A 57,671-nucleotide genomic window follows, 5' to 3' on the forward strand; every position below is an offset into this window, starting at 1 on the left:
GACGGTTGGATACGACGAAAACTCCGCTGTTTGCTATGGCGGCAATGGAAACGCGTATACACCCGGGTCAGAAACTTAATGAAGGCAGGCATTGACGAGAATCGGGCATGGTGGTCATCGACCAACCAACGAGGCGCATGGTGGAATGCGGGGGCTAGCCACATGAACCAAGCCTTCAGGAAAGGGTGGTTCGATAAAATGGGGCTGGTGTCACTGCTGGATTGTCACCGACAGTTCCAGTGTTAATATGAACCGCCGTGGTACGGAACCGTATGCCCGGTGGTGTGAGAGGACGGGAGTTGTAAAACTCCCTCCTACTCGATCGCACCTAACTGGCTAATAGTTGGCCAGAATCCACAAAAATCCGCTTTTCACCGTTTAAGTGCATAGTATTGTTAAACTCGACTGTGTTAAATTAAAGCCATTGGCACACCTAAAATAAAACAGATAACTATAACGACAGATGCAGATTTCCAGCCTATTTGACAGCGGTAACATCCGCGTAATCCGTGCCGAGCAACCTGATGACATCATGCTCGCGATCAATAAAGACAATCAATCCGATTTTTATCAGTGGTTCCATTTTCGCCTGACCGGTGAAGTTAACCGACTGCATACCCTGCACATCAGCGACCTGGCTTCTTCAGCTTATCCAAAAGGTTGGGAAGGGTACAATGTGCTGGCCTCCTATGACCGTCAGACCTGGTTTCGGGTCGACAGTGAGTTTAATGGCGATATCCTGACTTTCAGCATTGCGCTGGAACAGCCGCAGGTTTATTTTGCTTACTTTATTCCATACAGCTACGAGCGCCATCTCGACCTGTTAGCCGATGCGCAATGTTCGCCATTATGTGAGCTTAAATACCTCGGTGATACCCTCGACGGCCGCGATATGTCCATGCTGGTAATTGGTGAACAGGGCGAAGATAAGCGCAACATATGGATAACCGCGCGCCAACATCCGGGTGAAAGTATGGCCCAGTGGTGCGCCGAAGGCATTATCGCCCGCTTACTGGATGAGCAGGATGGACTGAGCCGGGCACTGCTGGAAAAAGCGGTATTCTATATCGTGCCTAATATGAATCCTGACGGCAGTGCCCGCGGCCATCTGCGCACTAACGCCGTGGGCGCAAACCTAAACCGCGAATGGAAAACACCTACGCCTGAGCGCAGTCCGGAAGTTTACTGTGTGTTGAATGCGATGCATGAAGTAGGTGTCGACATGTATCTGGACCTGCATGGCGATGAAGCTTTGCCGTATAACTTTGTGGCAGGCAGTGAAGGGATCCCGGCTTACAACGATAAACTTAAAGCGTTGGAAAATCAGTTTAAGGACGCCTTGCTGATGGCCACGCCTGAGTTTCAGGATGAGTTTGGCTATGCCAAAGACAAACCCCGACAAGCCGACCTGACTATTGCATCGAATGCAGTGGGTCAGGCCTTTGAGTGTCTGGCTTATACGATAGAAATGCCTTTTAAAGATAATAATAATTTACCTGATCCATTATTCGGCTGGTCTGTGCAACGTTGCCAGCAGTTTGGTGAAGATATCCTGGTAGCCGCATACAATGTGGTTGGCAGTTTAAGGACATAACAACAATAAACATTAACAACAAGGGGAAACTGGTTTGGAAGGCTTGTTTAATTTTTTAACGTCGCTTGACGGGATGCTCGGGGGAGCCGACTGGTTTCCCTTTGTACTGTTAGGCGTAGGTCTGTTTTTTACGATTTATCTTAAATTTCCGCAAATTCGTTTTTTTAAACATGCGTGGAAAGTGGTTACCGGCAAGTACGATCACAACGACGACCCGGGCGATACCACGCACTTTCGGGCGCTTACGACCGCGTTATCCGGCACCGTAGGTACCGGTAATATCAGTGGTGTGGCGTTTGCGATTTTCCTCGGAGGTCCGGCGGCGTTGTTCTGGATGTGGGCAACGGCATTTTTAGGTATGACAACCAAGTTTGTTGAGGTCACGCTGTCACACAAATACCGGGTCAAAACCGAAGATGGCACCATGGCTGGTGGCCCCATGTATTTCATGGACCGTGGTCTGAACATGAAATGGCTGGCGGTTGCGTTTGCCATTGCAACGGTTATTTCATCATTTGGTACCGGTAACCTGCCACAAAGCAACGGTATTGCCACCAGTATCGAAACCACCTTTGGTTTTGAGCCCTGGATCGTAGGTAGCGTACTGGGTATTTTACTGGCACTGGTTATTCTTGGCGGCATCCAGCGTATTGCGGCGTTTACTGCCCGGGTTGTGCCCTTTATGGCGGTGGTGTACCTGATTGGTGCGCTGGCGGTAATTTTCGCTAACATTGAAAATGTGGCGCCATCTTTTGCCGCAGTGATCAGCGATGCCTTTACCGGTTCAGCGGCAGCAGGGGGCTTCCTGGGGGCGTCACTGGCTTATGCGTTTAACCGCGGGGTTAACCGGGGCTTATTCTCTAACGAAGCCGGTCAGGGTTCAGCGCCTATCGCTCACGCGGCGGCTAAAACCAAAGAGCCGGCGTCGGAAGGGATGGTGTCACTGCTTGAGCCGTTTATAGATACCATTATCATTTGTACCATTACCGGCCTGGTGATTTTGTCATCTGGCGTATGGAAAGAAAAACATGAAAACGTGTTTGATCGCTCTGACATGCTGTTTGTGGCCGGTGAGTACACCGACACAGAGGAAGCCGACAAGTCGCAACTGTACGGTTTCTTAAACAGTGTTGATGGCAACGAAGTAGAAAGTTATACCGGTGCTATTACCGTGGTTAATGGTTCTGCGGTAACCGGTGGTTTCACGCTGATTAACGCTCGTTCCGTTGCTGAAGATGTACAATACCTGGTGGGCAGCGAAGATCCTTTCTCTGGTACCCTGCAGATTGAAAACGGTAAGCCGCTTAAAGAAAACCTGATTATTCAGGGTAAGTCTCTGGTTCACTCAGCCTCGCTGACTACCATTGCTTTTACCCGTGGCTGGTTTGGTGACTTTGGGCAGTACATTGTCTCCATTGGCTTATTATTGTTTGCCTTCTCAACCGCCATTGCCTGGTCGTACTACGGTGATCGTGCTATGACCTATTTATTAGGCCCACGTTCAATCATGCCGTACCGGGTTATTTATGTGGCCGGGTTTGTTTGGGCGTCATTCTCTGATACAACCCTGGTATGGGCACTCTCTGCGGTGGCTATTGTGGTAATGACCCTGCCTAACCTGTTCGGTATTGTGTTACTGAGTAAAGAGATGAAAGCGACTGTCGATGATTATTGGCAGCGTGTAAAAGAGAACGAAAAGTAAAAGTAAACCAGAGCCGGATTCTGTCAGTAAAAATACCGACGCCGGCATTGTTTTTTAAAAGCCAGGGCCGACTCCTGGCTTTTTGATATGGTGTCGTATTGTTTACAGACTGATAAGCTCAGCGATGCTTTTCGCCGGAGCCAGTCAGCATTAGCAGTGCGTCACCCGGAAATAACGATTAGAGGAGATAGAATGGCGTTAATTGATTGTCCGTCGTGTGGTAAGAAGATGTCAGATAAAGCCAAGACTTGCCCTAACTGCGATTTCTCTTATGGCGAAGCCTCAGTCGAGGATATTGAACGCAAAGAGAACATGAAACGGTTTAAGAAAATGCATAGCATTCAAAACCAGTCGATGCTCGCGATGCTGTTATTTATTGGTGGTTTTGGTTTTATGTACTGGGGTGGGGTTTCACCAGGCGACACCCAGCATTCTGCAGCCCTGATGGCCTGCGTAATAGGTTTTTTATGGTATGGCATCAATCGCGTGCGAATTGTGCTTTTAAAACGGTCGACTAAATGAATATAGAACAACTTCTCGCAGCCATGACGCCAGACGTTTACGAACGTTTGCGTCAGGCTGTCGAAACGGGTAAATGGCCTGACGGCAAGGTGCTGTCTGATGAACAAAAAGAAAACTGTCTGCAGGCGGTATTGTTGTACCAGGCCAGAATCGCTCAATCCAACGAACATATGACCGTTGGTGAAAGTGGCGAAATTATCCACAAGAGCAAAAGTGAGCTGCGTCGCGAATTACGCGAAAGCCAGTCTAATGAACAATCCATTGCGCGGTTTAAACAGGATGATATTTAGTCGATTTTTTTCGCCTTCCCATAGTAGTAATGATCCGGACACAAGAATTAAAGCCATTGAAAAATTATCGCCAGATTCGCCTAACGAAAGACGCATCCTGCACGAATTAGCCTTCAATGATTCGGCCGCGGCAGTCAGTCTGGCGGCCCTGGAAAAGCTTAACTCTTTTGCGCTGTGGCTGAAAATGTCGCAGATTGCCAAAGAACCGCGGTTAGTTACCGCCGCACAGGCCAGGGTTGAATGCGCCCTGATTGATGGTAATGCTGAAATCAGTCAGCAGGAAATCAAAGAGTACCTGTTAAAATCTGCCCCGGCGGAGCAGGTGATAAAATGTCTGCCGCTGATGACCGAATTGCATCAGGATAAAACCTTTTGCCTGGATATCCTTAATAAGCTGGGGCGCAGCAGTTTTACCCAACAGTTATTTTCGGCCACCCCCGAATCGGCGTTAAAACTCGCCATTATCGATAACAGTCAGGATTCTGATTTACTGCAAAAGCTGTTGCGTAAGACAACCGATGAGACGTTGCAACAGGCGTTGTCAGACCGCCTCGACTATTTGCAGGAACTGGCACAAAAACCGGTTCGACTGGGCCGTGAAGTGACCCTTGTTTTGTCGAAACTACTGGCGTTACTGGAAAAATCGGATTTTGAGCAAATTACGGCTGACCAGGTCTCGCTTAATCAGGAATATCAGGTTCTTAAGGCTGATTTTGGCTGCCTGGATGACGAAGCACGGCAGGAATATGAAGCCAAGCTCGCGTCCCTCAACGAACGCGTTTCAGCATTGTTAGCCCGACTCAAACCAGAGTTTGAGGCACAACAGCGTGCTGCCGCCCATAAAGAGGCTCAACAATCCTGTACCGAAGCTGTGGCAGAAGTCAAACGACTGCATAAGCAATTGCAGGGCGAGCAAATACTCAGCCTGACCCTGGGCGAAGTAACGGTGTTTCAACAGGCTGTGGAAAAGGCGGAAAATGCATTGGCGGCACTGCAGGAATATGCCGAGCCGACCGAAGAAATCGAAAGTATGCTGGAGAGCTACCGGCATATCTGGGGTCGTCTGCCCGACCTACAGCGTCAGGTCGCGGCCCTGCAAACACAATTACAAACCTGGCAGCAATGGCTGGTAGATGACAACGTTAGCTGGCAGCTCGACGAGATCAAAACCAGCTGGCGTGAACAAACTGCTTCAATGGCTGTTGTACCGGTATTTTTACGTACCCAATGGCAGACGTTACTGGAACAACTAAAAGTCCGTGAACAGCAGCGTCAGTCCAGTCAACAACGTCATCTTAAACACTGCCGCAAGCATATTAACATCATCAATAACATGGTAGAGCAGGGCAAATACCGGGCCGCTATGGCACGCTTTCAGCAGCTTGAAAAAGACTATCAGAGCCTCCCGCCTGACACCCGGGCCATGCTTGAGAAACGTTTTGAACAAACCCGGGAGCAAATTGCCCGGCTGGAAGGCTGGCAGATTTATCTTGCCGCACCACGCAAGCCGGAACTGATTGAACAGGCCGAAGCGCTGCTGCAGGAAAGTCAGAATGATATGCCGGGCAGGGCACGTTCAATCAAATACCTCAGGCAGCAATGGCAGAGTCTGGGTGAATCAAATACGGTCGAAGATCAGGCCTTAAACACGCGTTTCGACGAATTGTTAGAGAAGGCTTTTGAGCCGTGTCGCCGTTATTACGCTGAACTGGAACTACAGAACGACAAGGCGGCAGCCGAGCGTCAGCAATTGATTGAGCAGATGGTAGCGCTCGCCAACGATTCAGATGAGCCGGCGCAGCAGTTTCAGCAGTTTGAAGCACTTAAAAAGCAGTGGCAGCAGGCCGGACAAACCGACAGTGAGCGTTATCGCCAGTTACGGGAAACCTGGGACCAGGCCTGTAGTGTAGTTACCGAGGTGATTACCCCGTGGTTACAGCAAAATCGTCAGACCAAGCAGGCACTCATTGATGAGGTTAACGCCCTGAGTGAGCTCGACGACATTCATCAGGCCAGAACACAGGCCAAAGCCTTGCAGGCCCGGTGGAAAACTATCGGCCCGGCGGGCAAGCGTTATGAGTCGAAGCTGTGGTTTGCGTTTAAGGCTGCTAACGATAATCTGTTTAATAAGGCTAAATCAGTTCAGGCTGAGCAGAAAGCGGCACAATCACAGGCCGCCAGTCAGTGGCGTGAACAATTGCAGCAGGTTCAGCAAGCGCTTCAGAATGACCAGACAGCTGCCAGTGATGTTCAGCAAATGCTGGATGAGTGCCAGTTGGCGTTAAAAGAGGTGAACGACAGCAAGCTTCAAAAAACGCTGGCAATAGAGCTGGCAGCGGTACAATCAACACTTGATGCAGCGGTTGATCAGCAGCTCAATGAAGCTTTCGCCAGCGCTACAGAACAAATGCTTGAACAGGTGCTAACTTCTAAACAGCCTGTTTCGGCGCTAGCTGAAGATTATCCGATCCTGCCTGCGAGCTGGTTTAAAGGTAATGGGATTGATGAACCCCAGGACTGGCTTAAAACATTACTTACCCTTGAGGTACTGGCGCAACTGGACTCGCCGGAAGCGGATGGCTCGCTGCGCTCAACCGTGCAGCTCCAACTGATGCAGGCCAAGCTCAATGGCGAGTCGCTGCCATCGGCTTACCCTTTAATTGGCGAGCTGTTGGCAAGTCAGGCTGTACTGACTGAACTCGACACTCTGCCTTTCCGGCAACGGTTGTTTGATGTCTGTGTGCATTTTGGCTTACCCGGAGAGGCGTAAGCAGTGAAAAACAGTGTTGAATATAAATTTCCCACTCAGCCGCTGGCCTACCGGTTTTTAAATACGGTGAAGCATTTTGACGCCGAGCAACTGGTTGTTAAATACGGTCAGACAAATCATCATGTTAAAGTGAGCTACCGGATTAAAACGGAAGGTTTTGATTCGACTCTGGGTGAGCTTGACGATTTGGCCAGCCAGATGGAAGGCGAGGAAGTTTGATATAAGCAGGCAGGTCTGAGTTGATCAGGCCTGCCTGAACGCGTTAATCTGCGCTGAATTCCACCTCGTAACCCGCATATTTACGAATATTAATCACCCGGTCACCATCAAGCATCCAGTACTGGCCTTTGATGCCGGTTAATGTGCCGCTGAATTGTGGGGTTTTATCCAGGTTAATGGATTTAATCTTAACCGGGTAGTCCTCAACCGGGTAGCCAATTACATGGCTTACATCATCCACCGTAGTCACCGCCTGTATCCCTTTATCGCCGGTAATCTGAGCTAAATCATCGGCCAGCTTTTCGAGCATCTGATGTTTCAGGGCAATTAAATCCTGCTGTTCAGGCTGACCTTTCAGCATGGTCCGCCAGTTAGTTTTATCACCAATATACTGCGTACATAACTGTTCAACCTTGCCGCTGGTCAGGCGGTCGGGCACTCTTAACATCACGGTTGCCTGGCTGGCCCCCTGATCAATCCAGCGGCTGGATATGCCGTCGGTGACATGGCGGGTAATACCCACTTTCAGGTTGCCGGTATTGGCCAGATAGACAAAGTGGTCGGAAAAACAGTTTTCTTCTCCCCACTCAGGCTCGCGGCAGGTGCCTTCGTGGAAGTGGCACTTTTCTGGTTTGATAATACAGGTATCGCACTGGGCCAGTGAGATCACGCAGGGATAACAGTAGCCCTGATTAAAACTTTTTTTGGTTTTACGCTGGCAATGGGTGCAATAAATATTGCCCGTGTGCACTATGCTGACCGACTTGCCGATCAGCGGGTTCATGGATACCGAATCGTCACCCACCGGCAATTCATACTGAGCTACGTGGGCGGCATCGGTGCTGACGCGCATTTTTCTGAGAGTTCCTGAATACTGCATGTTTGTCTGTTCCTGTTAATTACTCAGTTCACCCTGCAAGCTCTGGCCAAGCTGGCGTTTAAGCTCGTCGAATGACAGTGACTGGCTGAGCAGGTAATGTAATTTTGCTAACGTGGCCTCCGGCGTCATGTCAAAACCGGAAACTACACCTGCCTGAGAGAGGCCGTGCCCGGTTTTATAACCACCCATATTAACCCGGCCCTTAAAGCACTGGGTGCAGTTAACCACCACAATTTCTCTGGCCGCGGCGGTTTCCAGCTGGGTTAGCAGTTGTTTGTTCTGAGGCGCGTTACCCACACCATAGCTAAGCAAAATGAGCGCGTTGACCGGCTGTTGTAAGGTATTCTCAATCACCATAGGCGAGATCCCCGGATACAGACTCACTAAACCAATGGGCTGGGCGGTCACCTTGCTTACCTTCAGTTCGGTATTGTCAGGCTCGGCAATTTTGCCCGCTTTAACCCGGATATTAATACCCGCTTCGAGTAGGGGGGGGAAGTTTGGAGAGTCGAAAGCATCGAAACCATCCGCATCTACCTTGCGGCTGCGGTTGCCACGAAACAGCTTGGTATTAAAAAACAGGCTGACTTCAGCGATGGGGTAATTGGCGGCAATATACAAAGCATTTAATAAATTCACCTGACCATCAGAGCGCAGTTCGGCTAACGGAATTTGCGAGCCGGTTACAATCACCGGTTTACTCAGGCCCTGGAGCATAAAGCTCAGTGCCGAGGCGGTATACGCCATGGTGTCAGTGCCGTGAAGGATGATAAAGCCATCAAATTTGTGATAATTCGCCGCAATATCATCGGCGATAAACTGCCAGTCGGCCGGACTCATATCTGACGAGTCCATTAGTTCATCATATTCACGTAGTGTGAACTGCGGCATTTCCGGGCGATGAAATTCCGGCATTGAAGCCAGGGTTTTGGCCAGGAAGCCAGCCGCTGGCACATAGCCCTGGGATGAAGGCCGCATACCGATGGTACCGCCGGTATAGGCAATGTAAATCTGTTTACGCATTAAGTTAGCCTGATGAGAAATAGTGAAATTAGCAATGTCATAATCAGGCCTATTATAAACAAAAGATAACCAACCATGATTGAACTTCAGACATTTAATTCTAACTCGTAAACTGGCCATGGAAAAACTATTGCAGGTTTAAATCGAAGTGTGCAGAATGAAGCGATGAATTAGAATTAAGAGTAGTAAATAATAGGGGGAATTGGGTGAAATCAGGAAGCCTTGTGTGCGTTGGACCGGGTATGATTTTAGGGGCTCATATTACTGAACGCTGTCGTAATATCATTCAAAAAGCTGACGTAGTCTTTATGAGTTGTCATGCCATGGTTGAGAAGTGGATTTCAACCATGAACGATGATGTAAGATCTTTACAACCATATTATGGTGATGACAAAGACCGGCGAGATACTTATCGTGAAATGCAGGCTGCAATTATTGAGGAAGTGCGTTCAGGTAAGAATGTTGTGGGTGTTTTTTACGGCCACCCGGGAATTTTTGCACAAGTTCCTCATAAGGCAATAGCGCAAGCACAAAAAGAAGGCTTTAGCGCCCACATGGAACCAGGAATTTCTGCCGATGCTTGTTTATATGCTGATATGGGTATTGATCCGGGACGGTTCGGTATTCAACAGTTTGAAGCTAGTCAATTCTTGTTTTACAAGAGAAATATTGACCCTTCGGCCTATCTCATTCTTTGGCAAATCGGCCATGCAGGTGATGTGTCACTAACAACAAGGCAGTCTGGTGCCGCAGAGCGGCAAGTGTTAGTTGAGCAGCTCCTCAAGTATTATCCACAGAAACATAAGGTCGCGATCTATGAATGCCCATTTATAATTACCGAGCAGCCAAAAATAGACTGGTACGAGCTAGAATCACTCGCTAGTGCTGATATATCATTGGTATCTACATTAGTGATTCCCCCAGGCAAAAATATGGAACCTGCACCTGAAATTGTTGAAAAACTACGCTTGATTTATGAGACATCAAGATTATAAGATCATGATTCTCAAATAATTTGAGAATTAATCTTTACATTTTTAGAAAAGGAATAATTATGTCCAAAATTGCTATTTTAGAGAAGTTAGCTACACAACCTCACTTAACGATCGATATGCTCGATGACAAAGAAATTGAGATTTTAGAGAGTGTTGACTCAACAGAAGATGATTTTAATTTTACCTTATCAATTAACGCCCCAATGGGTTAATTGATAAAGTGTTAGTTATGACCATTACTATTGTTGTGTAGTGGTCTTTTTAGTTTTTCAGACATGTTGCTTAAATTTTGCGAGACTTGAGAATGAATGCGATTGAGATACTTGAGAAGTTAGCCATAGAACCTAACTTACGCCTTAATAAGTTTACTATTGAAGATATCCATGCAGTAGAAAAAGAGATACAGTTGGCTGGTGAAAATAATCCTATGCTTACGATTGTAGAGCCACATGAGCCTGAACCTTCAGAGCCATCTGAACCTCCTGAAGAGTCGATAAACAAAATTAACTAGCTGACATTTGCGTTTGAAAAATTTAAGAATTTTTGTAGTCACTTGCACCGTTGTATTGTTGTCCGTTCAGGCATTCGCTCAACCAAGCAGTAAGGATATTTTAAAAGAAGCTGATGAGTTAAGACTCTCTGACAGAACGGCTGCAAAGCAATTGTTGGATTCAATTGACGTAGCAAAACTGTCTGGCAGCGACGAAGTTTATTTTCAGTATTTAAATGCAGTAATAGGAACATTTAACGGAGATATTAAACAGACTGCTGAAGTGCTTAAAAACCTGTTAGAAATAGTTAAAGATAAAGCGCTTAAAGTTAGAATTTCGGCCTCCTACTTAAATTTATTGGGCTCGTTAGGTCATTGGAAAGAGGGCCTGGCTCTTGGTGAACAACTGATCAGTTACGCCTCAGATATAGAAGAGCAGGAGGTAAAATATCGCGCCTACCTCGGACTAATCGCATTTTATGAGCAATTACAACAGCCTGAAACTGTATTGAATCTCACAAATCGTATTGTAGGGAAAGAGAGTGTTCCGGCCGAGGTAGAGTGCGGGGCGTTGGCTGCGCAAATAAGCTCTCTAATCAAACTCAATTCTCAATCCTTTTCTATCGAATACTTGCAAAACGCAAGTCAGTTTTGTTTGGATCACGGGTTGACTATATATTTTGCTGTGCTAGAGATGCATAAAATTGCGTGGATGATCAGTCAGAAAATGTATTCTGAGGCATTACCCTATTTGGAAGCTTTGATTGCTAATCCAGAAGTCAACAAATTTACTCCTCACCTGACAATGGTAATGTCCCGATATGCTGAGGTTAACTTAAAGTTAGGTAATATAGACGTTGCGCGTGACTTCGCAAGGCGGACACTAGCTATTGACTCTGAACAAAATTACAGACAAGCGATCATTAAAGCCCTTGAAGTCTTGCATGTAATTGAGAGAGATTATGGCGAAATCAAAGAGGCTTATAAATATTTAGTTCAATTGACGTCCTTACAATTTGCAGAAAATGTATCGCAACAAGAAAAGCAACTCGCGATTCAAAAAGCTTGGTTCGAGCTAGACGCGTTTCAACACGAAAATGAATTACTTGACAAAGAAAACAGCCTTTTGCAAACAAAGGCGAAGCTTGTCAGAGAAAATTTTGAAAATTCTATTCTAGCCTTAGTATTAGTTTCTTTAATATTGCTGTTGTTGGTATTCTGGTCCTATCGCAACCATAAGGTGCAGGCTAAATTGAAGCAACTGGCCAGAATAGACTCATTAACTAAGATATCTAACCGAAGATATTTCACAGAGTATGCCGAAACGCTGATTAATAAAGCCAGGGTTAACAATGAACTGGTTTGCTTCGTGATACTCGATTTAGACCATTTCAAAAATATCAATGATAGCTATGGCCATCAGCTTGGTGATACTGCGTTGGTAATGACTGCTGGGACTCTGACGAAGACTTTAGCTGATGATGCGGTGCTGGGGCGATTAGGCGGTGAGGAGTTCGGTGCAATTTTTTGCGGTAAAAGGATAGACGAAGTACTCAATTTAATAGAAAGCTGCAGAAACGAAATCGCCAGCGTAAAACTCCCAATTGCTGAATATAAGCTAAAGCTTACTGCTAGTTTTGGCGTCAGCAGTTCTGAGGACGTCGGTTATCCTTTCGAAAATTTATATGCAGCCGCTGACCTTGCCCTTTTTCAATCAAAACGTTATGGGCGAAACCAGGTCTATCAGTATTCCCCATCGATGGACTCGTGAATAAGACGCTCGAAGGAGAAGGGCGAAAAGGTACAAAAAATTGACTGTACCTTTACTCAGGCTAAGCAACCACAGGCTATTTAACCTCTTCTCCGGCCGCCTGACGGTCGGCATGGTAACTCGAACGTACCATTGGGCCACACGCGGCATGGGTAAAGCCTAACGCTTTAGCGGTATCGCCAAGTGCATTAAATTCATCCGGGTGCACATAGCGTTTTACCGGGAAGTGGTGACGGCTTGGCTGCAGGTACTGCCCCAGTGTCAGCATCTCCACATCATGCGCACGGAGGTCTTTCAGAACCTCAGCAATCTCTTCCTGACTCTCACCCATTCCCATCATCAAACCAGATTTGGTGGGTACGTCAGGATGTTGGGCTTTGAATTTTTTGAGTAAGTCGAGTGACCACTGGTAATTGGCGCCTGGACGACATTCGCGGTACAAACGCGGAATGGTTTCCAGGTTATGGTTAAACACATCTGGTGGCGCATCTTTAAAGATCTCCAGCGCACGGTCCATTCGGCCACGAAAATCCGGTACCAGCACTTCGATTTTAGTTGCCGGGCTGTGTTCACGAATGGCTTTAATACAATCCACAAAGTGCTGAGCGCCGCCATCACGCAAGTCATCGCGGTCTACCGAGGTGATCACCACGTATTTCAGCGCCATTTCTTTAATGGTGGTGGCCAGTTTAAGTGGCTCCTCGGCGCTTGGCGGTAATGGTTTACCATGGGCAACATCACAGAACGGGCAACGACGGGTACAGATATCACCCAGAATCATAAACGTGGCGGTACCATGGTTGAAACATTCCGCCAGGTTAGGGCAACTTGCTTCTTCACAGACCGAGTGCAGATTATTTTTGCGCAGGGTCTGCTTGATGTGATCAATCCGGTCAGTGGTGCGAGGCAGCTTGATTTTGATCCATTCCGGCTTACGGAGCATTTCCTCTTTTTCAGTCGGAACGATGGTAACCGGAATGTGCCTGACCTTTTCATCATCGCGGAGTTTTACTCCGGCTTTTGCCTTTACGTTACTCATTAAAGCCTTCTATTGTTTGCAAATTGGGCAGAGCAAGTTTGGCCTGTAAATGGCTTAACATCAGCTCTGTCGCTTCTTGAATATTATCCGGCCCGCCAAGGCGGGCGCAGTCTGTCATGGCCATACCCTGATAACCACAGGGATTGATTCGCTCAAAAGGCGCAAGGTCCATATTAACGTTGAGTGCCAGACCATGAAAAGAGCAGCCTTTACGAATGCGTAAGCCCAGCGAACATATTTTCTCACCGTTAACATATACGCCAGGCGCATCGGGGCGGGCATTAGCGGCAATGTTACGGTCTGCCAGCGTGGCTATTACCGCGTCTTCCATAGCACTTACCAGCTCGCGAACGCCCATTTTGCGGCGCCGGACATTGAGCATCAGATAGATAACTAACTGGCCTGGTCCGTGATAGGTGACCTGTCCGCCCCGGTCGACCTGGACTACCGGGATATCACCGGGCATCAGAATGTGTTCAGCTTTACCGGCCTGACCCTGGGTAAACACCGGCTCGTGTTCAACCAGCCATATTTCGTCAGCATCATCATTGGTACGCTGATCAGTGAAGGTTTGCATGGCCTGCCAGACCGGCTCATAAGCTCGCTTGCCTAACTGCCTTACAATCACCTTATCCCGGGCGTCCTTATTAACGGCGTCTGTCACTTAAAGTACAACTCTTACTAATTCGATTTTGGCCAGTTCGGTGTAAATTAATTCCATATGTTCTTTACTGGTTACCGTTACGGCAACCGATACAGAGTGGTAATTCCCTTTAGCGCTTGGCTTTACCGTTGGCGCATAGTCGCCCGGCGCGTGTTCCTGCAGGCAGGATACCACATGCAACGGTAAATCTTCGTGGGCAATGCCCATTACCTTAAAGGTCTGAACCGTGGGGAAATCCAGCAGTTCGTCAAACCGAGTGTCTAATTTAGTCACTTTTGCTTACCTCTCAAAATAGCACGGCACGAATTCTACCAATTCGTGCCGTACACCACCAGATGCATGTATGATACAAGCGATTATCTGGAATTAATCATTCAGACCTAACTGTAAAGTTACGTAATCAAGCAACCGGTCGAAAAGGCCACCCTCTTTTACTTCCTGTAAGGTCACTAACGGGTACTGAGCTACGTCTTCGCCTTCTAACTGGATATACAGCGTGCCAACGACTTCGCCTTTAGCGAGTGGTGCTTCCAGATTCTTATCCAGCTCAAAGTTCGCTTCCAGATTGGCCACCTGACCACGGGGAATGGTAATTGGCGTAGACTGGTTAATACCTAAATCCACGGTATCCCGATCACCCATATAAATACGGTGCGAAACAAAGCTGTCACCGGCTTTATAGGGTGTAACGGTTTCGTAAAAACGGAAGCCGTAGCGCAGGAGCTTTTTATTCTCAACCTTACGCGCTCGTTCGCTGTCTGTGCCCATTACTACCGATACCAGGCGCATATCGCCCTGGGTGGCAGAGGTAATCAGCGAGTAACCGGCATCCGAGGTATGACCGGTTTTAATGCCGTCTACGTTAAGGCTTTGATCCCACAGCAGGCTGTTGCGGTTATACTGCTTGATGCCGTTGTAAGTGAATTCTTTTTCACTGTAGATTTTGTACATGTCCGGCGTCTCTTTTACCAGCGCGCGCGACAGCGTTGCCATGTCACGTGGCGAGGTGTAGTGGTCCGGGTCGTGCAGGCCATGGGAGTTAACAAAATTACTGGCGTTCATTCCCAGGTTGGCGGCATGGGCATTCATCATGCTGGCAAACGCACTTTCAGAACCGGCAATGTGTTCGGCCATGGCCACACAGGCGTCGTTACCAGACTGCACAATAATACCGCGTAACAGGTCGTGCACGGTGACTGTAGTGCCTACTTCGATAAACATCTTCGAAGAATCCGGGAAATTCTTCGCCCAGGCATTTTCAGAAATTTTCACTTCGTCATCTAACGAAATGTTACCGGCTTGCAACTCTTTACCAATCACGTAAACCGTCATAATTTTGGTCAGACTGGCAGGCGCCAGCTGCATGTCGGCGTTTTGTTCGGCAATACTGGTGCCGGTTTCATAATCAAGTAACACGAAGCCGGCAGCGGCAACGGTAGGTGGCGGTGGAATAACGACCGCAGCTCTGGCAGTTTGCCAGTAAGCACTGAGTAACAGGGTAATGCTTAGTAGCAAGGCAGACAGGAAAGACGGTTTAGCGCGCTTTATTTTATTATGCATGGTTTTACCGTTTGTGTTGAAAGCGAAAATCTGTTGTATCGACGGCATTTTAACGTATGCCGTAGGCTTGGACTAGAGTCGGGGCAAAAAGTTTAATTTCAATGAGACTGCGGGATATTTTCTGCGATTTTTATTATTGCAGACTCGCCGCTACTTTATATGCCCCCGGGTAGCCATTTTGTTTGAGCTCATCGAGTAACATATTGAGCTTAAAGCGGTCGGTCAGAGGCCCCAGTCGCAGCCGGTAAATATCATCAATGAGGGGAAACTCGGCAGGGACCTGATACAGCGAGGATAACCCGTCAGACAGCTTTTTGGCGCGCTCGGCATCAGATAACGCAGCGACCTGGATGTAATATCCCTGACTGCCTGCTATCTCATTCAGGCCAGCACTGTCACTTTGTTCGGTGGCCAGTGGATCCGGGCCTGTTTCAGCGGCAGTCTGACTGGCAGTTTGCAGCACGTCCTCGGCAGGTAATTCGCCAGCATAAAGCGCGTAAGGCACCGGTGGTTCGTTGCCAACGGTGACCATATCGTCACTGTCGACGTGGATAACCTCAAGTTTTACCCGGGTAGTGCCATGCTGATGAAAACCCAGTTTTTTGGCTGCCGCGTAGGATAGGTCTATGATCCGTTCAGAGTGAAACGGACCACGGTCATTTACCCGTACAATGGCCTGTTGCTGGTTATCAAGATTAGTCACTCGCACGTAGGAGGGCAGTGGCAGGGTTTTATGCGCAGCTGTCATGCCGAACATGTCATACACTTCACCGTTAGAGGTGAGGTGGCCATGAAATTTTTGACCATACCACGAGGCTTTCCCCGTGGCCGTATAGCCTTTGCCGGTTTTCAGCGGACGATAGTATTTGCCGAGCACCTCATAGGGTAGGCTGTTTTGTTCCCGGTAGGGTTCATACTTAGGCTCTGCATCTTCCATAGGCGGCTCAGGATAAACAAAATCCGGTGCAGAGTCGGTGGTCTGAGAATAGCGTGACGGTGCCTGACAGGCGCTCAGCAACAGGGTTGCAGTAAGGCTAAGTAAGAGTGTATACCGGGTCATTAGCGCGACAATAATCGTTTCTGTGTGCCGATGCCCATAAGCATGCCAAATCCGGCCAACAAAGTCACCATTGATGTGCCGCCGTAACTAACCAGCGGTAAAGGTACCCCAACCACCGGCAAAATTCCCGAAACCATGCCCATATTCACAAACACGTATACAAAGAAGGTTAGTGTAATACTGCCAGCCAGTAATTTGCTGTAAGCGTTCTGGGCACGGACCGCCAGCATCAGGCCGCGGACAATAATAAACAGATAAATTGCCAGTAACAGTAACACGCCGGTAAGGCCAAACTCTTCACTGAACACGGCAAAAATAAAATCGGTGTGGCGCTCGGGTAAGAACTCCAGCTGTGACTGAGTGCCTTGTAACCAGCCTTTGCCCTCAAGGCCGCCAGAGCCGATGGCAATTTTAGACTGGATAATGTGATAGCCGGCACCCAGCGGATCACTCTCCGGGTTCATGAAGGTGATAACCCGCTGCTTCTGATAATCCTGCATCAGGAAGAACCACATAATTGGTAAAAACGCGCCGCCGAGCCCGGCCACTATCGTGATCAGTCGCCAGCTCATGCCAGCCAGAAAAATAGCAAATACACCGGAGCTGGCAATCAGCAGGGAGGTGCCGAGATCAGGTTGTTTGGCAATTAAGATAGTGGGGATCACCACCAGCATAAAACCAATTATAATTTGCGGCAGCCGTGGTGGCAGTGTGAATTTACTGATATACCAGGCCACCATCATGGGAACCGCCAGTTTCATCGCCTCGGACGGCTGAAAACGAATAAACCCAAGATCAAGCCAGCGCTGGGCGCCTTTACCGATGTCACCAAACACCAGCACCGCTATCAGCATGAGTATCCCGGCACCATATGCGTAAATACTTAAGCGCCTGAATGCCATGGGCGGCACCTGCGCGAGCACGACCATTACGCCAATGGCAATCCCGAGGCGGACAACCTGACGTTCAATCAGTGCCATGTCCTGGCCACCCGCGGAGTAGATGGTCACCAGACCCACGCCCATCAGTACCAACAGGCCGAGTAGTAACGGCAGGTCGATATGGATCCGATCCCAAAAGCTGATGTGATTTTCTCTTAACGTGCTGCGCTTCACTGGGATAACTCTCCGTTAATCTGTTGCTCGGCGGCAAAGAGTTCCGGCTGATACAGTTTGAAATAAGCGTCCATCATAAGTCGGGCCATTGGTGCCGCATTTTTACTACCACCACCAGCGTTTTCCAGCACCACTGCCACGGTGATCTCCGGCTTATCAAAAGGTGCGTAGCCTATATACATGGCGTTGTCGCGCAGGCGTTCGTCGACTTTGTCTGCTTCATATTCCTCGCCCTGAGCGACCGAAAATAACTGGGCGGTACCGGTTTTACCGGCTGAGATGTATGGGGTATCGGCAAATGCAAAGCGGGCACCGCCAACTTCGCCGTTAACCACCTGATACATGGCGTCCTGAATTACATCCCAATTATCGCGGTTAACAATATCGATGGGGCGCAAAAATTTAAGCGGTTCAGGTTGCATGGTGCCGTCGGCCTCGCGGTAGCCCTGCAGGATCTGCGGTACAAACCGGGCACCGTAGTTAACCAGCGCATTGGTAGCGTGAACCAGTTGGATAGGGGTCGTTGTCCAGTATCCCTGGCCAATGCCTACCGCAATGGTATCGCCGATGTACCAGGGCTGATTAAAGCGGGCCCGTTTCCAGCCTCGACTTGGCATATTGGCGTCGCTTTCTTCGTATAAGTCGATGCCGGTATAATCACCAAAGCCGAACTCCGACATGTAATCACTGATTTTATCGATGCCCATTTCGTAGGCCAGATCATAAAAATACGTATCGCAGGACACCTCCACCGCGCGGGTCATATTTACCTCACCGTGGCCCCATTTACGCCAGTCGCGCCAGACATGGGAGACATTGGGCAGGCGGTACTTGCCGGTATCGGTAATTGAGTATTCAGGTGTCACCGTATCGGTTTCCAGCCCCAGTAATCCCAGCAGCGGCTTAACCGTTGAAGCCGGTGGATATTGCCCCTGGGTGGCACGGTTAATTAACGGCCGGTCCGGCGAATTAAGTAATGCCGAGTAATTTTTACTGCTGATCCCATGTACAAATAAATTGGGATCATAACTGGGATTGGAGTACATCGCCAGGATACCGCCGGTATGCGCAGAGGAAATAATGATGGTGCCGCGCTGATCTTTCAGCGCTTCCTGCGCAGCCTGCTGCAGGCGAATATCAATATTCAGAACAATATCGCGACCCGGTGTGGGCGGTTGAACATCCAGAGTGCGAATAATCCGGCCCTGACTGTTGACTTCAACCTGCTGATAACCGACTTCGCCGTGGAGAATGTCTTCGTGATATTTCTCAATGCCCAGTTTGCCAATGTCGTAGGTAGCCGCGTAGTTGGCCTCTTCCCCGGCCTCCTGGATTTTTTGCAAATCTTTTTTATTGATTTTAGACACATAGCCGAGGGCATGGGTGAGGGTTTCTTTGTACGGATAGTAACGGGCCAGGCGCGCCTCGATGGAAACGCCGGGAAAACGGTGGCTACGGCTGGCAAAGCGAGCGACTTCTTCTTCCGTTAGTCGGGTGCGCAGCGCTACAGGCTTAAAACGGCGCTGTCCGCGCAGGGACTGTTTGAAATCTTCCACCTCATCATCGGTGATCCCCATCAGCGCCTGCAAAAATATGAGAGTATGCTCGAGGTTATCAACTTTCTCGGGGATAATTTCGAGGCTGTATACCGGCCGGTTTTCTGCCAGTAATACGCCGTTACGGTCGTAGACGAGTCCACGATTAGGGGCAATGGGCAACACTTTAATCCGATTGCCGTTTGAGCGGGTCTGGTAATCCTCAAAGTGCTCTACCTGCAAAAAGTAGAGGTTACTCACAACCATAGCCAGCAGGGCAAATACTACCAGCCCGGCAATCACTGCCCGGCGGGCAAACAGGTTTGCCTCAGCCGTGTGGTCGCGAATGGTCTGACGCTTAATCGGCATGCATTATTCTCTGTGGTAGGGGTGGTTCTGGGTAACAGACCAGGCCCGGTACAGGGATTCGGCGACGATGATTCGTACCAGTGGATGCGGCAGAGTAAGAGGGGAGAGTGACCAGCGTTGTTCGGCCAGCTCACAGCATGCCGGGGCAAGGCCTTCTGGTCCACCGATGAGTAAACTGATATCGCGCCCATCCATTTTCCAGCTGTCTAACTGGCGGGCCAGCGCTGGAGTGTCCCACGGGCGGCCGGTGACTTCCAGCGTGACCACTTTATCGGACTTACCAATGGCCGCAATCATGGCTTCGCCTTCCTTTTGCAGGATGCGTTTGATATCTGCGTTTTTGCCGCGTTTACCCGGCGGGATCTCAGTAAACGTCACCGGCATATCTGCCGGAAACCTGCGCAGAAATTCATTGGTGCCGGTGCTCACCCAGTCTGGCATTTTATTACCAACTGCAATTACCTGTATGCGCACAGTTTACAAACTCCGTGTCGGCCGGGGAGTTAACCCCAAAGCTTTTCCAGCTGATAAAAATCCCGGGCTTCATCCTGCATGATATGCACAATGATATCGCCTAAGTCGACCAGTACCCAGTCACCGGTTTCCTTGCCTTCAACATTTAGCGGGGCATGACCGGCGTGCTTGGCCTCTACCTGCACGTGTTCAGCAATCGAACTGACATGGCGTTTGGAGTTACCCGAACAGATAACCATGGTATCAGTGACGGTTGATTTTCCTTTTACATTTAATTCAACGATATCCCGTCCTTTCATATCGTCAATTTTGTCTAAGACAAACGCTTTGAGTTGCTCGTGTTGCAAAAGTTCTCCTCGCTAACACCTTAAATGGTGCCGTATAACTTATGTTGTTTAATATAGTGCAGGACTGCCGGGCTAAGCCAGTCAGTCACCACACGGTCAGTTGTTTGTCCGGCAGTCAGCGCATCGCGTAATTGCGTGGAAGACACGGCATAGTCCTGACTGTCGGTATAATACACCAGCCCGGCAGGCTGGTGATAAAACGTTTCTAATTGCGTACACTGACGCTCGATGAGCCATTCGCGCAGTGTTCCATCCGGTTCGCCTGGCGAAGCAGGTCGCCGCATAACCACAATATGACAATAGTCTGTCAGTGATTGCCAATGATACCAGCTCGGCAGATTATACAGTGAATCTTCACCCAACAGAAAAAACAATGGCTCATTGCCCAGCGTGCGGCGTAAATGCTGTAGTGTCTTAACCGTGTAAGAGGGCGCTGGCAAGGATAATTCCAGTGGCTCAACATATAACGCGGGCTCATCTTCACAGGCCAGCTCAAGCATTTTTAAGCGGTGGGCAGTAGTTGTCTCAGGCGCTGTTTTATGCGGTGGTAATTTGCAAGGTAATAAAGCCAGCCGCTCAACGCCAATCTCATTAATGGCTTCCAGTCCCGCTTTTATATGGCCCTGATGCGGCGGGTTAAAGGTCCCCCCTAATAACGCTCGCATCAGAGTGTATCTGCACTTTCAGCAAATGCCATATGCGCCAGCGGCACACCGGTGAACAACAGGCATAAATGACAAAGTTTGATATATGGCCTGACTACAGAGGTTTGCTTAAACAACTGGTCGGCTTCGGTGAGCTGCTCACCAATCAGTGTCAGGTCTTGTTTGGACAACCGTTGCATTGCCTGCTGGTAATAGCCCTGGCGGTTTTTCCAGATCCCCAGCTTCGGCCAGGTGATTGTCTGACCGCTGTTTTGCAGATGATTCAGCTTCCACAGCGTCTGCCATTCCCGCACCAGTGCCCAGATGATAATGTTGGGCTCAATACCTTCACTTTCCAGTCGTTGGAGGATTTTAACGCAGCGGGTGCGATCGCCCTGGAGCATGATATCCACCAGCTGAAAAACGTTGAAACGGGACTGATCCACCAGGGCGCTGGCCAGTTTTTCTTCGTCCAGCTGTTTATCCGGGTAGGCCAGGGTGAGTTTTTCAATTTCCTGGGCGGCAGCCATCAGGTTGCCCTCACTGAAGTCAGCAATGAGTTTCACGCAGGCGGGGGTAAACTGAAAAGACTCGGATTGCAGTCGTTGCTGGATCCACTTGTGAAGCTGCGCGCCTTCCAGCGGATAGCAGATGGTGAATACACCGATGGCGTCGAGGGCTTTAAACCATTTGGTTCGCTGCACGTCCTTGCCAATTCTGCCGCCATGGATGATGAGCAGGGTATCGCTCGATAAGTTACCTGCCAGGTCTGTCAGGATACCAGCACCTTCGGTGCCAGGCTTACCCGTAGGTAATTCCAACTCGATTAACTGGCGTGCCGCAAACAGCGACATACTCTGGGTCGCATCGATTAAACGTGACCAGCTAAATTCGCCGTCAGCTACCAGCACCGTGCGCTCATCGAAGCCTTGCTGTTTGGCTGTTGCTCTTAATGCCTGCAGAATTTCAAACTTCTGCTGAGGCTCATCACCAAAGACCAGATAGCAGCCCTTAAGACCCTCTTTTAAGGTTTGCCTGAAACGATCGGGATAAACCTGCACCTGATTAAAGCCCCGCGTACTGACTGGATAACAAGCGAATGATACGGTCGGCTGCTTCCAGGCGCATTTCACTGAGCACCAGGTTCAGCTCGCGCGATTTTGCCAGCACCTGATCGGGGTCATCCTGATATTCCCGTAGTACTTCAAAAGAGGTTTTCAGTTCCTCGCCATTGGGAAACAGTACGGTATAGCGAACACCATATATCAGCTCATATTCTGCAACCTGACCGGTAGCAAATACGGACAGTAACCGGCGGTCCAGGGACTCAGGTTGCAGGCGCAGGGTAATTGTTGTGTCTTCAAGCCCCGGGGCAGCTTGCGGGCCGCCCTTGATTTGATAAACATTCATGCGATTTTCCAGCGCTCTCACCAAAGGCGCATTCTGACTGGTCGCCTGCACGTACAGGTAGTCGGTGTTGCTTGGCAGGGTTCTATCGCTGCGCAAATGAAAACCACAGCTGGCGAGAGCCAGTGTGGTTATCATCAGGATCAGACTTTTACTGATAACAGTTAATCCGCGCATTAGTTAGCCACGATATTCACCAGCTTACCGGGTACCACAATGACCTTACGGATGGTCTTGCCTTCGGTAAACTGCTGTACATTGGGCTGGTCTTTAGCCAGTTGTTCCAGCTCTTCTTTGCTGGCACTGGCTGAAACGGTAATTTTAGCCCGCAGTTTACCGTTAACCTGAACAATAATTAGCTTTTCGTCTTCAACCAATGCATCCTTATCAGCCACCGGCCATGGCGCTGTTTCGATACTGTTGGTATGGCCAAGCTTTGCCCACAGGTGATGACAGATATGCGGAGTGATTGGATTCAACAGCAACACAATGCTGTTAACCGCTTCACGCATTAAGGCGATATCCTGGCCGCTTTCCTGCGGTGCTTTTTGCAGGTGGTTAAGCAATTCCATGATTGCCGCCACCGCCGTGTTAAACGTCTGACGACGGCCCAAATCATCACTGACTTTTTCGATGGTTTTGTGCAGCTCACGGCGCAGTGCCTGCTGAGATTTATCCAGCGCTTTAACGTCCAGCTCCCCGGGGGTGCCGGCAGCAAGATGATCATTCACCAGTTTCCATACCCGACGCAGGAAGCGGTTAGCGCCTTCTACCCCTGAGTCTACCCATTCCAGCGTTTGCTCTGGTGGCGCTGCAAACATGGTAAATAAACGTACCGTATCGGCACCGTACTGATCAATAACCTGCTGCGGGTCGATACCGTTATTTTTCGACTTCGACATTTTGGTCATACCGCCATGCTGAACCGGCGTACTATCGGCGGTTAGCCAGGCTTTGACGATCCGGCCCTTGTCATCTTTTTCGGTAGATACTTCAGTGGGCGAATACCAGGTTTTCTTCCCTTTCTCGTCTTCACTGTAGTAGGAGTCAGCCAGCACCATGCCCTGACACAGCAAACGCTTGTAAGGCTCGTCAGATTCAACCAGGCCTTCATCACGTAATAATTTGTGATAGAAGCGGGAATACAACAGGTGCAGGATAGCGTGTTCGATACCGCCTACATATTGATCCACCGGCAGCCAGTAGTTAGCTTTGGCTGGATCCAGCATGGCATCATCGGTAGTCGCACAACTGTAGCGCGCGTAGTACCAGGAAGACTCCATAAAGGTGTCAAAGGTGTCGGTTTCGCGCAGCGCAGCTTCACCGTTGTAAGTCGTTTTGGCCCATTCTGGATCGGCTTTAATTGGCGAGGTCACCCCGTCCATTTCCACATCTTCAGGTAATACTACAGGCAGTTCATCAGCCGGTACCGGTACAGATTCACCGTTTTCCAGATTAAGCATAGGGATCGGCGCCCCCCAGTAACGCTGACGGCTCACGCCCCAGTCACGCAGGCGATAGTTTACCTTGCGCTGACCACAGCCCAGATCCACCAGTTTGTCGGCAATACCATTAAAGGCTGCGTCAAATTCCAGTCCGTCAAAGTCATTGGAATTAATCAATACGCCTTTTTCGGTGAAGGCTGACGCGCTCAGGTCGCACTCGACATTGCTGCCCTGTTGTGGCTCGATAACCTGCTTGATAGGTAAATCGTAGCGGGTAGCAAATTCCCAGTCTCGTTGATCGTGCCCCGGCACTGCCATTACTGCGCCTGAGCCGTAATCCATCAATACGAAGTTAGCTACCCATACTGGTAATTGCTCGCCGGTTAACGGATGAACCACGTAAAAGCCGGTGGAACAGCCTTTTTTCTCCATGGTGGCCAGCTCTGCTTCGGCGACCTTGGTGTTTTTACATTCATCGATGAATTTAGCAACGTCGGCATTGTTCTGTGCGGCGGCCTCGGCCAGCGGATGTTGTGCAGCCACGGCAACATAGGTGACACCCATAAAGGTATCCGGACGCGTGGTGTAAACGGTTAAATCGCTGACCTCATTAACCTGCTCAGCCATTTTAAAGGTAATTTCAACGCCCTCGGAGCGACCAATCCAGTTAGCCTGCATGGCCCGAACCTGTTCCGGCCAGTCTTCCAGTTGTTCGAGATCCTGTAACAGCTCTTCGGCGTAATCGGTGATTTTAATAAACCACTGCGGGATTTCTTTTTGCTCAACTACAGCGCCTGAACGCCAGCCACGGCCATCGATAACCTGTTCGTTGGCGAGTACGGTTTGGTCTACCGGATCCCAGTTAACCGTTGAATTCTTCTTGTATACCAGGCCTTTTTCATACAGGCGCGTGAAAAACCACTGCTCCCAACGATAGTAGTCTGCTTTACAGGTGGCGACCTCGCGGTCCCAGTCGTAGCCGAAGCCCAGCGACTTAAGCTGGTTTTTCATGTAGTCGATATTCGAGTAGGTCCACTTGGCCGGCGCGGTGTTGTTATTAATTGCCGCGTTTTCTGCTGGCAAACCAAAGGCATCCCAACCCATGGGTTGCAGTACATTTTTGCCCTGCATACGCTGAAAACGGCTGATTACATCACCGATGGTATAATTGCGCACGTGTCCCATGTGGAGGCGGCCACTGGGGTAGGGGAACATAGACAGGCAGTAAAACTTCTCTTTACCCGGCTCTTCTGTCACCTTAAAGGCATTGGTATCTTGCCAGTGCTGCTGCACCGCACTTTCGATTTCTTGTGGGTTGTACTGATTTTCGGCCATTTACCTGAGGCTTCCGCTTTATTTAACTTTAACAACTGTACCGGCGGCAGGTGTGAAAAAGAGTCTAAACACCACCACCAGTAGATTATGGGTATAATAACCCCATAGAATAACTTAGCGGTGGCGTATGCCACAATAGGCGGAACCGAATGAAGCGGAATATTTGGCTCAATTGACCGTAATTTAATCGTTTGCGAGGTAATTTGCCAGGCCCTGTAACTGCAAACCCTGCACCTCGGCTACCACAGGCGCCAGTTTGCTAAAGCCATCGGGTGTAAAACCCTGTACACGATAGGTCAGGGTAATCTGAGTACCATTGGACACTGACTCAAATACCCAGTCCAGCGAGCCAAACACGCCCATGCCCTGCAAGGGGCCGAGGCCGCCGGTCATTCTGAGTAATTTTAGTGGATCGACAAATACGACCTGCATGTGCTGTGCGGAGCGATTTCCTGCTACTTCACAAAAACATCCACCGGCGTTTGCCTGCAGGGTGAATTTCCCTTCTTCGCCCCACCAGCTGTGGCTTTTCGGCCACCATTTATCGATGTCATTGATAAGGGCAGTCCACACCACCTCGGCCGGTGCATCAATGTGGACCTTATTCTCGACAATAAAGCCACTGTCACTGACGGCAATGACTTCTGGTTTGGCCAAACAGGCGCTACTCAGCAGCAGGGTAAATAAGGCTATTAACTTCATTTTGGTGGTTCCGAACACGGGGCTACGAATCAATCGGTCAGGCTAGTATGGAAATTGAGCAAACACAAGTTTAGGGTTTGACAGGCAGGGGGATTCAGGATTCACTGTAGTGAGAGTAAATAAAGAAGAATATAGCTATGACCTGGGAGCGGTTACCTGCCACACAGCTCACCCCCAATATAAATCGTCGGGCCATCAATCAGGCACTAAAAGATGACGCGGCGTTAAATTCGACCTTTATAGGTCAGGAACGGGCCCGCGAGGCGCTGACGTTCGGTTTAAATATCGATTCTACCGGTTACAACCTGTATGTGATGGGTGAGCACGCTACCGGCCGCTTCACTCTGGTTAAGGAATACATCGAACGGCATGTGAGTAAACTGGCCACGCCCGATGACTGGTGTTTTATCAACAATTTCGAGGAAGAACGCGAGCCTCTGGTGCTGCGCATGCATCCTGGCGGTGCGCGGGAATTTGCCCGGGATATGGCGAATCTGGTGGACGAGTTACTCGATACCTTCCCGGCGGCCTTTGACAATCCCGGATATCAGCGTAAAAAAGCGGCAATATCCAGACATTTTGAACAAAAATACGATGAAGCCATTAACAGTGTTGAACGCTTTGCCCAGGCCAATTCAGTGGCCATGCATGAAGAGCAGGGCACCGTTAGTTTTGCTCCCATTGTTAATAATAAACCCATTGATGACAGTGAATTTGCTCAGCTCACTGAGCAGCAGCGCGAAGGCTTTTACAAATTAATTGATGAGCTGGAAAACCGGCTCAGTGAGAGTCTGCTTTCGTTACCTGTGTGGAAGCGGGAAAATTCAGAGCAGTTACGCAAGCTGAACCGGGACACCGCAGAGCACGGCATCCGGCCACTGCTTAAGGAATTGGAACATAAGTATTCTGGTGACCTCGGGGTGCTTAAACACCTGCGCCAGTTAAAGTCCCACCTGATTGAAGCGGTGATTGCTTTTCTGACCGAAGAGCCTAAAGCTGAAAAGTTGGATGAACGTGACCGCCGGGAGATCCTCGAAGAGCATTTTCTGCCAAATGTTATCTGTGCGCATAGCCTGGAAGGCGGTGCGCCGGTTGTTTATGAGCCCAATCCAACTTACCAGAATCTGTTTGGCTTAATTGAGTACACCCATTTAGGTGGGGCAATGTACACCAACTATAAGATGATCCGCCCGGGCGCACTGCACAAGGCCAACGGTGGGTACCTGCTACTCGACGCGGATCAGCTGCTACATCAGCCCTATGTATGGGAAGCACTTAAACTGGCGGTCAAGTTTGGTAAGTTAAAAATGGATTTGCCGCAACAGGATGTGGGTATGGCCAGTGCCATGACACTAATGCCCCAGGCCATCGACCTGAAAGTGAAGGTTATCCTGATGGGCTCCCGTGATCTTTACTATACCTTGCAGGATTACGACTCAGAGTTTAATGAGTTGTTTCGGGTACTGGTTGATTTTGACCATGAAATTAGTGCAACCCGGCAAAACCTGTTTGATTTTGTTGGCCGGGTGCGCAAGAAAATCATTCAGCTTGGCCTGACAGGCATTACCCAACCTGCCATGTATCGCCTGGTTGAGTATTCTTTGCGCATGGCTGAACATCAGGAAAAGCTGTCGGCACATTTTGCCGACGTCATCGAATTGCTCAATGAGGCCCATTATTTCTGCATGAAAGTGGGTGATACGCAAATAGATTTAAGTCATCTGAACTCGGCTCTGATGGCTAAAAAACGCCGCACCGGCCGTGTTAGTACCTCGTTGTTAAACGATATAAAAGAAGGCCAGGTGCTCATTGCAACCGAGGGTAAAGCTATCGGTAAGGTAAATGGCCTGACGGTAATGGATATTGGTGATACGGCGTTTGGCACGCCGGCACGGATCACTGCAACGGTTTATGCCGGTGCCAGTGGAGTGGTGGATATTGAGAGGGAAGTCGAACTGGGACAGCCGATCCACTCGAAAGGGGTAATGCTACTCACCGGTTATCTCGGTAACAAATACGCGCAGGCCTTTCCGTTAACCGTTTCCGCGAATATTGCCCTGGAGCAATCTTACGGCCATATCGACGGCGATAGCGCATCTTTAGGCGAATTGGTGGCGCTGATTTCAGCTATTACTGATATTCCTGCCCGGCAGTCGTTGGCGGTCACCGGCTCCATTAACCAGTACGGTGAAGTGCAGGCAGTGGGCGGCGTTAATGAAAAAATTGAAGGCTTCTTCGATGTTTGCCAGCATCGCGGTTTAAATGGTGAGCAGGGCGTGATTATCCCCAAATCCAATGTTCGTCACCTGGTACTCGATAAAGCCGTAGTGGATGCGGTAAAAAAAGGTCAGTTTGCTATCTACAGTGTGGAAACCGTGGATGATGCGCTTGAACTGCTGATGGAGAAAGAAGCCGGTGTCCTGTCAAGTCGTGGCCGGTATCCGAAAAATACCGTAAATGACCTGGCCGTTAAGCGCTTGTATCAGATTGCCTGTACAGTGAATGGCGCAGAAGAATAAAGCCGGCATGTTACATAGCGGGCTGGCCTGCAGCCCGATTTTTCAGCTTCAACCTTGAGTTACTTTGGTTGCATGCGTAATGCACCGTCCAGACGAATGGTTTCGCCGTTTATATAACTATTCTGGCAAATATGCTGGGCAAGATGGGCAAACTCTTCCGGGCTGCCAAGGCGGGCCGGAAAAGGCACGTTTGCACCCAGCGCGTCCTGCACCTGTTGCGGCATAGCTGTGAGTAGTGGTGTGCCCATCACGCCCGGCGCAATGCTGTTCACGCGAATTCCCAGGTTCGACAGATCCCTTGCCATTGGCAGTGTTAAGCCAATAATTGCTGCTTTACTTGCTGCGTAAGCGGTTTGGCCAATCTGGCCTTCGTAACCGGCGATGGACGCTGTGTTGATGATCACGCCGCGTTCGCCAGTGTCTGGGTGGGGAGCATTTTCTGCCATCTTCGCCGCGGCCAGCCGCGCTACGTTGTAGGTGCCACTGAGGTTAATTGACAGGGTCTGATTAAAACGCGTCAGACTGGCGGGCTCGCCCTGTTTATTGAGTAAACGCTCCGCCGGGGCGATACCGGCACAATTTACGCAAAAATGAATTGCACCAAAGCGCTCCACGGCACTGTCCAGCGCTTTACTGATGGCTTGTTCACTGGTGACATCGGCATTGATAAACAGCGTGTTGTCAGCACCTAACTCAGCTTGCTGTCTGGCGCCGGCTTCACTGTTGATATCGATAAGAACAACATTGGCGCCCATTGACACCAGCTGTTTGGCAACCGCCAGGCCCAGCCCTGAACACCCGCCGGTGATCACAGCTGTATGGTTGGCTATCTGCATTGCAACTCCGTTTATTGTTAGTAAAATGTTAAACTTATTTTACCTAACGTTTACGGAAAGGGAATGTACAGGAAGTGATGGGATAACTTATTTTGGCAACTGAATTTTACACTCTTCGCTGGGGCGATACAGAATCAGGGTGTGGCCAATTACCTGCAATTTCTCACTGGCGGTTTCGCGAATAATGGCGTCCATAATCAGCGCCTTTTCTTCACGGTCATCCGAAGGCACTTTTACCTTGATTAATTCGTGGTGGTTCAGGGCGTTGTCGATTTCGGCCAGAACACCTTCGGTTAAACCATTGCCGCCTAGCTGAACAACGGGTTTTAACGGGTGGGCGAGGCCTTTAAGGAATTGCTTTTGTTTATTTGAAAGTTTCATTATTTAAGTTTTTCTTACAATTTAAGTGCAAAGTCTGTCTTGAAAAAGCGTATTCTAACGCCATCTCGACTACAATCCTAATGAGATCTTGCGGTAAAAACAAAAAAGACGCAGCAAGTCAGGACTAACCGTTGATTAATTGAACATTTCAATTCAGTTGTTGGTTAACTTGCTTACCCGGCAAGGTGCCATTGGCGAAATACTTTTAGTCTTTGGATTGAACAGATCGTTTGCTTGAACCGTAGAAAAGTAAAACAGCTCGGTTGTGAAACGACAGCTGTGAAATGTTAGCGGGTAAGATCCCTCGGGGGATGCGTTTCACGATAACGAAGGATTTGCGCGGTAGATGACTGGAACCTGGCAACAGATTTGCAGTCTTAAAGCGTAATAGTGCAGGAAGCGATCAGGTGATTTTTTCAGCGTCATTCAAAACATCGCCTGAACCATTAGATTACGCGCATCGGATCTGCCCGGAGCGCGTTACAGAGAAGCGTATTAGGTAGCAAGCGATTATAAAGTATAGTAGGCTTAGTTATCGCGTTTTTGAGACACTCACCGGTCGTTTTTAGTGGCGCAATTTAGCGTCACATTGAGACCGGATGATTTTTACAGAGGTTAGTAGCATTGAGCGACATGGCAAAAAACTTAATCTTGTGGTTGGTGATCGCAGTAGTTTTAATGGCGGTTTTCCAAAGTTTTTCTCCCAGCGAATCTGGCCGGGCACAAACTGACTACACCACATTTCTTAAAGAAGTGAAGCAAGGCACAATTCGCGAAGTGCGGATTAGCAGCGACACAAACGAAATTCGTGGTGTTAAGCGCTCAGGCGAGACATTCAAAACGTTCATCCCGTATTTTGATGATCAGCTAATCTCTGATCTGGTCAAGCAGGACGTCCGCGTGTTGGGTGAGCCACCTGAGCAGCCGTCGATCCTGACGTCAATTTTCATTTCCTGGTTCCCAATGTTACTGCTTATCGCCGTATGGATATTCTTCATGCGACAAATGCAGGGCGGCGGCGGCCGTGGTGCAATGTCATTTGGTAAGAGCAAAGCGCGCTTACTGAGTGAAGATCAAATTAAAACGACCTTTGCCGACGTTGCTGGTTGTGACGAAGCCAAAGAAGATGTCGCCGAGTTAGTTGACTTCCTGCGCGACCCATCCAAGTTCCAGAAACTGGGCGGTAAGATTCCGAAGGGCGTATTGATGGTAGGCCCTCCTGGTACGGGTAAAACCTTGCTGGCAAAAGCGATTGCCGGTGAAGCAAAAGTACCGTTCTTTACTATCTCCGGTTCTGACTTCGTAGAAATGTTTGTCGGTGTGGGTGCATCACGGGTTCGCGATATGTTTGAACAGGCCCGTAAAGCGGCGCCTTGTATTATCTTTATCGACGAAATCGATGCCGTTGGCCGTCAGCGTGGTGCCGGTTTAGGTGGTGGTCACGACGAGCGTGAGCAAACCCTTAACCAGATGCTGGTAGAAATGGACGGCTTTGAAGGTCACGAGGGTATCATTGTTATTGCCGCGACTAACCGTCCGGATGTGCTCGACCCGGCTCTGTTGCGTCCTGGTCGCTTCGACCGTCAGGTGGTTGTTGGTCTGCCGGATATTCGTGGTCGTGAACAGATCCTTAAAGTACACGTACGTAAGGTACCGGTTGCAGACGATGTTGAACCATCGGTGATTGCCCGCGGTACACCAGGTTTCTCTGGTGCCGACCTGGCTAACCTGGTAAACGAAGCGGCACTGTTTGCTGCGCGAGCTAACCGTCGACTGGTATCGATGGAAGAGTTTGAGAAAGCCAAAGACAAAATTATGATGGGCTCTGAGCGTAAGTCCATGGTGATGTCTGAAGAAGAGAAAACCATGACGGCTTATCACGAGGCGGGTCACGCCATTGTGGGTCGTTTAGTGCCAGAGCATGATCCGGTATACAAAGTGTCTATCATTCCTCGCGGTCGCGCGTTGGGTGTTACTATGTATCTGCCGGAGCAGGATCGGGTAAGCCACACCAAGCAACACCTGGAGAGTATGATTTCCAGCTTGTTTGGCGGCCGTATTGCTGAGCAAATCATTTATGGTAACGATAAAGTGACTACCGGCGCCTCGAATGATATCGAGCGAGCCACCGATATTGCCCGTAAGATGGTGACTCAATGGGGTTTGTCAGACAAAATGGGACCAATGCTGTACGCCGAAGAAGAAGGCGAGGTGTTCCTGGGTAAATCTATGTCAAAGGCATCAAACATGTCGGATGACACTGCCCGCGCCATTGATGCAGAGATCAAGTCTGTGATCGACCGTAACTACGACCGTGCTCAGCAAATCCTCGAAGAGAACATAGATATTTTGCACTCAATGAAAGACGCACTGATGAAGTACGAAACCATTGATGCCAAGCAGATTGATGACCTGATGGCGCGTCGCGACGTGCGGCCACCAGCCGGTTGGGACGACCGTCCGTCAAGTGGCGATAAGCCAAGCGGTGGCGCACCCAGCAAAGAAGGTGAGATTACCGATGATGGTGTTGATAAGCCGTCAGTAGGAAAACCTGGTGACCTGCCGGGCTAAGCCTCGGACAATTAATTAAAAGCGCCGGTAAACCCGGCGCTTTTTTGTATTTACAGTAAGCTATTATCCGTTATGCAAATCAGATCGATAACCTTATCTACTTCTCAGCCCCAGGTGATGGGGATTTTAAATGTTACACCCGATTCCTTTTCGGATGGTGGTCAGCACAATACCCTGCAAGCTGCGCTTGAGCAGGCCCGGGCGATGGAAGAGGCCGGCGCGACGATAATTGATATTGGCGGAGAGTCCACCCGCCCGGGAGCCCCGGATGTCAGCCTTGATGAAGAGCTCGAACGGGTAGTACCGGTAGTGGAGGCCCTTCGGGCCCAATCTGATATTGTTATATCCATCGATACCAGTAAAGCGCCGGTAATGCGCGAAGCGCTGGCCGCCGGTGGCGATCTGATCAATGATGTACGGGCGTTACAGGAGACCGGCTGTCGTGAGGTGGTGGCAGAATATGGCGCACCGGTGTGCCTGATGCATATGCAGGGACAGCCCAGAACTATGCAGGCCAGTCCACATTATGAGGATTTGTTTACTGACATCGAAACCTTTTTCACCCGGCAAATTGCAGCTTGCGAAGCGGCTGGTATCAGTCGGGATAAAATCCTCCTTGACCCGGGGTTTGGCTTCGGTAAGACTCAGGAACACAACTATCAGTTATTAAATGAACTTGAGCGATTTCACCAGTTTAATATGCCGTTACTGGTGGGTATGTCGCGCAAATCCATGATAGGGAATTTAACCGGTCAGCCGGTGGATAAAAGGCTGGCAGGAAGTTTAGCAGTGGCAACCATTGCGGCGCTGAAAGGCGCACAAATAATAAGAGTACACGACGTCGAGGAAACTGCCGATGTTGTGAAAGTCGCCAGCTATATGAATACATTATAATTAGGAAATACGTTATGGGCGCGAGAAAATATTTTGGTACTGATGGTATCCGCGGCAAAGTGGGTGAAAGTGCCATTAACCCGGAATTTGTCATTAAACTGGGTTGGGCGGCAGGCAAGGTGCTGGCCGGCCATGGTACTAATAAGGTACTGATAGGTAAGGACACCAGAATCTCCGGTTATATGCTGGAATCAGCCCTTGAAGCAGGCCTGTCGGCGGCCGGTATCAATAGTGGTTTACTGGGGCCAATGCCAACCCCGGCCATTGCCTACCTGACTAAAACGTTTCGCTCTGAAGCAGGCATTGTGATCAGTGCCTCGCACAATCCTTATTATGATAACGGTATTAAGTTTTTCTCTTCTGACGGCTTTAAGCTCGATGATGACATTGAAATAGCCATTGAAGAGATGATGGATAAACCAATGACCTGTGTCGCATCGAATAAACTGGGTAAAGCCACCCGGATTAATGATGCAGCAGGCCGTTATATCGAATACTGCAAAGGTACCTTTCCGTCTGAGTTATCCCTGCAGGCGCTCAAAGTCGTGGTAGATTGTGCTCATGGCGCTACGTATCACATTGCGCCGAATGTACTGGCTGAGCTTGGTGCCGAGGTTATTGAACTGGGTACTAAACCCAACGGCCTGAATATTAACGAAGGCGTTGGCGCCACCAGTATGCGCTCAACGGTTGAGGCCGTGCTGGAACACAAAGCCGATTTAGGCTTTGCCCTGGATGGCGATGGTGATCGTATCATGATGGTGGATCATCTGGGCAATGTCATTGATGGCGACCAGGTGTTATTCATTATTGCTCGCGACGCGTTAAAAGGCGGCCGTCTCAATGGCGGTGGTGTAGTAGGAACCCTGATGAGTAACCTTGGCCTTGAGATAGCGCTGAATAAGCTGGGCGTGCCTTTTGAACGTTCTAAAGTCGGTGACCGCTATGTAATGGAATTGCTGCAGCAGAAAAACTGGACCATCGGCGGTGAAAACTCAGGGCACGTGCTTAACCTCAACCTGGCGTCTACCGGCGACGGGATTATTGCCGGCCTGCAGGTTATTTCTGCCATGCTGCGCGCCAATATGACATTGCACGATTTAGCCAGTGGTTTTGAAAAATTCCCACAAACGCTGGTCAACGTCCGGTTTGAAAACGCCGATAGCGATCCGTTAAACAGCGATGAGGTACTAACGGCGAAAGCAGAAGCCGAAAGTGCACTGGGTAAACAGGGCCGCGTGTTGTTACGCAAGAGTGGTACTGAACCGTTAATTCGGGTTATGGTTGAGTCAGATGATGAACTGGCTTCTACGACCTGGGCGGAGAAAATCGCCGATGCTGTTCGTAATGTGTCCAGTTAGTCTGTTTTAGCTCAATATTTTGCGGTTTTTTACTTGTATAATCGTAAGGGAATAGTTAATATCACGCCCGCTTTGACGCCGGGATGAAGTCAAACACAGTTGGAAGACGATACATGAGAAAGCCAATCGTAGCTGGAAACTGGAAGATGAACGGCAGCCGTTCATTGGTTAAAGAATTTTCTACACTAATGGATGGTGTTGATAGCGCAGCGGTAGAGGTAATAATATGCCCGCCAGCGTGTTATCTTAGTGAGTTTGCCGGCGCTGACTTCGCCCTTGGCGGACAAACGGTAAGTGAGCTTGATAACGGCGCACATACCGGTGATATCTCAGCTCAAATGCTGATTGAGTTTGGTTGTAAGTATGTCATTGTCGGTCACTCAGAACGTCGTGATGACCATGGCGAGACGAGCAAACTGGTTGCTGAGAAAGCCTTAAAGGCAATCAACAGTGGCCTGACACCGATTATTTGTATCGGTGAATCGCTGCAAACCCGCGAAGTGGGTGAGTTGGAAAGCTTTTTAGCTGCTCAGCTTGATGCATTAACAAGCCTGATGTCAGCAGAGCAATTAAGCAAAGCGGTGATTGCCTATGAGCCTATCTGGGCCATCGGTACCGGTGTAACAGCCACACCTGAACAGGCTCAGGACGTTCATGCGTTTATACGCGGGCATTTAGCCAGCTTCAGTGAGGATCTGGCATCAGGGATGCAAATCCTTTATGGTGGCAGCGTTAAAGCATCGAATGCGAAAGAATTATTTGCTCAGCCGGATATTGACGGTGGTCTGATTGGCGGAGCAAGCCTGAAAGTAGAAGAATTTAGACAAGTTTGCCAGGCGGCAGGCTAACGAGGATAGAAAATGATTTATCAAGTGCTTTTGGTTGCATACCTGATTGTAGCACTGCTGTTAATTGGCTTTGTGCTGATTCAACAGGGTAAAGGTGCCGATATGGGCGCTTCTTTTGGTGCCGGCGGTTCTAATACCGTGTTCGGCTCAAGCGGTTCAGGTAACTTTATGACTCGTGCCACAGGTATTCTGGCAACGGCATTTTTTGTCATCAGCCTGTTACTGGGTAATATTACTGCTCGTCAGGAAAAAGCGCCTGATGAGTGGGAAAACCTGGAAGTTCCGGCAACTCAGCAGGCTGCGCCGGCTGATACCGATGTTCCAGCGGTACCGGTTGAAGATAACACCGGTGATACGCCTAACTAAGGGCATATAGAAACGATTTTGCGGAAGTGGTGGAATTGGTAGACACGCCATCTTGAGGGGGTGGTGGCTTCGGCCGTGCGGGTTCAAGTCCCGCTTTCCGCACCAAATAAAAAACCACCCAGAAGGGTGGTTTTTTTATGCCTGAAACATTGTCAGGGTAGGGTGAAACTAATGAATATCTATCTTATGGCCTTGATTGCTGTGTTAATGCCACCACTGGCGGTTTACCTGTCCGCTGGAATAACCCGTCGGTTCTGGGTAAATGTGCTACTTACCATGCTCGGTTTTGTACCGGGGGCGGTACATGCGCTCTATACAGTAATTACTAGACATCGGAGCCGTTAACTTCCCGCGGGATTAGGCCGAGTCACTATGGGCCCGCCACACGAATTGTGTAAGGGTGAGCGAAAGGCTGATTAAAATAAGTAGCAAAAGCAGGCCTGCCATCATCAGGCCATAGCTGTTCTTCTGCAGTGGTGAGAGCAGCAAAAACAGCTGCGTTACCACTGGTACGCCAAGCATCAGATAAATCGCCAGCTTCAGCATCTTCATCATCTTTGTCCTGTTACGCCAGTTCGCTCATTTCGTCACGATAAGCCTCACCGAGCGCTTTTTTCTGCTTCTCGTTAAGGATGCGACCGGCAATCTGGAAAAATTCCTGCTCTTCGTCGTCCAGGTGATGCTCAACCTGCTCCTTAAGCTGTTTAAGAAAACGTAACCAGGCGGGAGAGCTAAACTCTGTGCCATCGAGCTTTTCCACTAATTCATCAATCTCGTGGTGCTCTGCGATACCATGACGAGACAGTTCAACTGCGTTGTCATCATCCATAAGCGGTACGTAAAAGTGACGTTCTTCGGCTGTTGCGTGACGCTCCAGTTCGTCCTTCAGCTCATCGAAATATTCACGACGAGCGGCAGTGTCGCCATGTGTTTCTACTAAGATCTTTAGTAATAAACGTTGCTTTTCATGATCCTGACGTAATGCTTCAAAAATGTTCATAAGGTGCTCCTGACTAGTTGTTCAGATGGTAACCATAACGTGTTATGTGTGACTAATTGAGTCTTCCAGCGGGTTACCGTTTGTTACTCTCTGACTAGTAATTTAGCAATACCTGTGCCCGAAGATATGTGTATGATTTAAAATGGGTATTTCTGTTTTGGTGGGAGTTAAAGGGAAGGCCAAGGGTAATAGTTACCCTTGGTAATGTAATCCGGAAACGTTAGTCACTCACCTCATAGCTTTCATCAAAGCGTTTGCTGTCGGCCAGAATATTGAGATTTCTGGCCTGACATTTAACGGTGATTTCGCTTGTAGTGTAGGTTTCACCATCAATTACGTAAGTTTGCTCCTCAGGCAGTTTTATACTGACCTGCTTAGCCCGTTTGTGATGAATGATTTGTGATGATTTCTTTGATTGCTCGTTGCCAAACACCAGTTCGGCCACGGTAAATAACGGCATGTCATCTTCTGTAGGGGTGAGCCAGGTGATATCCAGTTCACCATCTGTCATATCCGGCAGGTCGCCCCCCTGAGCGAGTGCAGTGCTAAGTGGCGCCGCATTGGCGATAACAAATGAAGGGGTATCGAGCTCAAAGCTTTCATCATCAACGGTCACCTGAAGCTTTTGCGGGTTGCTGGTGTTCATTGCTTTCCACAGGCCCTCAAGATAAGCCATCTGACCACCGTTATTCTTTTCCTCTCGGTCGGCATGTTCAATCATCTGAGATTCAAAGCCAATGGCAGACACCAATAGCATTAGTTTGCCATTACATTCTGCTGTATCCACCGGCGTATATTGCTGCTCGCAAATCACTTCACAGGCACGTGTGATGGGCGCGAGCTTGCTACGCAGGCCATATACAATCTGACTTAGTGCATTGGCGGTACCCAGAGGAATAATGCCCAGCACCTTCTGGTGTTCGCGGGTTACTGTGGCAACTTCTGTAACTGTACCATCGCCACCACAGGCGATTAATATTTCGTTACCGGCCTTTATTGCCTGATGTGCCTGCCAGGTGGCATTGAGCTCAGGTGTGGTCTCGTATATGGTGACTCGAAACTGACTGTTTAAATGGGAAAGGATTTCTTCCTTGTACGTTTTCCATTTGCCGCCGCCTGCTACCGGGTTGGCAATGAGAGCCAGCTGCGTATTTAATTTTAAACGGCCACGTTGTTTTACCACTGAAAGACTCTTAAGCTGATGCTTATTAAGTCTCGCTGTAGCTCGTACTGATTGGATCTTATTCATCACATCAACCACTGACAGCGCATCGTTGCGGGCCAGCAGGAAGGCAGCCATTACCAGCACCGAGCGACCGCGCCCTAAAGCACAATGAACCAGTATTTTGCGACCATCTCGAATGTGTTGATCAATCCAGTTTAGTGCCAGGTGAAGCTGCTCGTTAGTAGGGCTGGCATGGTCGAGTACCGGAATATTCAGATAATCCACATCATAGCGGTAACTGGTCCAGTCGAGGCCGTCGAATTCTGCGGTGACATCCAGAATGCAGTCGATCCCCTGGTTGCTGAGTTTTTCAATGTCGCTACCGACCAGTCTTGTACCCAGATACAGTTGCTCTTCGATTTTCTGAATACTGGGTACCTTATCGGTTTTGCGTTCATAATAGTTATATAAACGGGCACCCAGCAGAAAAGGAATAAACAGCCAGCGTACGTAAACCGGGATCCGCCCGTCTTCGCGTTTTCTGAATAATTCGGGGTAATTAGTCAGATAAGCCACACACACGGCAAACAGCGATGCCGCAGTCCACAGAATGACCACATTTATCCACCAGTAGGGCACATAGGCCGCAATGACACAAAGTAAAATGCCAGCCAACAGATAATACTTAACCATCTTCATTGGTTATTCTCTCCCTCAGTGAACCCACTATCGTTAGCGCCGTATCAGTTACAGCAATCAGTAAAAACGTTGTTTCGGTAATACAGGTAATACAAGTATTGTGCCGTGCGGTTAATTTTAGTGGGGTGAAGGATTGTTTAAGTTAATCAATTTTATCGGTTTTCAGGCCAGTTGGTGGCTGCTTATCCTGTACCAGAATCAATACTGGTGGGTGGTTGCTGCGCTGTTGATTGCCCATATCGTGCTGGTTGGGGAGTCACTCACAGAATTCGCCGTAGTGCTGGTTGCAGCAATCGCAGGCGTCATTACCGACAGTCTGCTGGCACTGTCTGGTGTGTACATTTTTTCTGGTTCCGGGCAATTCTTACCGATCCCTTTCTGGCTTATTTTACTATGGTTCGCCTTTGCCTCTACGCTGAGGCACAGTCTGGCATATCTCAGCACACACTACTGGTTAGCTGCCGGACTTGGTGCGGTCGGCGGTACGCTTAGCTATGTGGCGGGTATGAAGTTACAGGCAGTCACCTTTGGCTTAGCTTTTTATCCTACCGTATTTTTACTTGCCGCCATCTGGGCATGCCTTATGCCTGTGATCTTTTTGCTAAGCCAACGCGTTGAAGCCGTAGCACAACGTGTTAATGGCAGTGACACATTCCAAACCACAAAGGAGAAGTTATGACACCCTTGTCGATGGTAACGGGAGGTAACCGTGGGATCGGTTTTGCAATAGCAGAAGGCTTGCTGAAGCTGGGTCACAAGGTATTACTGGTAGCCCGTGACGAAGAGGAAGCCGAACAGGCCTGCGCAGATCTCAATGGCGATGTACATCCAATTGTAATGGACATCACTGCACAGGGTGCAATGGAAGAAGCTCACACACGAGCAGTGGCGGTGTTTGGCGATATAGATATATTGATCAATAACGCCGGGGTGATGCACAGTGACGAACTTACTGAGCTGAGTGCAGGCGACCTGCAGTTATCGTTTGATGTACATGTGAAAGGTCCGGCGATGCTAACTAAAGCCGTGCTGCCCGCCATGCTGGAGAACAATTTTGGTCGTATTATCAATGTTTCAAGCGGATACGGTAGCTTTGCCGAGAAACTCGGCGGACCTCCGGCTTATGCGGTAACGAAAGCGGCGCTGAATGCGCTGACAGTGAAAACGGCGGCGTCAGTGCCGGCCGGTAAAAACGTTAAGGTAAATGCTATGTGCCCGGGCTGGGTTCATACCCGCATGGGCGGCTCCAGTGCGCCGCTAACGCCGGAGGAGGGCGCAGACACAGCTATCTGGCTGGCCAGTCTCGATGAAGACAGTCCTAACGGGATGTTCTTCCGCAAACGCAAACCCATCAGCTGGTAGTGTGTAATATACCAATCCGCATAGGGGGTTGCCCACTCAGCAAGACTGGCAGGTTTTGTGGCTAGGCTTGGTTGCACAGGTTTGGTGGTTCCAAATCAAGCAAGCGTAACAACGCCAGAAAGCCTGCCAGCTCACCCTCAGGGGATTGCCCGAAGGGAGTGGCCAAAACGACTTACTTCTGTGTTGCGTCCTCTGGACATAGAATGACTATACCACAGAGAACGCGTCGTGATCTAAGTCGTTTTCGTCTAGCCCTCAGGGATCACTCTGAGAGGGTAAACCCCTATGCGGATTGGTATTACCGCCGGTGTGAATATTTTTCACACCGGCGGGCATTTCTGGGGGCCTTTATTGACGGCTTCTTCTATTTTTTGGTGTCTAAAAATCTATCTTATTGAAAGTTAAAGGCTATTTTTCTTTTTTGAATTGGCGTCGACTTTGCAAGTTTAGTTGTCATAACTGATGCAGAGCGACAGGTGCGAAACCATCAGCCGTTTTCGGAAGGAGAATATTCAGTGAGTGAGTCTTTAGCGATGTCGGCGGGTTATGACACCCAGGAAAGGGTGATTGTAACTCAGGATCATTATCAACCTGCAGTGGTATCTGTTGGGGTTGTGTTGTATGAGTGGAACGAGGCTATTCGCCAGCGAGTGCAACGCCTCGGCTCCCAGTTTGGTAACAGCGGCATAAAATTACAGTTACTCACTCATTCTGATTTGGTCAGACAGGACGACAAAACCAAACACCTTCAGGGCGTTATATTTCAACTACCGCCTAATGGTGACAGCCCGCTGGCAAGGCGTTTTGAGATAATTTTTCGTCAGAGCCATCAGGCTTTGCTGGCCGATTGTGACGTAGCTGCAGCGTTTACCGTGACTGAAGACGATAACCTTTCGAATATCGAGCTGGCGATGCAGGTAAGTTTTGCATCACACGGTGCAGATTGTCATTGGTTAGGGCTTGATTACTCTGCGGCAGACTCCGTAGCGTTTCAATCCTGGTGCGAAGGGATAGCTATTTCAGTACGTCAGTCTGTAAATAAACCGGCAACGTTGGCGGCTTAGATGAAAACGAACTCTAATATTTAGACCCGTAATAAAAATGTCACGAATTGAACAAAGATGGTAATTCAGTTCATTTTAGTAGGTTTTTAAAGTTAAGCACGTATAACTACCAGGATTGAGATAAAAAGCTATATTAATCAGTTTTTTATGGTTTTGCTTTGGTAACTTGATTCAACTGTCAATAGTAAGGGTGAATGACGTTTATACGGTTTGTAGATGGCTGTTTTAATGGATTTTACGCCTCCCCCTCGTAGTCTTCGCCCTTGTAATAAATGTTTATATGCGTATAATTAGACCTCTAATTAATATTGATAATCAGTTAACGACAAAAATACAAAGGCAATATTTTTCTATGGCGTTTGAAAGTTACATCTCACTAGCGATTTACTTTGCAGTTATGCTGGGCATTGGGTTGTTCGCATATAAGCAATCAACCAGTGACATTTCCGGCTACATACTGGGCGGTCGTCAGGTTAGCCCACACGTAACTGCATTATCCGCTGGCGCATCTGATATGAGCGGATGGATGCTGATGGGATTACCCGGCGCGATGTTTTTAACTGGTTTTGATGCCATGTACATTGCAATTGGTCTGGTGGCTGGTGCGTTGGCTAACTATTTTCTGGTCGCGCCAAAGCTGCGCGTTTACACCGAAGTAGCCGATGACTCGCTGACTATTCCTGAATTTTTCGCGAAGCGGTTTGGTCAGTCTAATGCCAGTGTGAGAATGGTGTCAGCCGGCATTATTGTAATGTTTTTTACATTATATACGTCGGCCGGTTTAGTGGCTGGCGGTAAGCTTTTTGAAAGCGCGTTTGGCATGGGTTATCAGACAGGTCTGATTATTACGCTGGCGGTAGTGGTTTCTTACACACTGTTGGGCGGTTTCCTGGCGGTAAGCATGACGGACTTTGTGCAGGGCTGCATTATGTTTGTGGCGCTGGTATTGGTACCGATCGTAGCGTTTACCGAGTTTGACAGCCTGGCGCAAATGAACAGCGCGGCACTGGAATCAGTACCGTCGTTAAGTGAATCATGGCAGGAGCTAACATTGCTTGGTCTGGTATCCAGCCTGGCATGGGGTTTAGGTTATTTCGGACAGCCGCATATTATCGTCCGCTTTATGGCCATTCGTTCAGTAAAGGCTATTGCGACAGCTCGTAACATTGGTATGTCGTGGATGTTGGTGACCATTATCGGTGCATTGGGTACCGGTTTTGTAGGGATTGCTTATGCAAACCAGTTTGGCTTGCAGGTGGCAGATGCAGAGACTATTTTTATCATATTCTCTGAGATTCTGTTTCATCCGTTGATCAGCGGGTTCCTGATGGCTGCAATTCTGGCTGCCATTATGAGTACTATCTCATCGCAGCTGCTGGTGTCGGCTAGCTCACTGACAGAAGACATTTACCGTGTAGTGAATAAAAAAGAAGCGTCCCAGGAGCAAACCGTAGCGATAGGCCGCTATGGTGTAGCGGGTGTAGCACTTGCAGCATTGCTGTTGGCATGGGATTCATCGAACAGCATCTTGTCTCTGGTCAGTAACGCCTGGGCAGGCTTTGGTGCAGCGTTTGGTCCGCTGGTGCTGTTTTGTTTGTACAAGAAAAATTTAACTCATAAAGCCGCTCTGGCAGGCATTTTGAGCGGTGCCGTAACGGTACTGTTCTGGATCTATGCGCCGGTCCTTGAAGGCGGTGCAACACTAAGCAGTGTGGTTTATGAGATTGTCCCCGGCTTTATCATTAGTTCACTGACTATCTGGGGCGTGATTATCTTCAGTGAAGAGCCGCACGAGGAAGTGCAGGCGAAATTTACCGAAACAAATAAAGTTTTAGCAGAATTATCTTAAGGTGATAGGAAATATGAATCGTTCAAATTGGAAACGCATTGTAGTTAAGGTTGGGAGTGCATTGATTGCCCCTAACCGTCAGGGATGTAGTAGTCATTATCTTCTGAGTATTGCGCAATTTATCGTACGTTGCCGGATGCAGGGCATTCAGGTTGTGCTGGTCTCCTCAGGCTCGGTAGCTGCGGGTGCACACATATTCCCGGAAGAAACGAAAAAGAACATTGCTATCAAAAAAGCGATGGCCGCAGCTGGTCAGACCGAAATGATGGCAACCTGGGATAAACTGTTCGACTTTCCGTCGGCCCAGGTGTTACTGACTCACGCTGACTTACGTGACCGTGAGCGCTATGTAAGTATTCGTGAAACACTGGACAGCTTGCTTGATCACGGTGTATTACCCATCGTTAATGAGAACGACACGATAACTACCGACAAGCTTAAAGTCGGTGATAACGATAACCTGTCTGCCATGGTAGCGGCAGCTGCCGATGCGGATGCGCTGGTTATCTGTTCTGATGTAGACGGGTTGTACGATAAAAACCCCCACAAACATGACGACGCAAAATTGTTATCGTGGGTAGATAAGATTGATGAGAGTATCTACGCTATGGCCGGCGGCGCCGCCGAAGATGGTGTTGGTACCGGTGGTATGCGCACCAAAGTAGAAGCAGCTGAAAAAGCGGTTTCACACGGTATTGATACCTTTATCATTAATGGCTTTACCGAGCTTTCATTTAACCTGATGCTCGAAGGACAAAACCCTGGCACGCACTTCCAGGCGCATGAAAAGCCGATGAAAGAAAACGTGCACTGGATGACCCACACCTCGAATGCGCAGGGTGAGGTCGTGATTAAAGAAGCGTTTAGCGATCCTCTGGATGAGGGCGTTGAGTCACTCACCAGTAGTGAAATTCTTGACGTTAAAGGCGAGTTTTCGGTAGGCGATACCATTTTAGTCCGTCGTGAAGATGGCGTAAAACTGGCCAAGGCTAAATCAAATTACAGTAGCTGTTTGTTAAACTTCATTGCCAATGAAGGTAATCAGAAGTTTGCATCGGAATTCGAAGAGAAAACCGGTCCGATTATTTCAGAACAGCACATTGCAGTATTGGAGAACAAATGAGTTTAATTACACAAATTGCCAACGACACAGCTAACGCTGCGAAAACGTTAGCGATTTTAGATGAAGCAACGAAAAACAAAGTACTGGCTGCCATGGCTGCAGCCATTCGTGATAACCAGGACGAGATTGTTAAGGTCAACACGAAAGAAGTTGCTGAGGGTAAACAAGCCGGTCTGGATGACGCCATGTTAGACCGCCTCACCCTGACGCCTGCGCGTATCGAAGATATGGCTGCAGGCATCGAAACCATTATTGAGCTGGCTGATCCGGTAGGGCAGGAGCGTTCGATTATGGAACGTCCTAACGGCCTGCAAATTAACAAAATGCGTGTGCCCCTTGGTGTGGTTTGTATGATTTACGAAGCACGTCCCAACGTAACCGCTGATGCTGGTGCTTTATGTTTTAAATCGGGTAACGGCGTAATTCTGCGTGGTGGTAAAGAAGCCTTGCAAACCAGCATGGCGATTGCTGGCTTGTTGCAGCAGGTTCTGCGTGAGCACGATTTACCTGAAGCGTTAATCAGCGTGATCCCGGATCCGGACCGCGCCCTGATGCAGGAACTGATGGATCAGGTTGATACTATCGACGTGATTATTCCACGTGGTGGTGAAGGCCTTATCCGCTATGTAACAGATAACAGTAAGGTGCCGGTAATTCAGCACTTCAAAGGTGTATGTCACTTATACGTCGATAAGGACGCAGATCTGGACATGGGCCTGGAGCTTCTTATTAACGGTAAAACTCAGCGTACCGGTGTGTGTAACGCACTGGAAGGTCTGGTAGTGCATCAGGCGATTGCCGGTGATTTCCTGCCAAGAGTCAGTAAGATGTGTCAGGAGAAAGGCGTCACGGTGCATGCTAACGAAGCGGCAGCCAGCTATTTCGACAATGCCGATGTGATTGGCGATGACGAATTTGGCGAAGAGTACCTTGGCCTTGAAATCGCTATCCGCGTAGTTAAAGACTACGACGAAGCACTGTCGCACATCCATAAATTTGGTAGTCACCATACAGAAGTGATCTGTACTCAGAACATGGATACAGCAAAGCACTTCCAGCGTGCTGTAGATGCCTCAGCGGTAATGATTAATGCGTCTTCACGCTTTAATGATGGTAGCCAGCTTGGCCTTGGCGCAGAGATTGGTATCGCCACCACTAAATTGCATGCTTACGGACCTATGGGGCTGGAGTCGCTGACCACTGAGAAATATGTAGTCACCGGCACCGGACAAATCCGCGAATAATAGCGACGGATAACCGATGGTCGACGTGGTAAGGTTGAGTTTTTTACTATAACCTGCCACGCTTTGCTACGAATATGTAAAGTCCACCTATAAGGTGGGCTTTTTTGTTGGAGGAACTTGAGTTCATGGCGATGCCTGACGTAATCGACCAAGCCTGGCGCGTTTTTCTGGATTACACCCAGTCCTATAAATTACTAACCTCACTGTTACTTATAATGGTGTTTCTTGGTTGCAAGCGCATCATTATCAGGTTGCTCAGACGACAAAGTAAAAAAAGCGGCGATGACCGCCGTCACTCCATTAATATTATCGACCAGTTAGGTAATGCCATCCTGCTGGTGTTGCTGCTAATGCTCTGGTCAACCGAAGTGCAGAGTCTGGCCCTGTCCATTGCGGCATTTATGGTGGCTATCGTCTTTGCCACCCGCGAGATGATCCAGTGCTTTATGGGCTTTATCTACTACATGACAACGCGTCCGTTCAGGGTCGGCGACTGGGTTCAGTTAGGCGATAATGTGGGCGAAGTGGTAGAAATGGACTGGGCCAAAACCACACTGCTGGAAGTGGATGCGGAACACTATGGCTATACCGGTAAGCACGTGTATGTGCCGAATAATCAATTGATGATTCAGGTAGTTAAAAACCTTAACTTCCTGCGCCGCTATCGATTGCACGAATTTTCGTTAACGCTTGAGCCGCTGGTCAATCCCTATAGGTTGTTGGACGACTTCAGAGCGAAAGCCATTGAACATTGCAGTCACTTCCGCGATGTAGCCGAGCGCTATAAGAGCTGGATTGAGCGTAACCTGGATGCTGAGTTCATTAGCATCGATCCGGTTATCGACATTGAAACCAATAATTTTGCCAAGTTTGTGGTGAAAGTGGGGCTGTTTTGTCCTTCTGACGAGTCGCTGTTACTGGAAGAGAAAATTCGCGCAGACTGGTTGTCTTTATGGTTTGATACCATTAAAGCAGAACAGAAAAAGGGCGGCTTGCCACCAGTAAGTTCAGATCAGGCTTAGATTACAACCAGGCGCGACGCTGGCTGAAATGGTGGCTTAAAAAGTCCATCTGATCGGCCAGAATACGCCGGTTCATCAGGTAAAAGCGTTCATACAAATTGGGCGCGAAGGGCACAGCCAGTAATGGCATATTCGCCTCTTCCGGTGTTCTGGCACCTTTTTGATGGTTACAGCGGGCGCAGGCAGTGGCGACATTTTGCCAGTTGTTTTTACCGCCTCTTGAGCGTGGGATAATATGATCCCGGGTGAGCTGGCCGGAACGAAACTGATTGCCGCAATATAAACACAGGTAGTTGTCGCGACGGAATAAATAGTGGTTACTCAAGGCAATTTTGCCGTTTTGTACTACTTTACCATCGCAGGCGATAATCGAACTGATACGCAGCTGGCTTTGCTGGCCTTCACGGTTCCAGCCGCCGAGCAGGGTACGGTGCTGATTACCCAGTTCAAACAGTACTTTATTCTGGGCGTAGTAACGAGCGGCCTGATAAATGTCGAGCCAGTCTTGTGGCGCACCTGCTTTATTGAGACGTAATATTAACATGTCCGGCCCTCAATCCTTTAGAGGTCTTGTCGACCTGGCAAACAGTACTGTTACGAATCAGTATGACAGATTGATGAAAAGACGCCACAGGGTGGGTTAAAAATGCGCAAATTGCCCGTAAGACTTAATTTTTTGGCTTATCGGTGATTAGTTATTGGTAAACGCACCTTGACGCCGCTATACTAACGGCCGCGTTTAATAGCGAAGAATTTTAAAGAAAGATTTAAAGGACAAATAGTGACTCCTATTACAAAAACATTCCAGTATGGACAGCATACTGTAACTTTAGAAACGGGTGTGATTGCCCGTCAGGCAACCGCTGCAGTATTAGCCAGCATGGACGATACTTCTGTACTGGTTACCGTAGTTGGTAAAAAAGAAGCCAAAGCCGATCAGGATTTCTTCCCTCTGACCGTTAACTATCAGGAAAAAACTTACGCTGCGGGTAAAATCCCAGGCGGTTTTTTCAAGCGTGAAGGTCGTCCTTCTGAAGGTGAAACCCTGACTGCGCGTCTGATTGACCGTCCAATTCGTCCATTATTCCCGGAAGGGTTTAAGAACGAAGTACAGGTTGTTATCACCGTGGTTTCTGCAAACCCGGAAATACCCACTGATGTGATCTCAATGATTGGTACTTCAGCGGCTCTGGCCATTTCTGGTATTCCGTTTAATGGTCCGATTGGTGCGGCACGTGTTGGCTACACTGATGGTGAATATATTCTTAACACCCGCACCAGTGAGCAGGAAGCAAGCCAACTTGATTTAGTGGTTGCCGGTACTGAAGGTGCGGTACTGATGGTTGAATCAGAAGCCAGCATTCTGTCTGAAGAAGTGATGCTTGGTGCGGTAATGTTCGGTCACGAGCAATTACAAACTGTTGTTTCTGCGGTTAATGAGTTTGCATCTGAAGTGAACACGCCGAAGTGGGACTGGGTTGCTCCGCAGGAAAACACCAGTCTGAAAGACAAAATTAAAGCCCTTGCCCTTGAAGGCATGACTGCTGCTTATCAGATTTCTGACAAGCTCGAGCGTAAAGACGCAGTGACAGCGGTTACCGAAAAAGCAGCGGCTGAGATTCTGGCTGCTGACGAAGAGCAAGACTCTAAAGAAGTGCTTGATCTGCTGCACGAACTGGAAAGTGACGTAGTACGTTCACGTATCCTGGCAGGTGAACCACGTATCGATGGCCGTGATCCTACTATGGTACGCGCCCTTAACGTGTCTACCGGCGTACTGCCGCGTACCCACGGTTCTGCAGTATTCACCCGTGGTGAAACACAGGCACTGGTTGTGGCTACCCTTGGTACCGAGCGTGATGCGCAGATGATTGATGAACTGGCTGGCCGTCGCGACAGCAAGTTTATGCTGCATTATAACTTCCCTCCGTACTGTGTAGGTGAAACTGGTATGATCGGCTCGCCTAAGCGTCGTGAAATTGGTCACGGTCGACTGGCTAAGCGCGGTATTCAGGCGGTTATGCCTTCTGATGAAGAATTCCCGTATGTAGTACGTGTGGTATCAGAAATCACTGAATCAAACGGTTCATCTTCAATGGCTTCTGTATGTGGTACTTCACTGGCGTTAATGGATGCTGGTGTACCAATTAAGGCCTCTGTTGCTGGTATCGCTATGGGTCTGGTGAAGAGCGACGACAACTTCGTAGTTCTGTCTGACATCTTGGGTGATGAAGATCACTTAGGTGACATGGACTTTAAAGTTGCCGGTACTACCGAAGGTGTTACGGCGCTGCAGATGGATATCAAGATTGAAGGTATCACTAAAGAAATCATGCAGATTGCCCTTAAACAGGCAAAAGAAGCCCGTTTACACATTCTTGGCGTAATGGACTCTGCCCTGGGCGGCCACCGTGAAGAAATGAGCGAGTTTGCACCGCGCATTTACACGCTGAAGATTGATCAGGACAAGATCCGTGACGTTATCGGTAAAGGCGGCGCAATGATTCGTTCGATCACCGAAGAGTCTGACACCAACATCGAAATCGAAGATGACGGTACAGTGAAGATCTTCGCAACCGAGCGTGCCAAAGCGGAAATCGCCATTGCTAAGATTGAACAGGTGACTGCTGAAATCGAAGTAGGTAAGACCTACAACGGTAAAGTAACCCGTATCGTTGACTTTGGTGCTTTCGTTGAAGTACTGCCGGGTAAAGAAGGTCTGGTTCACATTTCACAAATTGCTCACGAGCGTGTGAACAAAGTGACTGACTACCTGTCTGAAGGTCAGATGGTTGACGTAAAAGTAATGGAAATCGACCGTCAGAACCGTGTACGTTTAAGCATTAAAGAGTTGTTAGAAAAGCCAGCTAAGCCTGAGTCTTCTGACGACGCTTAATCTCAAAGCGAAATTCGTAGGTATAAAGGGGCTATAAGCCCCTTTTTTCATGCATGAACAGGCCTTAAGGAAAAGTAACATGGATAAATCCGTACAAACTGAAATCGAAGCAGCCGTATTCCGCCGTTTAATCACTCACCTGGATGAACATAAAGACGTGCAGAATATCGAACTGATGATTCTGGCTGACTTTTGTCGCAACTGTCTGGCTAAATGGTATAGCAAAGCTGCCGAAGAACGTGGCGAAGAAGTGGACTATGATGAAGCCCGACGCGTGGTTTATAAAATGCCTTACAGCGAGTGGAAGGAAAAACACCAGCTGCCCGCTACCGACGAACAACTGGCTGCATTTAATGCCAAACAGGCAGCCAAAAAGGCTTAACCCCGGTTTTGCTCCTCCGGCAAACTATAAGTGTGGGGGAGCAGTTCACTGACTGTGGTTTTAGTGCATTCGCCACTAGCGGTGAGCATAAATACCGGTGTATCTGCACTGGCAAACTCGGCGATTTTCTGGCGGCAGCCACCGCAGGGATAGCAGTAATCATCATTGGGGCTGGCAACCAGAATTTGTTTAATCTGCGTGGCGCCAGCGGTAATCATAGTGCCAATCGCCGAGGCTTCGGCGCATTGCCCCTGTGGGAACGCGGCGTTTTCAACGTTGCAGCCGTAATATACATTGCCGTCCTCGGCGACGATTGCCGCGCCAACCCGGAACTTAGAGTAGGGGGCGTAGGCGTTTTTCTGGGCCTTTAGTGCGGCATCTTTTAACTGTTGTAACAATTTACTGCTTCCTTAACTGTCGTTATTTTTGTCTACTATCCGGTGAGAACTGATATAGTCTCACTCATCAATACGTGTTAGCGTCTGACTTCTGTTATAGTTGTATCAAACGCGGCGAATAGGAAAGAATTATATTTACCATGCTTAGTCGATTGAGTCTTATCTTTTTTGTTTTAGTGGTTACCGGTTGCGCACAAACTGCACCAAAACAACAGCAAACCGAAATGGGGAACCTGTTAGTGCCGGAACCTGCTCCCCTGAGTATTCGTTCGCAGGTGGCTATCGCCCGATTCGGCCAGATTCTCTCTAACGCCGAACTAACCGACGAAGATAAAGCCCAGTTACATTTCCAGCGTGGCATGTTATACGACAGCGTAGGCCTGGGTGGCCTGGCGCAATTCGATTATAACCGGGCAATTAACTTTAAACCGGATATGGCCGAAGCGTACAACTCACTTGGTGTCCACATGGTACAGCAGGAAGAGTTTAGCCGTGCCTATGAAGCCTTTGATTCAACCCTGGATATCGATCCGGGTTATGATTTCGCCTTTTTAAACCGTGGCATTGCGTTATATTACGGCGGCCGGGCCGACTTAGCCGTGTCTGATTTAGCGACCTTCGCTAACAAAGCGCCGGATGATCCATTCCGGGTGTTATGGGCCTATTTTGCCGAGTCAGAGTACGCTCCGCAGACGGCCCGGCAACAACTCACTCAGCGCCGGGAAAACCTGCCTGACAGTCATTGGGCTACCGGTCTGGTCGATTTGTTTTTAGGCCAGCAAACCGAAAAACAATTGCTCGACTCGCTGCTAAATGGCATTACCAGCGAGAAAGAGCTGACCGACAGGTTGTGTGAAGCTTATTTTTATCTGGGTAAGTATCACGAAGAAAACAACCAGCCTGGCGTGGCCTCCAATTACTTTAAGTTTGCCCTCAGCACCAATGTGTATGAGTACGTTGAACACCGTTATGCCCGCTTGGAGCTGCAACGCTTAAGGCAAAACACGGTTACCGACTAAGTCATGATGTTCTTCAGAGCAACCTGTCTGGCGGTGTTTACTTCATTAACCATCGCCGCAGACAGTGGACATATGCCCTCCCAATTGCTCAATAACGCCGAGCAGGCCGACAAGCCTGCACCATTGTTATGGGTTGCTGTGCAGCAAAATAGTCTGGTGGCTAAGCAACGCCTGATGGCGTTTGCAGAGGCTAACCGCAACCAGTACTGGCTGGAAATGCTCATTAAGTCCGGTTATTCACCCGCTGCACTGACACTTTCCCGGTTAGAGGATAACCCGAGGATCACCCAGCGGCTGGTGCGTCTGGCGGCGCGCGGCGGGGTGGCCGAAGCACAATATGAATATGCGCTCACGCGGGATGATTTTGCTCATCGTGAAACCTGGTTAAAAGCGGCTGCTGAGCAGGATTATTTTGTGGCGCAAACTGCCCTTGCTGACTGGTATCTGCTCCACGAACAACAAAGTGAAGCCGAGCCATGGTTACAAAAAACCGCCAGCCGGGACAGCCAGAGCGCATTTCAGCTGGCCTATATCCGCTGGCAGCAGGGCCGTGAAGACGAAGGATACGAACTGTTTAAACAGGCGGCGGAACAGCACCACGAGCAGGCCGAAAGTGTGTTGGCTGTGCTGCAACAATATCAGCCTGAGTCAATTGCTGATTTGTCGACTAAGCCGGCAAGTGGTAATCCAGCGCAATGCCGGCAGCAAATTCAGCCTTTCGCCACCGGACTGGCCGAGATGGTGCAGGCGAATCGTATTTACCAGCAGTTCTTAGCAGACAAACGGCTTAAATCCTTACCCTTATGCGTGAGCAAGCCCATCTGGCTGGCCCGCGAGTCATTAAATTGTGATGCTAACTGGCAAGGCCAGGGACGCCTCGGGTGTAACATTGAAGCGCTTGAGCCGGTAGTCAGGCAGCGCGGCTTTACCCATGCAGTGGTGTTGGCCAAATCAGGCAAGGCGAATGTGAATAATGGCGTGATGTATCTTGATGTGGGCGATACCTATAGCGTATTTGTTCATGAGTTGGCACATTTTGTCGGGTTTGTCGACGAGTATCCGTTAACCCGCAGTTTTGCCAAAGAGTACTGCGCCCGCCAATCCGCGCCTAATCTGGTGTTTTTAGGGACGTTGACTTATGCGCCGCTGAGTAACATCGAATACTGGCAGTCTATCGAATTCCCGGTCACCCTTTATCCATCGCGTACCTGTAATAACATTGGCGTAGCGAGCTTTAAACCCAGCGCTCGGATCACCTTTATGGAAAACCACGACGCTAAATATATCCCGCCTATCTACCTTTCGATCTGGAGTTCGTTACTTAACAATCCCAAGGCACAGCGTCCTATCGCCATGAATCTGTTTCAGCATTTTGAACAAGCAGGCAATTCTCAGAAAGCGTCTTACTGGCTGGATGTATTCCGCCAGCAGCGGACCGGTTTAACAACCGACCCGGCGGCAGACGCGATGACAGAAAATATCAGCGCCGACTGAGGACATCTGAACGATATTCGTTGACCCACATGGCAGTGGCACCGCAGATGGCCACTGGCATCACCAGAAAATTCACAATCGGTATCATCGCCATCACGTTAACGGCAACGCCAAACGAATAGCTGAGGCCTTTACGATCGCCAAGTCGTTGGCGCATTTCACCAAAAGGCACTTTGTGGTTATCAAAAGGGTAGTCGCAATACTGGATGGCCATCATCCAGGCGCCGAATAAAAACCACAATATCTGGCCAATTACCGGCAGAAAGAAAAATAACAGCAAAAAGCCGATGGCGCGGGGCAGGTAATACACCAGTTTGGTGATCTCCCGGCCCAGCGTACGGGGAATATCTTTAATGATTGCCATTACGCCGTCATCGCCGAGTGACTGTCCGGTAAGATGCCGTTCCACTTTTTCGGCCAGCAAGCCGTTAAAAGGGGCGGCTATCCAGTTGGCCAGGGTACCAAACATCAGGGCAAAGCTGAGTAAAATACTGATCACCGCCAACGGCCAGAGTAAAAAGGTAATAGAGGTCTTGAGCCAGCCCAGCCAGTCAGGAATAAACCCGATGAGGTAGTCCACACCGGCCTGAATTTCGCCGAGCAGAAAATAAAATGCCGCTGAAAATAACACCAGATTGATCATCAAAGGAATAAACACAAAGCGCTTTAAGCCTTTTGTGGTAATTAAATCAAACCCTTGCCCGAAATAACCGATACCGCTGCGTTGTGCCATTAAAACTCCTGCTGTCTGGTGAAAAGAACATGCCCTTATCTGCAGAGGGGGCGATAAAAAATTGCATATTTTCAAACACCCACAGTATAAAACCCTGGGATCTCACTGTGAATTCATAATTGTTACAGTTCATGAACTTTGTTACATTCAATTTATAATAACAACCACAACAACGCGTGCGCATATTGAGAATTACCGGTTCAACGCTATCGACAGGATCAGCGGGTATCGCTATCAATAACGCTCTTTTAACAGAGTGGTGGTGTTGTGCGTCTTAAGAAAATCCGCCTGGCCGGTTTTAAATCTTTCGTTGATCCCACCACGATCCCCTTTCCCGGCGATATGACAGCCATTGTAGGCCCGAATGGTTGTGGTAAGTCTAACGTAATTGATGCGGTTCGCTGGGTGCTGGGGGAAAGCTCCGCCAAAAACCTGCGTGGTGATGCCATGACCGACGTAATATTTAATGGTTCGTCGGCCCGTAAGCCCGTAGGACAGTGCAGTGTTGAGCTGGTGTTTGATAACTCCAGTGGCCGGATCGCCGGTGAATATGCCAAATACAACGAATTGTCGATTAAGCGCGTTGTTACCCGTGACGCCATCTCCACTTATTTTTTAAATGGCAGTAAATGCCGTCGCCGTGATGTTACAGACCTGTTTTTAGGGACGGGATTGGGCCCGCGCAGTTACGCCATTATCGAGCAGGGCATGATATCCCGGCTAATCGAGTCCAAGCCCCAGGAGTTGCGGGTGTTCATCGAAGAAGCGGCTGGTATCTCTAAGTATAAGGAGCGTAGGCGGGAAACGGAAAACCGTATTCGCCATACCCAGGACAACCTCGAACGTCTGGAAGATGTGCGCGGAGAACTGGGCAGGCAGCTTGAAAAGTTACAGCGTCAGGCAGCAGCAGCCAAGCGTTATACTACGCTTAAAGCGCAGGAACGTACGTTAAAGAGTGAACTGGCCGCTATTCGCTGGCTCAAACATGATGACCATTTGCAAAAACTGCAACAAACGCAGCAGCAACTGGATACCGATATTGAAGCGCTCAGAGCGAGGCAACGGGGCGATGAGGCCGGTATCGAGAAATACCGTGACACGCAGCAAACCTGTAAGCAAAAGCTTGATTACCTGCAGCAGAATTTATTTACGGTGAGTGCTACGATTTCCCGGCTGGAGCAGTCAGCGCTGCATAATCAGCAACGTCTGAAGCAAATTGATAGCGAACTAAGCGACATCCAGACCCAGCAAGAGGCCCTGAATGAAGAACAAGAATTACTGACCGTACAGGCTGAAGAACACGCGGAACTGGTTGTGGAATTAGAGCCCGCTTACGAGATTCAGCAAGCTGCCTGTGAGCAGTTAGAGGTTACGCGTGACCAGGCTGAGGCCGCATTACACCAGCATCAGCGCGATTTTCAGCAAACCGACCAGCAGTACCATCAGCTTAAGCAGCAAGTGCATTCTCACCACAGTAAAGTGCAGTCGTTGTTGCAGATGCAGATGCGTACACAGCAACGAATTGGTGAGCTGGAACGCGAGATACAAGAATTTTCCCAGGCCGACCATCAGCAGGCCATCGACGATTTGCAGCTAGAGCTGGAAATGCTGGCAGAACAGATCCTTGAGCAGCAGGATAAGGTACAAAGCGCCAGGCAGACCCTGGAGCAATCCCAGCGCCACTACGAACAGGCGCGGCAACACACTCAGTCAATGCGTGCTGAGTTACAGCAAAATCAATCCCGGCTCGTAGCGCTTGAAACCCTGCAACAAGCCGCCAGTCCCACCGGGCCTCAACCTGAAGGTGTGGTTCCGCTGTGGCAGCAGTTAACGCCAAAGCCAGGCGCTGCGGCCATTATTGAACATGTGCTCAGTGAGCTTGGTGATGCGCAACTGGCGAGTGGCGAGAGCCTCGCAACACTAACCGAAAATCAGGAAAGTTTAAGCGCAGGTGTTAAGTATTTTAGCCAGGCAGCTTTAACTCGGGATAAGCAGTCCGGTAGTGTAGCGGCCTTATTGGAAGATGAATGGGTTCCTCATCAGTTTAATCAGATACTGGTGGCAGAAGATGTCGAAAATGCTCTGGCGATGCGCCAACAGGCTGGTGAAAATCAGCTAATCGTTACCCATGATGGCCAGTGGTTTGGCCCCGATTGGTTTCGCTATGGTGAGCAGGATACCGAGCAGGGCGTGTTACAGCGTGCCGAACAAATCGAGGAACTCAATGATACTATCGCCGCTCAGGAAGCAAAGCTTGCTACGCTTGAGGAACAGGAGAGCGAAGCGCAGAACAACATAGAACAGGCGCGGGAGCAGGTGAGTGCCAGTGAGGGCGGATTGAATGAACGCAATAATCAGCGCCAGCAACTGACTCAGCGTTTAAGCTGGTTGAGCGAACAACAACGCCAGGAAGCACAGAAACGCGAACGCCTGGACGATGAGCTGAATCGCCAACAAGAGCAGCTTGAAGAAGAGGCTACCGAACTGGCTATGCTCAATGAAGGGCTGGAAAACTATGAAATGGAGCTGGCAGAACAGGCGGAGCGCCAGGCGCGGCTGCAGGATCAGCAACAGTCGCTCCAGCAGCAGCTTAGCAGTCAGCGTAGCCAGTATGAGCAAAATACCCGTGAACTGCATCAGATGGCCCTCAAACTGCAGGAGAGCCGTAATAAGCAGCAATCGTTAAATTCACAGCAGCAGCGGATTAGTCAGCAACTTACCAGTCTCGGGCAGCGCGCCGCCCAGTTGGAGCAAGAGCAACAATCGCTCAATCAACCACAAACCGAACAAGCTGCGCAACTGCAGGATTTGCTGGCCGAAAAAGCGGCGCTTGAAGAGCAGCGCTACAGTTTACAGCAGGATCTGGAACATGCCCAAGAGTTGCTCAATCAGGCAATGCAAGGGCAGCAGGCAATTGTTGGTGATATTGCCAAACGGCAGGAGCAGCTCGACAGCCTGAAAATCGAGGCGGAAGGTTACCGCGTGCGGGGCACGGCCATTCTGGAACAACTCAGCGAAATTGGGGTCACACTTAAAGCGGTACTGGAAACCCTGCCGGCCGAAACCAGCGAGACCAACTGGCAACGGGAGCTGGAACAGACTACCGCGGCCATTAGCCGGCTTGGTGCTGTTAACCTGGCGGCAGTGGAAGAATACGACGTTCAGGCAGAACGCAAAGCGCACCTGGACACGCAATTTGACGACCTTAATGACGCCCTTGAAACATTACAAAACGCTATACGTAAAATTGATCGTGAAACCCGCTCCCGCTTTAGTCAGACCTTTGAGCAGGTGAATGAAGATCTTAAAATGCTCTTTCCCAAGGTATTTGGCGGGGGCTCGGCTTATCTTGCCTTAACCGATGATGATTTACTGGAGACTGGCGTGACCATAATGGCCCGTCCGCCCGGCAAGAAAAATAGTACAATTCATCTGCTTAGCGGTGGAGAAAAAGCCTTAACCGCATTATCATTGGTGTTTGCAATTTTCAGGCTTAATCCGGCGCCATTTTGCCTGTTGGATGAAGTGGATGCGCCACTGGATGATGCTAACGTCGGACGCTTCTGTAACCTGGTTTCTGAAATGTCGAAATCGGTACAGTTTATATACATATCACATAATAAAATTGCGATGGAGATGGCGAGTCACCTGACAGGTGTCACCATGGCTGAACCGGGCGTATCACGCATGGTAGCCGTGGATGTCGATGAGGCCGTCTCCATGGTAGACGCATAAATTTAAAGGCGAAAGAAGTCGATGGAAGAAGAATTACGTTTGTCATTGTTGCTACTGGGTGGGTTCTTTATCCTTGGTGTGCTGGCACATGGCTTATGGAATATCCGCAAAAACAGTCAGGCCAAAAAGCCCCAGCGGCGTATTGAGCCAGAGGGCTGGCAGGATGAAGAGCGTGACGCCGAGCAAAGCAACCTGAAATCTGCTGACGAGTTTGATGAGTATGGCATTGGCGAAGTGCGGGTGGTTCGTCATTCGACAACCGACGCTGATGAGTCAGAGTACGATGCCGTCAACGTGAAAGACGAAACCTCTGGCGAAACTGAAGAGGACGACACCGTTGAGTCTTCCGCTTCGGCTGATAATGACGACACTGATACCACTGAAAGTGAGCCCGCTAACAAGCCTGCCGAGACACCTAAAGAACAGCTTTATGCTTCGGTAGTGACCAATCCGAAACCACAGTATCAGCACGATAACGTTGTCGAGCTACCGGATTCAGTGCCGGCACCGCCGTCATTCTTGTTAAAGGAAGAGCAAAGTGCTCAGCCTGAGGCAAAACCAGAGTCTGCACCGCGTGAAGAGCAGGACAACTTTTCTCTGGATACCCAACCCGCGCCGCCAGAATCCAAAACCGCGGCAACCGAAGAGCAAACTGAAAAAGCGCCGGAAGCAGCGCCTGCGTCACCTAAAAAGCGCAGCCGCCCGGCCAGCCGCAAGCGCCAGGAACCGCGTTTTGGTGATGAAGATCAGATGCAAAT

General features: G+C 49.2%; 54 protein-coding genes, 1 tRNA gene and 1 pseudogene (1 of these 56 only partly in view). 32 read left to right on the forward strand and 24 right to left on the reverse strand.

The window, feature by feature from the left end; genetic code table 11:
* The 7 genes and pseudogenes from C6Y40_RS25070 to C6Y40_RS23365 form a co-directional block, all read left to right on the forward strand.
* Nucleotides 1–246, forward strand: a pseudogene (locus C6Y40_RS25070) (group II intron reverse transcriptase/maturase); the annotation flags it as partial.
* 217 nt (nucleotides 247–463) lie between these two features.
* Nucleotides 464–1,594, forward strand: coding sequence for a M14 family metallopeptidase (locus C6Y40_RS23340; protein ID WP_105936789.1), 1,131 nt, complete (start codon nucleotides 464–466; stop codon nucleotides 1,592–1,594).
* 34 nt (nucleotides 1,595–1,628) lie between these two features.
* Nucleotides 1,629–3,296: an alanine/glycine:cation symporter family protein gene (locus C6Y40_RS23345; protein ID WP_105936790.1), complete on the forward strand. Its 1,668-nt coding sequence runs from the start codon at nucleotides 1,629–1,631 to the stop codon at nucleotides 3,294–3,296.
* 192 nt (nucleotides 3,297–3,488) lie between these two features.
* Complete coding sequence (locus tag C6Y40_RS23350) at nucleotides 3,489–3,818, forward strand: zinc ribbon domain-containing protein (protein WP_105936791.1); 330 nt, start codon at nucleotides 3,489–3,491, stop codon at nucleotides 3,816–3,818.
* Entirely contained in the window at nucleotides 3,815–4,108 is a 294-nt protein-coding gene (locus C6Y40_RS23355; RefSeq protein WP_105936792.1) for a YeaC family protein, read from the forward strand. Before C6Y40_RS23350 ends, C6Y40_RS23355 begins: the two co-directional genes overlap by 4 nt.
* Entirely contained in the window at nucleotides 4,098–6,878 is a 2,781-nt protein-coding gene (locus tag C6Y40_RS23360; protein ID WP_170308574.1) for a DUF349 domain-containing protein, read from the forward strand. Before C6Y40_RS23355 ends, C6Y40_RS23360 begins: the two co-directional genes overlap by 11 nt.
* Nucleotides 6,879–6,881: 3 nt before the next feature.
* On the forward strand, nucleotides 6,882–7,097 hold the full coding sequence (locus C6Y40_RS23365; RefSeq protein WP_105936794.1) for a hypothetical protein: 216 nt from the start codon (nucleotides 6,882–6,884) through the stop codon (nucleotides 7,095–7,097).
* A 43-nt stretch (nucleotides 7,098–7,140) separates the two neighbouring features.
* Here C6Y40_RS23365 and C6Y40_RS23370 read toward each other — a convergent pair whose 3' ends face one another.
* Both C6Y40_RS23370 and ansA read right to left on the reverse strand, forming a co-directional pair.
* Entirely contained in the window at nucleotides 7,141–7,950 is an 810-nt protein-coding gene (locus C6Y40_RS23370) for a DUF2797 domain-containing protein (RefSeq protein WP_105936795.1), read from the reverse strand.
* 42 nt (nucleotides 7,951–7,992) lie between these two features.
* Nucleotides 7,993–9,000 (reverse strand): asparaginase, encoded by a 1,008-nt coding sequence (gene ansA, locus C6Y40_RS23375; RefSeq protein ID WP_105936796.1) that lies wholly within the window; start codon nucleotides 8,998–9,000, stop codon nucleotides 7,993–7,995.
* Between the two features lie 206 nt (nucleotides 9,001–9,206).
* Between ansA and C6Y40_RS23380 the strand changes: the two genes are divergently transcribed.
* The 4 genes from C6Y40_RS23380 (at nucleotide 9,207) to C6Y40_RS23390 (ending at nucleotide 12,256) form a co-directional block, all read left to right on the forward strand.
* Nucleotides 9,207–9,995, forward strand: a complete 789-nt coding sequence (locus tag C6Y40_RS23380; RefSeq protein WP_105936797.1) for an SAM-dependent methyltransferase — start codon at nucleotides 9,207–9,209, stop codon at nucleotides 9,993–9,995.
* A 59-nt stretch (nucleotides 9,996–10,054) separates the two neighbouring features.
* Nucleotides 10,055–10,207, forward strand: a complete 153-nt coding sequence (locus C6Y40_RS24870) for a hypothetical protein (RefSeq protein WP_170308575.1) — start codon at nucleotides 10,055–10,057, stop codon at nucleotides 10,205–10,207.
* Between the two features lie 92 nt (nucleotides 10,208–10,299).
* Nucleotides 10,300–10,506 carry a hypothetical protein gene (locus C6Y40_RS23385; RefSeq protein WP_105936798.1) on the forward strand — a complete coding sequence of 69 codons (207 nt, stop codon included), beginning with the start codon at nucleotides 10,300–10,302 and terminating at the stop codon, nucleotides 10,504–10,506.
* Nucleotides 10,507–10,519: 13 nt separating this feature from the next.
* Nucleotides 10,520–12,256: a GGDEF domain-containing protein gene (locus tag C6Y40_RS23390; RefSeq protein WP_105936799.1), complete on the forward strand. Its 1,737-nt coding sequence runs from the start codon at nucleotides 10,520–10,522 to the stop codon at nucleotides 12,254–12,256.
* 76 nt (nucleotides 12,257–12,332) lie between these two features.
* Here the strand turns inward: C6Y40_RS23390 and lipA are convergent, their stop codons facing one another.
* The 14 genes from lipA to C6Y40_RS23460 all read right to left on the reverse strand — a co-directional run bounded on the left by lipA (nucleotide 12,333) and on the right by C6Y40_RS23460 (nucleotide 25,952).
* Complete coding sequence (gene lipA / locus C6Y40_RS23395) at nucleotides 12,333–13,295, reverse strand: lipoyl synthase (protein ID WP_105936800.1); 963 nt, start codon at nucleotides 13,293–13,295, stop codon at nucleotides 12,333–12,335.
* Nucleotides 13,288–13,872: a lipoyl(octanoyl) transferase LipB gene (lipB, locus tag C6Y40_RS23400; protein ID WP_240622066.1), complete on the reverse strand. Its 585-nt coding sequence runs from the start codon at nucleotides 13,870–13,872 to the stop codon at nucleotides 13,288–13,290. Before lipB ends, lipA begins: the two co-directional genes overlap by 8 nt.
* 87 nt (nucleotides 13,873–13,959) lie before the next feature.
* Nucleotides 13,960–14,232 carry a DUF493 family protein YbeD gene (ybeD, locus tag C6Y40_RS23405; RefSeq protein ID WP_105936802.1) on the reverse strand — a complete coding sequence of 91 codons (273 nt, stop codon included), beginning with the start codon at nucleotides 14,230–14,232 and terminating at the stop codon, nucleotides 13,960–13,962.
* A gap of 93 nt (nucleotides 14,233–14,325) precedes the next feature.
* The gene (locus tag C6Y40_RS23410) at nucleotides 14,326–15,519 is read right to left on the reverse strand and encodes a D-alanyl-D-alanine carboxypeptidase family protein (RefSeq protein ID WP_105936859.1); all 1,194 of its coding nucleotides are present in this window, start codon (nucleotides 15,517–15,519) and stop codon (nucleotides 14,326–14,328) included.
* 133 nt (nucleotides 15,520–15,652) lie between these two features.
* The gene (locus tag C6Y40_RS23415) at nucleotides 15,653–16,579 is read right to left on the reverse strand and encodes a septal ring lytic transglycosylase RlpA family protein (RefSeq protein WP_105936803.1); all 927 of its coding nucleotides are present in this window, start codon (nucleotides 16,577–16,579) and stop codon (nucleotides 15,653–15,655) included.
* Nucleotides 16,579–17,694, reverse strand: a complete 1,116-nt coding sequence (rodA, locus tag C6Y40_RS23420; RefSeq protein WP_105936804.1) for a rod shape-determining protein RodA — start codon at nucleotides 17,692–17,694, stop codon at nucleotides 16,579–16,581. Before rodA ends, C6Y40_RS23415 begins: the two co-directional genes overlap by 1 nt.
* On the reverse strand, nucleotides 17,691–19,598 hold the full coding sequence (mrdA, locus tag C6Y40_RS23425) for a penicillin-binding protein 2 (RefSeq protein ID WP_105936805.1): 1,908 nt from the start codon (nucleotides 19,596–19,598) through the stop codon (nucleotides 17,691–17,693). The genes rodA and mrdA overlap by 4 nt, the downstream gene beginning before the upstream one ends.
* A 3-nt stretch (nucleotides 19,599–19,601) precedes the next feature.
* On the reverse strand, nucleotides 19,602–20,072 hold the full coding sequence (rlmH, locus tag C6Y40_RS23430) for a 23S rRNA (pseudouridine(1915)-N(3))-methyltransferase RlmH (protein ID WP_105936806.1): 471 nt from the start codon (nucleotides 20,070–20,072) through the stop codon (nucleotides 19,602–19,604).
* Between the two features lie 29 nt (nucleotides 20,073–20,101).
* Nucleotides 20,102–20,419 carry a ribosome silencing factor gene (gene rsfS / locus C6Y40_RS23435; protein WP_105936807.1) on the reverse strand — a complete coding sequence of 106 codons (318 nt, stop codon included), beginning with the start codon at nucleotides 20,417–20,419 and terminating at the stop codon, nucleotides 20,102–20,104.
* A gap of 20 nt (nucleotides 20,420–20,439) precedes the next feature.
* Nucleotides 20,440–21,084, reverse strand: a complete 645-nt coding sequence (nadD, locus tag C6Y40_RS23440) for a nicotinate-nucleotide adenylyltransferase (protein ID WP_105936808.1) — start codon at nucleotides 21,082–21,084, stop codon at nucleotides 20,440–20,442.
* The gene (gene holA / locus C6Y40_RS23445; protein ID WP_105936809.1) at nucleotides 21,084–22,124 is read right to left on the reverse strand and encodes a DNA polymerase III subunit delta; all 1,041 of its coding nucleotides are present in this window, start codon (nucleotides 22,122–22,124) and stop codon (nucleotides 21,084–21,086) included. The genes nadD and holA overlap by 1 nt, the downstream gene beginning before the upstream one ends.
* 4 nt (nucleotides 22,125–22,128) lie before the next feature.
* On the reverse strand, nucleotides 22,129–22,647 hold the full coding sequence (locus tag C6Y40_RS23450) for an LPS-assembly lipoprotein LptE (RefSeq protein WP_105936810.1): 519 nt from the start codon (nucleotides 22,645–22,647) through the stop codon (nucleotides 22,129–22,131).
* On the reverse strand, nucleotides 22,647–25,250 hold the full coding sequence (gene leuS / locus C6Y40_RS23455) for a leucine--tRNA ligase (RefSeq protein ID WP_105936811.1): 2,604 nt from the start codon (nucleotides 25,248–25,250) through the stop codon (nucleotides 22,647–22,649). Before leuS ends, C6Y40_RS23450 begins: the two co-directional genes overlap by 1 nt.
* Before the next feature lie 183 nt (nucleotides 25,251–25,433).
* On the reverse strand, nucleotides 25,434–25,952 hold the full coding sequence (locus C6Y40_RS23460; protein ID WP_105936812.1) for an SRPBCC family protein: 519 nt from the start codon (nucleotides 25,950–25,952) through the stop codon (nucleotides 25,434–25,436).
* A 137-nt stretch (nucleotides 25,953–26,089) separates the two neighbouring features.
* On the opposite strand from C6Y40_RS23460, the gene C6Y40_RS23465 reads away from it, so the two are divergent.
* Nucleotides 26,090–28,471, forward strand: a complete 2,382-nt coding sequence (locus tag C6Y40_RS23465; protein WP_105936813.1) for a Lon protease family protein — start codon at nucleotides 26,090–26,092, stop codon at nucleotides 28,469–28,471.
* 59 nt (nucleotides 28,472–28,530) lie between these two features.
* On the opposite strand, the gene C6Y40_RS23470 is transcribed toward C6Y40_RS23465, so the two are convergent.
* Both C6Y40_RS23470 and yhbY read right to left on the reverse strand, forming a co-directional pair.
* A complete protein-coding gene (locus C6Y40_RS23470) occupies nucleotides 28,531–29,307 on the reverse strand; it encodes an SDR family NAD(P)-dependent oxidoreductase (protein ID WP_105936814.1) in 777 nt (258 codons plus the stop codon).
* An 87-nt stretch (nucleotides 29,308–29,394) separates the two neighbouring features.
* The gene (yhbY, locus tag C6Y40_RS23475; RefSeq protein ID WP_105936815.1) at nucleotides 29,395–29,688 is read right to left on the reverse strand and encodes a ribosome assembly RNA-binding protein YhbY; all 294 of its coding nucleotides are present in this window, start codon (nucleotides 29,686–29,688) and stop codon (nucleotides 29,395–29,397) included.
* A gap of 624 nt (nucleotides 29,689–30,312) precedes the next feature.
* Between yhbY and ftsH the strand changes: the two genes are divergently transcribed.
* From ftsH to C6Y40_RS23510, 7 genes are all read left to right on the forward strand, one after another.
* Entirely contained in the window at nucleotides 30,313–32,259 is a 1,947-nt protein-coding gene (ftsH, locus tag C6Y40_RS23480) for an ATP-dependent zinc metalloprotease FtsH (RefSeq protein WP_105936816.1), read from the forward strand.
* 72 nt (nucleotides 32,260–32,331) lie between these two features.
* Nucleotides 32,332–33,153 (forward strand): dihydropteroate synthase, encoded by an 822-nt coding sequence (gene folP / locus C6Y40_RS23485; protein ID WP_105936817.1) that lies wholly within the window; start codon nucleotides 32,332–32,334, stop codon nucleotides 33,151–33,153.
* Between the two features lie 14 nt (nucleotides 33,154–33,167).
* The gene (glmM, locus tag C6Y40_RS23490; protein WP_105936818.1) at nucleotides 33,168–34,514 is read left to right on the forward strand and encodes a phosphoglucosamine mutase; all 1,347 of its coding nucleotides are present in this window, start codon (nucleotides 33,168–33,170) and stop codon (nucleotides 34,512–34,514) included.
* 113 nt (nucleotides 34,515–34,627) lie between these two features.
* Nucleotides 34,628–35,362 carry a triose-phosphate isomerase gene (gene tpiA / locus C6Y40_RS23495; RefSeq protein ID WP_240622065.1) on the forward strand — a complete coding sequence of 245 codons (735 nt, stop codon included), beginning with the start codon at nucleotides 34,628–34,630 and terminating at the stop codon, nucleotides 35,360–35,362.
* 12 nt (nucleotides 35,363–35,374) lie between these two features.
* Nucleotides 35,375–35,728, forward strand: a complete 354-nt coding sequence (gene secG / locus C6Y40_RS23500; RefSeq protein WP_105936820.1) for a preprotein translocase subunit SecG — start codon at nucleotides 35,375–35,377, stop codon at nucleotides 35,726–35,728.
* 20 nt (nucleotides 35,729–35,748) lie between these two features.
* A tRNA-Leu gene (locus tag C6Y40_RS23505) sits at nucleotides 35,749–35,833 on the forward strand.
* Nucleotides 35,834–35,914: 81 nt separating this feature from the next.
* Entirely contained in the window at nucleotides 35,915–36,073 is a 159-nt protein-coding gene (locus C6Y40_RS23510; protein ID WP_276309534.1) for a YqaE/Pmp3 family membrane protein, read from the forward strand.
* 12 nt (nucleotides 36,074–36,085) lie between these two features.
* On the opposite strand, the gene C6Y40_RS23515 is transcribed toward C6Y40_RS23510, so the two are convergent.
* The 3 genes from C6Y40_RS23515 to C6Y40_RS23525 form a co-directional block, all read right to left on the reverse strand.
* A complete protein-coding gene (locus C6Y40_RS23515; protein ID WP_146129637.1) occupies nucleotides 36,086–36,283 on the reverse strand; it encodes a hypothetical protein in 198 nt (65 codons plus the stop codon).
* Nucleotides 36,284–36,293: 10 nt separating this feature from the next.
* The gene (locus C6Y40_RS23520) at nucleotides 36,294–36,728 is read right to left on the reverse strand and encodes a hemerythrin domain-containing protein (protein WP_105936823.1); all 435 of its coding nucleotides are present in this window, start codon (nucleotides 36,726–36,728) and stop codon (nucleotides 36,294–36,296) included.
* A gap of 220 nt (nucleotides 36,729–36,948) precedes the next feature.
* On the reverse strand, nucleotides 36,949–38,592 hold the full coding sequence (locus tag C6Y40_RS23525; protein WP_105936824.1) for a diacylglycerol kinase family protein: 1,644 nt from the start codon (nucleotides 38,590–38,592) through the stop codon (nucleotides 36,949–36,951).
* A gap of 133 nt (nucleotides 38,593–38,725) precedes the next feature.
* Here C6Y40_RS23525 and C6Y40_RS23530 point away from each other — a divergent pair, with 133 nt between their 5' ends.
* The 7 genes from C6Y40_RS23530 (at nucleotide 38,726) to C6Y40_RS23560 (ending at nucleotide 46,256) form a co-directional block, all read left to right on the forward strand.
* Complete coding sequence (locus tag C6Y40_RS23530) at nucleotides 38,726–39,271, forward strand: DUF2878 domain-containing protein (protein WP_105936825.1); 546 nt, start codon at nucleotides 38,726–38,728, stop codon at nucleotides 39,269–39,271.
* Nucleotides 39,268–39,954, forward strand: coding sequence for an SDR family NAD(P)-dependent oxidoreductase (locus C6Y40_RS23535; protein ID WP_105936826.1), 687 nt, complete (start codon nucleotides 39,268–39,270; stop codon nucleotides 39,952–39,954). The genes C6Y40_RS23530 and C6Y40_RS23535 overlap by 4 nt, the downstream gene beginning before the upstream one ends.
* Before the next feature lie 515 nt (nucleotides 39,955–40,469).
* A complete protein-coding gene (locus C6Y40_RS23540) occupies nucleotides 40,470–41,018 on the forward strand; it encodes a hypothetical protein (RefSeq protein WP_146129638.1) in 549 nt (182 codons plus the stop codon).
* Between the two features lie 352 nt (nucleotides 41,019–41,370).
* Nucleotides 41,371–42,867: a sodium/proline symporter PutP gene (gene putP / locus C6Y40_RS23545; protein ID WP_105936828.1), complete on the forward strand. Its 1,497-nt coding sequence runs from the start codon at nucleotides 41,371–41,373 to the stop codon at nucleotides 42,865–42,867.
* Between the two features lie 13 nt (nucleotides 42,868–42,880).
* A complete protein-coding gene (proB, locus tag C6Y40_RS23550; RefSeq protein ID WP_105936829.1) occupies nucleotides 42,881–43,990 on the forward strand; it encodes a glutamate 5-kinase in 1,110 nt (369 codons plus the stop codon).
* Nucleotides 43,987–45,234: a glutamate-5-semialdehyde dehydrogenase gene (locus C6Y40_RS23555; RefSeq protein WP_105936830.1), complete on the forward strand. Its 1,248-nt coding sequence runs from the start codon at nucleotides 43,987–43,989 to the stop codon at nucleotides 45,232–45,234. The genes proB and C6Y40_RS23555 overlap by 4 nt, the downstream gene beginning before the upstream one ends.
* Before the next feature lie 104 nt (nucleotides 45,235–45,338).
* A complete protein-coding gene (locus tag C6Y40_RS23560; RefSeq protein WP_338065271.1) occupies nucleotides 45,339–46,256 on the forward strand; it encodes a mechanosensitive ion channel family protein in 918 nt (305 codons plus the stop codon).
* A gap of 1 nt (nucleotide 46,257) precedes the next feature.
* Here C6Y40_RS23560 and C6Y40_RS23565 read toward each other — a convergent pair whose 3' ends face one another.
* On the reverse strand, nucleotides 46,258–46,800 hold the full coding sequence (locus tag C6Y40_RS23565) for an HNH endonuclease (RefSeq protein ID WP_105936831.1): 543 nt from the start codon (nucleotides 46,798–46,800) through the stop codon (nucleotides 46,258–46,260).
* 237 nt (nucleotides 46,801–47,037) lie between these two features.
* On the opposite strand from C6Y40_RS23565, the gene pnp reads away from it, so the two are divergent.
* Nucleotides 47,038–49,152, forward strand: a complete 2,115-nt coding sequence (gene pnp, locus C6Y40_RS23570) for a polyribonucleotide nucleotidyltransferase (RefSeq protein WP_105936832.1) — start codon at nucleotides 47,038–47,040, stop codon at nucleotides 49,150–49,152.
* A gap of 79 nt (nucleotides 49,153–49,231) precedes the next feature.
* Nucleotides 49,232–49,534, forward strand: coding sequence for a DUF1244 domain-containing protein (locus C6Y40_RS23575; protein WP_105936833.1), 303 nt, complete (start codon nucleotides 49,232–49,234; stop codon nucleotides 49,532–49,534).
* Here C6Y40_RS23575 and cdd read toward each other — a convergent pair.
* The gene (gene cdd, locus C6Y40_RS23580) at nucleotides 49,531–49,932 is read right to left on the reverse strand and encodes a cytidine deaminase (RefSeq protein WP_105936834.1); all 402 of its coding nucleotides are present in this window, start codon (nucleotides 49,930–49,932) and stop codon (nucleotides 49,531–49,533) included. The genes C6Y40_RS23575 and cdd overlap by 4 nt on opposite strands.
* 140 nt (nucleotides 49,933–50,072) lie before the next feature.
* Between cdd and nlpI the strand changes: the two genes are divergently transcribed.
* Both nlpI and C6Y40_RS23590 read left to right on the forward strand, forming a co-directional pair.
* Entirely contained in the window at nucleotides 50,073–50,951 is an 879-nt protein-coding gene (gene nlpI, locus C6Y40_RS23585; protein ID WP_105936835.1) for a lipoprotein NlpI, read from the forward strand.
* Between the two features lie 3 nt (nucleotides 50,952–50,954).
* Nucleotides 50,955–52,445 (forward strand): tetratricopeptide repeat protein, encoded by a 1,491-nt coding sequence (locus C6Y40_RS23590; RefSeq protein WP_105936836.1) that lies wholly within the window; start codon nucleotides 50,955–50,957, stop codon nucleotides 52,443–52,445.
* Here the strand turns inward: C6Y40_RS23590 and cysZ are convergent.
* Nucleotides 52,432–53,178 (reverse strand): sulfate transporter CysZ, encoded by a 747-nt coding sequence (gene cysZ, locus C6Y40_RS23595; protein ID WP_170308576.1) that lies wholly within the window; start codon nucleotides 53,176–53,178, stop codon nucleotides 52,432–52,434. The genes C6Y40_RS23590 and cysZ overlap by 14 nt on opposite strands.
* Before the next feature lie 267 nt (nucleotides 53,179–53,445).
* Between cysZ and smc the strand changes: the two genes are divergently transcribed.
* Nucleotides 53,446–56,913: a chromosome segregation protein SMC gene (gene smc, locus C6Y40_RS23600; RefSeq protein WP_105936837.1), complete on the forward strand. Its 3,468-nt coding sequence runs from the start codon at nucleotides 53,446–53,448 to the stop codon at nucleotides 56,911–56,913.
* A gap of 21 nt (nucleotides 56,914–56,934) precedes the next feature.
* Nucleotides 56,935–57,671: the 5' portion of a cell division protein ZipA gene (gene zipA, locus C6Y40_RS23605; RefSeq protein ID WP_105936838.1), read on the forward strand. Its footprint extends 493 nt past the window's final position; the window shows 737 of its 1,230 coding nt (coding positions 1–737); it begins with the start codon at nucleotides 56,935–56,937; the stop codon falls past the right edge of the window.

It is taken from the genome of Marisediminitalea alba, from assembly GCF_002993365.1.
Classification (GTDB): domain Bacteria; phylum Pseudomonadota; class Gammaproteobacteria; order Enterobacterales; family Alteromonadaceae; genus Alteromonas; species Alteromonas alba.

What these genes read in the sequence shown, in the direction of transcription:
- C6Y40_RS23555 (WP_105936830.1), top strand. Translation starts at nt 43,987, where the DNA reads ATGAGTTTAATTACACAAATTGCCAACGACACAGCTAACGCTGCGAAA.
- C6Y40_RS23415 (WP_105936803.1), bottom strand. Translation starts at nt 16,579, where the DNA reads ATGACCCGGTATACACTCTTACTTAGCCTTACTGCAACCCTGTTGCTG.
- C6Y40_RS23340 (WP_105936789.1), top strand. Translation starts at nt 464, where the DNA reads ATGCAGATTTCCAGCCTATTTGACAGCGGTAACATCCGCGTAATCCGT.
- C6Y40_RS23350 (WP_105936791.1), top strand. Translation starts at nt 3,489, where the DNA reads ATGGCGTTAATTGATTGTCCGTCGTGTGGTAAGAAGATGTCAGATAAA.
- C6Y40_RS23565 (WP_105936831.1), bottom strand. Translation starts at nt 46,800, where the DNA reads ATGTTAATATTACGTCTCAATAAAGCAGGTGCGCCACAAGACTGGCTC.
- nlpI (WP_105936835.1), top strand. Translation starts at nt 50,073, where the DNA reads ATGCTTAGTCGATTGAGTCTTATCTTTTTTGTTTTAGTGGTTACCGGT.
- C6Y40_RS23510 (WP_276309534.1), top strand. Translation starts at nt 35,915, where the DNA reads ATGGCCTTGATTGCTGTGTTAATGCCACCACTGGCGGTTTACCTGTCC.
- secG (WP_105936820.1), top strand. Translation starts at nt 35,375, where the DNA reads ATGATTTATCAAGTGCTTTTGGTTGCATACCTGATTGTAGCACTGCTG.
- glmM (WP_105936818.1), top strand. Translation starts at nt 33,168, where the DNA reads ATGGGCGCGAGAAAATATTTTGGTACTGATGGTATCCGCGGCAAAGTG.
- tpiA (WP_240622065.1), top strand. Translation starts at nt 34,628, where the DNA reads ATGAGAAAGCCAATCGTAGCTGGAAACTGGAAGATGAACGGCAGCCGT.
- C6Y40_RS23460 (WP_105936812.1), bottom strand. Translation starts at nt 25,952, where the DNA reads ATGAAGTTAATAGCCTTATTTACCCTGCTGCTGAGTAGCGCCTGTTTG.
- C6Y40_RS23575 (WP_105936833.1), top strand. Translation starts at nt 49,232, where the DNA reads ATGGATAAATCCGTACAAACTGAAATCGAAGCAGCCGTATTCCGCCGT.
- C6Y40_RS23410 (WP_105936859.1), bottom strand. Translation starts at nt 15,519, where the DNA reads ATGCATAATAAAATAAAGCGCGCTAAACCGTCTTTCCTGTCTGCCTTG.
- leuS (WP_105936811.1), bottom strand. Translation starts at nt 25,250, where the DNA reads ATGGCCGAAAATCAGTACAACCCACAAGAAATCGAAAGTGCGGTGCAG.
- nadD (WP_105936808.1), bottom strand. Translation starts at nt 21,084, where the DNA reads ATGCGAGCGTTATTAGGGGGGACCTTTAACCCGCCGCATCAGGGCCAT.
- ansA (WP_105936796.1), bottom strand. Translation starts at nt 9,000, where the DNA reads ATGCGTAAACAGATTTACATTGCCTATACCGGCGGTACCATCGGTATG.
- C6Y40_RS23520 (WP_105936823.1), bottom strand. Translation starts at nt 36,728, where the DNA reads ATGAACATTTTTGAAGCATTACGTCAGGATCATGAAAAGCAACGTTTA.
- C6Y40_RS24870 (WP_170308575.1), top strand. Translation starts at nt 10,055, where the DNA reads ATGTCCAAAATTGCTATTTTAGAGAAGTTAGCTACACAACCTCACTTA.
- proB (WP_105936829.1), top strand. Translation starts at nt 42,881, where the DNA reads ATGAATCGTTCAAATTGGAAACGCATTGTAGTTAAGGTTGGGAGTGCA.
- C6Y40_RS23360 (WP_170308574.1), top strand. Translation starts at nt 4,098, where the DNA reads ATGATATTTAGTCGATTTTTTTCGCCTTCCCATAGTAGTAATGATCCG.
- putP (WP_105936828.1), top strand. Translation starts at nt 41,371, where the DNA reads ATGGCGTTTGAAAGTTACATCTCACTAGCGATTTACTTTGCAGTTATG.
- C6Y40_RS23525 (WP_105936824.1), bottom strand. Translation starts at nt 38,592, where the DNA reads ATGAAGATGGTTAAGTATTATCTGTTGGCTGGCATTTTACTTTGTGTC.
- yhbY (WP_105936815.1), bottom strand. Translation starts at nt 29,688, where the DNA reads ATGAAACTTTCAAATAAACAAAAGCAATTCCTTAAAGGCCTCGCCCAC.
- C6Y40_RS23535 (WP_105936826.1), top strand. Translation starts at nt 39,268, where the DNA reads ATGACACCCTTGTCGATGGTAACGGGAGGTAACCGTGGGATCGGTTTT.
- lipB (WP_240622066.1), bottom strand. Translation starts at nt 13,872, where the DNA reads ATGCAAACCTTCACTGATCAGCGTACCAATGATGATGCTGACGAAATA.
- folP (WP_105936817.1), top strand. Translation starts at nt 32,332, where the DNA reads ATGCAAATCAGATCGATAACCTTATCTACTTCTCAGCCCCAGGTGATG.
- C6Y40_RS23385 (WP_105936798.1), top strand. Translation starts at nt 10,300, where the DNA reads ATGAATGCGATTGAGATACTTGAGAAGTTAGCCATAGAACCTAACTTA.
- C6Y40_RS23515 (WP_146129637.1), bottom strand. Translation starts at nt 36,283, where the DNA reads ATGATGAAGATGCTGAAGCTGGCGATTTATCTGATGCTTGGCGTACCA.
- C6Y40_RS23470 (WP_105936814.1), bottom strand. Translation starts at nt 29,307, where the DNA reads ATGCAGATAGCCAACCATACAGCTGTGATCACCGGCGGGTGTTCAGGG.
- cysZ (WP_170308576.1), bottom strand. Translation starts at nt 53,178, where the DNA reads ATGGCACAACGCAGCGGTATCGGTTATTTCGGGCAAGGGTTTGATTTA.
- lipA (WP_105936800.1), bottom strand. Translation starts at nt 13,295, where the DNA reads ATGAGTAACGTAAAGGCAAAAGCCGGAGTAAAACTCCGCGATGATGAA.
- mrdA (WP_105936805.1), bottom strand. Translation starts at nt 19,598, where the DNA reads ATGCCGATTAAGCGTCAGACCATTCGCGACCACACGGCTGAGGCAAAC.
- C6Y40_RS23370 (WP_105936795.1), bottom strand. Translation starts at nt 7,950, where the DNA reads ATGCGCGTCAGCACCGATGCCGCCCACGTAGCTCAGTATGAATTGCCG.
- C6Y40_RS23450 (WP_105936810.1), bottom strand. Translation starts at nt 22,647, where the DNA reads ATGCGCGGATTAACTGTTATCAGTAAAAGTCTGATCCTGATGATAACC.
- C6Y40_RS23590 (WP_105936836.1), top strand. Translation starts at nt 50,955, where the DNA reads ATGATGTTCTTCAGAGCAACCTGTCTGGCGGTGTTTACTTCATTAACC.
- C6Y40_RS23355 (WP_105936792.1), top strand. Translation starts at nt 3,815, where the DNA reads ATGAATATAGAACAACTTCTCGCAGCCATGACGCCAGACGTTTACGAA.
- C6Y40_RS23465 (WP_105936813.1), top strand. Translation starts at nt 26,090, where the DNA reads ATGACCTGGGAGCGGTTACCTGCCACACAGCTCACCCCCAATATAAAT.